This window comes from Shewanella sp. SM73 (genome assembly GCF_025653795.1).
GTDB lineage: Bacteria > Pseudomonadota > Gammaproteobacteria > Enterobacterales > Shewanellaceae > Shewanella > Shewanella oncorhynchi.
The window spans coordinates 57672-115342 of record NZ_JAKKRY010000011.1 but is presented as its reverse complement, the minus strand read 5'-3'; the positions used below and the strand labels follow the sequence as shown (position 1 = coordinate 115342).

50 protein-coding genes, 2 pseudogenes and 1 riboswitch (2 of these 53 cut by a window edge) are annotated in these 57671 nt (G+C 41.6%); of the genes and pseudogenes, 20 read left to right on the top strand and 32 right to left on the bottom strand.

Annotation, left to right across the window (positions count from 1 at the left end; translation table 11 throughout):
* On the top strand, positions 1-708 hold the 3' end of the coding sequence (locus L5M51_RS15540; protein WP_263173658.1) for a multiheme c-type cytochrome. 1392 nt of this gene lie to the left of the window's left edge; the window shows 708 of its 2100 coding nt (coding positions 1393-2100); the start codon falls outside the window, past its left edge; its stop codon occupies positions 706-708.
* Between the two features lie 202 nt (positions 709-910).
* A complete protein-coding gene (locus tag L5M51_RS15535) occupies positions 911-3061 on the top strand; it encodes a M3 family metallopeptidase (protein WP_263148768.1) in 2151 nt (716 codons plus the stop codon).
* Positions 3062-3205: 144 nt separating this feature from the next.
* Here L5M51_RS15535 and L5M51_RS15530 read toward each other — a convergent pair whose 3' ends face one another.
* The 3 genes from L5M51_RS15530 to L5M51_RS15520 form a co-directional block, all read right to left on the bottom strand.
* Positions 3206-4774, bottom strand: a complete 1569-nt coding sequence (locus L5M51_RS15530) for a Na+/H+ antiporter NhaC family protein (RefSeq protein ID WP_028761122.1) — start codon at positions 4772-4774, stop codon at positions 3206-3208.
* A 79-nt stretch (positions 4775-4853) separates the two neighbouring features.
* Positions 4854-5050, bottom strand: a riboswitch (Lysine riboswitch).
* A gap of 95 nt (positions 5051-5145) precedes the next feature.
* Positions 5146-6072: an electron transfer flavoprotein subunit alpha/FixB family protein gene (locus L5M51_RS15525; protein ID WP_131523133.1), complete on the bottom strand. Its 927-nt coding sequence runs from the start codon at positions 6070-6072 to the stop codon at positions 5146-5148.
* The gene (locus L5M51_RS15520; RefSeq protein ID WP_028761124.1) at positions 6073-6822 is read right to left on the bottom strand and encodes an electron transfer flavoprotein subunit beta/FixA family protein; all 750 of its coding nucleotides are present in this window, start codon (positions 6820-6822) and stop codon (positions 6073-6075) included. It lies immediately after the preceding gene.
* A gap of 310 nt (positions 6823-7132) precedes the next feature.
* Between L5M51_RS15520 and L5M51_RS15515 the strand changes: the two genes are divergently transcribed.
* The 8 genes from L5M51_RS15515 (at position 7133) to L5M51_RS15480 (ending at position 16149) form a co-directional block, all read left to right on the top strand.
* Positions 7133-7525 carry an H-NS family nucleoid-associated regulatory protein gene (locus L5M51_RS15515; RefSeq protein ID WP_028761125.1) on the top strand — a complete coding sequence of 131 codons (393 nt, stop codon included), beginning with the start codon at positions 7133-7135 and terminating at the stop codon, positions 7523-7525.
* A gap of 215 nt (positions 7526-7740) precedes the next feature.
* Positions 7741-10830 carry an amidohydrolase family protein gene (locus L5M51_RS15510; RefSeq protein ID WP_263173657.1) on the top strand — a complete coding sequence of 1030 codons (3090 nt, stop codon included), beginning with the start codon at positions 7741-7743 and terminating at the stop codon, positions 10828-10830.
* Positions 10830-12176 carry an amidohydrolase family protein gene (locus L5M51_RS15505; protein ID WP_263173656.1) on the top strand — a complete coding sequence of 449 codons (1347 nt, stop codon included), beginning with the start codon at positions 10830-10832 and terminating at the stop codon, positions 12174-12176. Before L5M51_RS15510 ends, L5M51_RS15505 begins: the two co-directional genes overlap by 1 nt.
* A 78-nt stretch (positions 12177-12254) precedes the next feature.
* Positions 12255-12635: an Rcs stress response system protein RcsF gene (gene rcsF, locus L5M51_RS15500; RefSeq protein WP_263173654.1), complete on the top strand. Its 381-nt coding sequence runs from the start codon at positions 12255-12257 to the stop codon at positions 12633-12635.
* Positions 12636-12827: 192 nt separating this feature from the next.
* Positions 12828-13562 (top strand): tRNA (N6-threonylcarbamoyladenosine(37)-N6)-methyltransferase TrmO, encoded by a 735-nt coding sequence (gene tsaA, locus L5M51_RS15495; protein ID WP_219253353.1) that lies wholly within the window; start codon positions 12828-12830, stop codon positions 13560-13562.
* Positions 13563-14192: an acyltransferase gene (locus L5M51_RS15490; protein WP_263173651.1), complete on the top strand. Its 630-nt coding sequence runs from the start codon at positions 13563-13565 to the stop codon at positions 14190-14192.
* A gap of 27 nt (positions 14193-14219) precedes the next feature.
* Positions 14220-14372, top strand: coding sequence for a hypothetical protein (locus L5M51_RS15485; RefSeq protein ID WP_263173649.1), 153 nt, complete (start codon positions 14220-14222; stop codon positions 14370-14372).
* Positions 14373-14433: 61 nt separating this feature from the next.
* Positions 14434-16149, top strand: coding sequence for a proline--tRNA ligase (locus tag L5M51_RS15480; RefSeq protein WP_263173647.1), 1716 nt, complete (start codon positions 14434-14436; stop codon positions 16147-16149).
* Between the two features lie 72 nt (positions 16150-16221).
* Here L5M51_RS15480 and L5M51_RS15475 read toward each other — a convergent pair whose 3' ends face one another.
* Positions 16222-17178: a helix-turn-helix transcriptional regulator gene (locus L5M51_RS15475; protein WP_317629949.1), complete on the bottom strand. Its 957-nt coding sequence runs from the start codon at positions 17176-17178 to the stop codon at positions 16222-16224.
* A gap of 186 nt (positions 17179-17364) precedes the next feature.
* Here L5M51_RS15475 and panB point away from each other — a divergent pair, with 186 nt between their 5' ends.
* The 6 genes from panB (at position 17365) to L5M51_RS15445 (ending at position 23912) form a co-directional block, all read left to right on the top strand.
* Positions 17365-18207 (top strand): 3-methyl-2-oxobutanoate hydroxymethyltransferase, encoded by an 843-nt coding sequence (gene panB / locus L5M51_RS15470; protein ID WP_263173645.1) that lies wholly within the window; start codon positions 17365-17367, stop codon positions 18205-18207.
* Positions 18208-18343: 136 nt separating this feature from the next.
* The gene (locus L5M51_RS15465) at positions 18344-19468 is read left to right on the top strand and encodes a patatin-like phospholipase family protein (protein WP_028761134.1); all 1125 of its coding nucleotides are present in this window, start codon (positions 18344-18346) and stop codon (positions 19466-19468) included.
* A 182-nt stretch (positions 19469-19650) separates the two neighbouring features.
* Positions 19651-19899, top strand: a complete 249-nt coding sequence (locus L5M51_RS15460; protein ID WP_173243905.1) for a hypothetical protein — start codon at positions 19651-19653, stop codon at positions 19897-19899.
* A 143-nt stretch (positions 19900-20042) separates the two neighbouring features.
* On the top strand, positions 20043-20750 hold the full coding sequence (locus tag L5M51_RS15455) for a YjbF family lipoprotein (protein ID WP_263148500.1): 708 nt from the start codon (positions 20043-20045) through the stop codon (positions 20748-20750).
* 10 nt (positions 20751-20760) lie between these two features.
* On the top strand, positions 20761-21546 hold the full coding sequence (locus L5M51_RS15450) for a capsule biosynthesis GfcC family protein (protein WP_173497675.1): 786 nt from the start codon (positions 20761-20763) through the stop codon (positions 21544-21546).
* Complete coding sequence (locus L5M51_RS15445) at positions 21546-23912, top strand: YjbH domain-containing protein (protein WP_263173643.1); 2367 nt, start codon at positions 21546-21548, stop codon at positions 23910-23912. Before L5M51_RS15450 ends, L5M51_RS15445 begins: the two co-directional genes overlap by 1 nt.
* Before the next feature lie 149 nt (positions 23913-24061).
* On the opposite strand, the gene rfbC (L5M51_RS15440) is transcribed toward L5M51_RS15445, so the two are convergent.
* The 4 genes and pseudogenes from rfbC (L5M51_RS15440) to L5M51_RS15425 all read right to left on the bottom strand — a co-directional run bounded on the left by rfbC (L5M51_RS15440) (position 24062) and on the right by L5M51_RS15425 (position 27938).
* Positions 24062-24601: a dTDP-4-dehydrorhamnose 3,5-epimerase gene (gene rfbC / locus L5M51_RS15440; protein ID WP_263173642.1), complete on the bottom strand. Its 540-nt coding sequence runs from the start codon at positions 24599-24601 to the stop codon at positions 24062-24064.
* Positions 24602-24645: 44 nt separating this feature from the next.
* Positions 24646-24813 (bottom strand): annotated as a pseudogene (locus L5M51_RS15435) (sugar phosphate nucleotidyltransferase); the annotation flags it as partial.
* Between the two features lie 216 nt (positions 24814-25029).
* On the bottom strand, positions 25030-26400 hold the full coding sequence (locus tag L5M51_RS15430; protein ID WP_263173640.1) for a GAF domain-containing sensor histidine kinase: 1371 nt from the start codon (positions 26398-26400) through the stop codon (positions 25030-25032).
* A complete protein-coding gene (locus tag L5M51_RS15425) occupies positions 26397-27938 on the bottom strand; it encodes a DUF3369 domain-containing protein (RefSeq protein ID WP_263139279.1) in 1542 nt (513 codons plus the stop codon). Before L5M51_RS15425 ends, L5M51_RS15430 begins: the two co-directional genes overlap by 4 nt.
* A 259-nt stretch (positions 27939-28197) precedes the next feature.
* Here L5M51_RS15425 and L5M51_RS15420 point away from each other — a divergent pair, with 259 nt between their 5' ends.
* Entirely contained in the window at positions 28198-28650 is a 453-nt protein-coding gene (locus L5M51_RS15420) for a copper resistance protein NlpE (RefSeq protein WP_263173639.1), read from the top strand.
* Between the two features lie 147 nt (positions 28651-28797).
* Complete coding sequence (locus tag L5M51_RS15415; RefSeq protein ID WP_411569254.1) at positions 28798-29550, top strand: HutD family protein; 753 nt, start codon at positions 28798-28800, stop codon at positions 29548-29550.
* Between the two features lie 228 nt (positions 29551-29778).
* Here the strand turns inward: L5M51_RS15415 and L5M51_RS15410 are convergent, their stop codons facing one another.
* The 22 genes and pseudogenes from L5M51_RS15410 to rfaH form a co-directional block, all read right to left on the bottom strand.
* Positions 29779-31719, bottom strand: a complete 1941-nt coding sequence (locus L5M51_RS15410; protein WP_263173638.1) for a nucleoside-diphosphate sugar epimerase/dehydratase — start codon at positions 31717-31719, stop codon at positions 29779-29781.
* A 284-nt stretch (positions 31720-32003) separates the two neighbouring features.
* Complete coding sequence (locus L5M51_RS15405) at positions 32004-32558, bottom strand: sugar transferase (RefSeq protein WP_263173636.1); 555 nt, start codon at positions 32556-32558, stop codon at positions 32004-32006.
* Entirely contained in the window at positions 32558-33502 is a 945-nt protein-coding gene (locus L5M51_RS15400; RefSeq protein ID WP_263173634.1) for an NAD-dependent epimerase/dehydratase family protein, read from the bottom strand. The genes L5M51_RS15405 and L5M51_RS15400 overlap by 1 nt, the downstream gene beginning before the upstream one ends.
* 10 nt (positions 33503-33512) lie before the next feature.
* Entirely contained in the window at positions 33513-34511 is a 999-nt protein-coding gene (locus tag L5M51_RS15395) for a hypothetical protein (RefSeq protein WP_263173632.1), read from the bottom strand.
* Positions 34512-34538: 27 nt separating this feature from the next.
* A complete protein-coding gene (locus L5M51_RS15390; protein WP_263173630.1) occupies positions 34539-35675 on the bottom strand; it encodes an NAD-dependent epimerase/dehydratase family protein in 1137 nt (378 codons plus the stop codon).
* A gap of 8 nt (positions 35676-35683) precedes the next feature.
* Positions 35684-36247, bottom strand: coding sequence for an acyltransferase (locus tag L5M51_RS15385; RefSeq protein WP_263173628.1), 564 nt, complete (start codon positions 36245-36247; stop codon positions 35684-35686).
* Positions 36244-36936, bottom strand: coding sequence for a glycosyltransferase (locus L5M51_RS15380; RefSeq protein ID WP_411569253.1), 693 nt, complete (start codon positions 36934-36936; stop codon positions 36244-36246). Before L5M51_RS15380 ends, L5M51_RS15385 begins: the two co-directional genes overlap by 4 nt.
* Positions 36937-36980: 44 nt before the next feature.
* Entirely contained in the window at positions 36981-37991 is a 1011-nt protein-coding gene (locus L5M51_RS15375) for an EpsG family protein (RefSeq protein WP_263173624.1), read from the bottom strand.
* A 101-nt stretch (positions 37992-38092) separates the two neighbouring features.
* Positions 38093-39130, bottom strand: a complete 1038-nt coding sequence (locus L5M51_RS15370; RefSeq protein ID WP_263173622.1) for a glycosyltransferase family 4 protein — start codon at positions 39128-39130, stop codon at positions 38093-38095.
* Positions 39131-39147: 17 nt separating this feature from the next.
* On the bottom strand, positions 39148-40401 hold the full coding sequence (locus L5M51_RS15365; RefSeq protein ID WP_263173621.1) for an O-antigen translocase: 1254 nt from the start codon (positions 40399-40401) through the stop codon (positions 39148-39150).
* Entirely contained in the window at positions 40398-41501 is a 1104-nt protein-coding gene (locus tag L5M51_RS15360) for a DegT/DnrJ/EryC1/StrS family aminotransferase (protein ID WP_263173619.1), read from the bottom strand. The genes L5M51_RS15365 and L5M51_RS15360 overlap by 4 nt, the downstream gene beginning before the upstream one ends.
* Complete coding sequence (locus L5M51_RS15355; RefSeq protein ID WP_263173617.1) at positions 41494-42435, bottom strand: hypothetical protein; 942 nt, start codon at positions 42433-42435, stop codon at positions 41494-41496. The genes L5M51_RS15360 and L5M51_RS15355 overlap by 8 nt, the downstream gene beginning before the upstream one ends.
* Positions 42436-43257, bottom strand: a complete 822-nt coding sequence (locus L5M51_RS15350) for a formyltransferase family protein (protein WP_263173615.1) — start codon at positions 43255-43257, stop codon at positions 42436-42438.
* A 17-nt stretch (positions 43258-43274) separates the two neighbouring features.
* Positions 43275-43676, bottom strand: coding sequence for a sugar 3,4-ketoisomerase (locus tag L5M51_RS15345; RefSeq protein WP_263173613.1), 402 nt, complete (start codon positions 43674-43676; stop codon positions 43275-43277).
* Positions 43666-44223 (bottom strand): dTDP-4-dehydrorhamnose 3,5-epimerase, encoded by a 558-nt coding sequence (rfbC, locus tag L5M51_RS15340; RefSeq protein ID WP_263173612.1) that lies wholly within the window; start codon positions 44221-44223, stop codon positions 43666-43668. The genes L5M51_RS15345 and rfbC (L5M51_RS15340) overlap by 11 nt, the downstream gene beginning before the upstream one ends.
* Positions 44224-45099: a dTDP-4-dehydrorhamnose reductase gene (gene rfbD, locus L5M51_RS15335; RefSeq protein WP_263173610.1), complete on the bottom strand. Its 876-nt coding sequence runs from the start codon at positions 45097-45099 to the stop codon at positions 44224-44226. It lies immediately after the preceding gene.
* A gap of 2 nt (positions 45100-45101) precedes the next feature.
* A complete protein-coding gene (gene rfbA / locus L5M51_RS15330) occupies positions 45102-45971 on the bottom strand; it encodes a glucose-1-phosphate thymidylyltransferase RfbA (RefSeq protein ID WP_263173609.1) in 870 nt (289 codons plus the stop codon).
* 105 nt (positions 45972-46076) lie between these two features.
* Entirely contained in the window at positions 46077-47147 is a 1071-nt protein-coding gene (gene rfbB / locus L5M51_RS15325) for a dTDP-glucose 4,6-dehydratase (RefSeq protein WP_263173608.1), read from the bottom strand.
* Between the two features lie 216 nt (positions 47148-47363).
* Positions 47364-48338, bottom strand: a complete 975-nt coding sequence (locus L5M51_RS15320; protein ID WP_263173606.1) for a Wzz/FepE/Etk N-terminal domain-containing protein — start codon at positions 48336-48338, stop codon at positions 47364-47366.
* A 212-nt stretch (positions 48339-48550) separates the two neighbouring features.
* Positions 48551-48984: pseudogene (locus L5M51_RS15315) on the bottom strand (four helix bundle protein).
* 182 nt (positions 48985-49166) lie between these two features.
* Positions 49167-51905: an SLBB domain-containing protein gene (locus L5M51_RS15310; RefSeq protein WP_263173603.1), complete on the bottom strand. Its 2739-nt coding sequence runs from the start codon at positions 51903-51905 to the stop codon at positions 49167-49169.
* A gap of 704 nt (positions 51906-52609) precedes the next feature.
* Positions 52610-53116, bottom strand: a complete 507-nt coding sequence (gene rfaH / locus L5M51_RS15305; protein ID WP_219250929.1) for a transcription/translation regulatory transformer protein RfaH — start codon at positions 53114-53116, stop codon at positions 52610-52612.
* Positions 53117-53588: 472 nt separating this feature from the next.
* On the opposite strand from rfaH, the gene L5M51_RS15300 reads away from it, so the two are divergent.
* Complete coding sequence (locus L5M51_RS15300; RefSeq protein WP_173497653.1) at positions 53589-55094, top strand: peptide MFS transporter; 1506 nt, start codon at positions 53589-53591, stop codon at positions 55092-55094.
* Positions 55095-55211: 117 nt separating this feature from the next.
* Here the strand turns inward: L5M51_RS15300 and L5M51_RS15295 are convergent, their stop codons facing one another.
* A complete protein-coding gene (locus L5M51_RS15295; protein WP_263173597.1) occupies positions 55212-56315 on the bottom strand; it encodes a response regulator in 1104 nt (367 codons plus the stop codon).
* 121 nt (positions 56316-56436) lie between these two features.
* A complete protein-coding gene (locus tag L5M51_RS15290) occupies positions 56437-57222 on the bottom strand; it encodes a VacJ family lipoprotein (RefSeq protein ID WP_028761165.1) in 786 nt (261 codons plus the stop codon).
* Positions 57223-57441: 219 nt separating this feature from the next.
* Here L5M51_RS15290 and L5M51_RS15285 point away from each other — a divergent pair, with 219 nt between their 5' ends.
* Positions 57442-57671 carry the 5' portion of a hypothetical protein gene (locus tag L5M51_RS15285; protein ID WP_263173594.1) on the top strand. Its footprint extends 1678 nt past the window's final position, so 230 of the gene's 1908 nt are visible here — the first part of the coding sequence; the start codon lies at positions 57442-57444; its stop codon lies off the right edge, out of view.

Genomic DNA, 57671 nt, shown 5'->3' with positions numbered 1-57671 from the left:
TTCAGTACCGCTGGTTGGATGGAATATGATGGTAAGCAACGCTACCAAAGTAATGGCAACCTAAGAGCGACAGGTTATGATGGTTCTATGGGCATATCCTTTACGGCTTACTCAGATGTCGTTAACCCTGTCACCACTCAAAAGGTCTCTGGCTTCGAACGTCGTGAGATAGCGAGTACTAACAGCTGTACTACTTGTCACAACGATGCCACTGCGTTCCACAAAAATGGTGCCTTCGATGAAGGTGGTAAAGCTTGTATCGCCTGCCATGACAACGGCATGGAACGTACTTCAGCAGCCTTAGGCGCAGGTTTTGGTCCTATGGTGCACAGCTGGCACTGGGGTAATGGCGCTAAAGTCGGTGAAGTTAAAGCTGATGGAACTCAAGCGCAAACCGCTAACGGTGCAGGCGCGATTGAAGCCTCTACTAGCTGCGTTGCCTGTCATGAAAAAGCGATTGATTTAAGCAAAGTGCCAAATCAATACATCGCTGAGCCAGGTAGCAAAATGACAAGCCCAGTCACCGCTAACTGTTATGCCTGCCACACTAGCGATTCAGCTAAGGCGCATATGGCAAGCAACGGTGGTGAAATCAGCATACCAAAGGTTGCTGACTGGTTTAAACAACCGACCTCTGAATCCTGTGCAGTATGTCATGACACAGGTAGAAGTTCTGGTATTGATAAATACCACAAGTTTACTCGCTAATTAATCATCTCATCATCGCGTGATTAAGAAGTAAGTAAAAAGCGGTACCTATTTTCCCTGCAAGGAAATAGCCAAAGGAGTCTCGCTAATGCGAGGCTCCTTTTTTACTTAGACATTCCCGATAACAAGCCATTTTCAGCCCTATTTAAGTTACTAACGTTACAGTCCTAAAAAACAACAATTCAAAGGAAGTCACTCAATTATGCGTAAAAGTTTTATTGCCATCGCCATCGGCGCCACTCTCACCGCCGGATTCATGGCAGGTTGCAGCAGCACAGAAACTAAAGCACCTAACGTTATCTCGGTACAAAACCAAAATCCGCTGTTCCAAGCCAGTAACCTGCAATATCAAGCACCCGATTTTAGCCTCATTAAGAATGAGCACTTCGCGCCAGCCCTAGAGCAAGGCATGGCAGAGCAGTACCAAGAAATTCTCGCAATAGCCAATAATCCGGCAGCAGCAACCTTCGATAATACGATTGTGGCTATGGAGAAAAGCGGCGCCCTACTCAACCGTGCATCAAGCGTGTTTTATAATTTAGCAGGGTCAAACAGCAATCCAGAACTGCGTAAAATCCAAGGCGAAATGGCGCCAAAAATGGCGGCCCACTCAGATAATATCAACTTAAACCCAGCGCTATTTGCCCGTATCGAAGCCATCTATAACGACCGCACCAACTTAGGGTTAACCCCAGAAGCCGTGCGTTTGGTTGAGGTGTATCACCAACGCTTTATCATGGCTGGCGCTAAACTTACCGATGAACAAAAAGTTAAAATCCGCGCGTTAAATGAAGAACAATCAACACTAACGAATGAGTTCTCTCAGCGTTTATTACGCTTAACCAAAGAAATCGCCGTTGTGGTGGATTCAAAAAGTGAACTTGCTGGATTAACCGACGGTGAAATAGCTTCAGCCGCGAACGATGCCAAAGCGGCCGGTCACGATGGCAAGTATCTGATTAACATCACCAACACCACTCGCCAACCTGTGTTGGCATCACTGGAAAACCGTGAGCTACGCCAGCGTATTTGGGAAGCCTCAGCGAACCGTGGCTTAACTGGTGAAAACGAAACTGCGTCACTCGTATCTCGTTTAGCGAAACTCAGAGCCGAGCGCGCAACACTATTAGGCTATGAAAACTGGGCAAGTTATCGATTAGCACCGCAAATGGCCAAAACACCCGAAGCGGTTTACAGCATGTTTGGTTCAATGGTGCCTGCGGTAGTTGCTAACACAGAGAAAGAAGCGGCCGACATTCAAGCCATGATCACTAAAACCGGTGGGAAATTTGAACTGGCACCGTGGGACTGGGAGTTTTACGCAGAAAAAGTTCGCCAAGAAAAATACGCCCTCGATGCCAATAGCATTCGCCCATACTTCGAGTTTAACCGTGTGCTCGAAGACGGCGTATTCTACACACTCAAAGAACTCTATGGCGTCACCTTAAAACCACGCCCAGATTTACCGGTTTACCATCCCGATGTGAAAGCCTACGAAATGTTTGATGCCGATGGCTCAAGCATGGCCATTTTCTACGCCGACTATTTTGCCCGTGAAGGTAAACGTGGTGGCGCTTGGATGAGTTCGTTCGTCGGTCAATCCTTCCTCGAAGGCACTAAACCTGTGGTCGTCAACGTGATGAACATAAAGAAAGCGCCCGAAGGTCAACCCACCTTCGTCAGCTATAACGAAGTCACCACTATGTTCCATGAAATGGGTCACGGCACCCACGGCATGTTCTCTAAAGTGACTTATCCAAGTCTGGCGGGTACCTCGGTTTCACGCGACTTTGTCGAATTTCCATCGACGTTTGAAGAAGATTGGGCAGCCCATCCAAAAGTGTTAGCGAACTACGCGAAACACTACGAAACGGGCAAACCCATTCCCGATGAACTGCTGCAAAAACTACTGAAATCTGGCAGTTTCAACCAAGGCTTTGACACACTGGAATACATGGCCGCTGCATTAGTAGACATGGAATGGCATTCATTAAGCCCAGATACCCCGCTGCAAGATGTACCAACCTTTGAAGCCAATGCTTTGAAAAAGCACGGCTTAAACATTAGTGCCGTACCTCCGCGTTATAAGTCGACCTATTTTGCCCACGCCTTCCCCGGCGGTTACTCGGCAAGTTATTACGCTTATATGTGGAGTGAGATTTTAGCGGCGGATGCGTTTGCCTATGTACAAACCCAAGGCGGGCTCAATCGTGAAATCGGCATGAAGTACCGCAAAACGATCCGTGAAGTGGGTAATAGCATAGCGCCAATGGACGCCTACAAAAACTTCCGCGGACAAGAACCCACCACAGAAGGCTTACTTAAACGCCGCGGTCTAGATCAAGCACGCTAAGCTAAGAGTTGATAGCCTTAATGCGATAGGCTATAGATAAAGACAAACTCAGCCTTAACCAAAAAAATCAGCCAGCATAATGCTGGCTGATTTATTTTGACTTATTTGTCGTGAACGTTTGCAGTGAAAGGTTTCAATTAACGTCTAGCTAATTGCGCCTTTAGATTTGATTTTAAGTACGATAATACTGATCACAAATGCCACACTACAAGCCACTAAACCAGCGACAACAGACTCGGTAAATCCAAGTGCCACATAACCCACTAAGCTAATAAACGCCGCAATGAGTGCATAAGGTAGCTGAGTCACCACATGGTCGATGTGGTGGCAACTGGCGCCCGTAGACGACAAGATAGTCGTGTCGGAAATCGGCGAGCAATGATCGCCAAATACAGCACCCGCCAGCACAGAGGCAAGCATAGGCAACATCATGCCAGTGTGACTTCCCATCGCCATATCAGCAGCAATCGGCAACATGATCCCGAACGTACCCCAGCTAGTACCAGTTGAGAACGCGGTAATACCTGCTAGCACAAACATTAAGGCGGGTAAAAACGCGAACGGAATATTTCCTGTTGCTAAACTCGCCATAAACTTACCGGTTTCGAGTTGACCAATCACACCTGCGATTGTCCAAGCAAATAACAGGATGTAAATCGCCGGCAGCATAGAGCGAGCGCCCTGCACTATACCTTTGACTATCATCAATTTCTCAACGCCTTGCACTAAATTCAATATCAGCGAAACCGCTAGACCAATTAATGCACCAAAGAAAAGTGATGAACTGACATCGGTTTTCTCAAAAGCAGAAATAATATTAAATTCAATCCCTTCCGCCGCGAGTACTTGAGCGCCACTGTTAATCATAAAATAGAGGGTTGCAAATACCAACACGGTAATCGGCAGAAATAGACCTAAAATCTTACCGGTTTCGGCTTCAGGTAAATCCGCGTTAGCCCCAGGCGGTAATCCTTTAGACTCATCGTATAAATTACCACGTTGGGCATTGAGCTCATGCTCACGCATTGGCCCAACATCTAATCCCATAAAGACAACAAAAAGTAATAATAACAAGGAGAAGATTGCGTAAAAGTTCATTGGGATCATTTGAATAAAAATACTCAAATGACCCGTATCAGCAAAACCATGGGCAGTTAATATCCCGCCAATGAGTGCGATAATATAAGCGCCCCAGCTCGAAACTGGAGAAATAACGCACACAGGCGCGGCAGTAGAATCTAATAAATAAGCTAACTTAGCACGGGAAACATAATAACGATCGGTAACAGGTCGAGCGACCGAACCAACAACTAAACTATTGAAATAATCATCAATAAAAACTACGCAACCTAAAAACATGGTCAATAGTTTAGCATCACGTTTATTACGTATATGTAAACGAGCCCAATCGGCAAAAGCCCGCGCGCTGCCACTTACGGTAATTAACGCTGTAATCATTCCCAGTACAATTAAGAAACCGAGAATATATAAGTTCCACGAATTTAGACCTTTATCAGTCCAAAAAAGCCCTTTAACGCCATTAAATACAAACTCACCCGTTGCTAAAGGTGAAAATTGATTGAGCAATAAAGCACCAATTAAAATACCTAACCCCAAAGAAAGCAGTACACGGCGAGTCAAGATCGCCAACACGATAGCCACCGCAGGCGGCAACAAGGAAAGTGCCGAATCGGCATAATTCATAACAGTCATTGATTATTATCTTCGTTAAATACGAATGGAGGGCGACTGAACTGGTGGGAAAAGGCAATAGATACCCAAGGTCACCTGTCCTATCAGTAGCGCTCCATAGTAACTATTCCCAAAATCCATATCGGAAAATACTATGGCAGTGCTGCACCTATTAGGTACAACCCCAGCAGTTGATCGTGATAAATCGAACCACTTCGGCACCAAATCCTTTCGCAATCGATCAACGGAATCACCCTACTGATCACTACTAATATTTGGCGCGCCTCTACTTCTAAGAACGCCCTTGCACGGGCGTGAGGCACATAAAAACATAAGCGGCTTAGCAGATGCTACCGCAAAGCCACTTAATGTGACCTAGATCACAGATAAAATCAACTGAGACTTGTAATCAGCTCAGGAACCGCCTCAAACAGATCAGCAACGAGTCCATAATCGGCAACTTGAAAAATCGGCGCTTCAGGATCTTTGTTGATTGCAACGATGACTTTAGCGTCTTTCATGCCGGCTAAATGTTGAATCGCGCCAGAAATACCGACGGCAATATACAAGTTTGGCGCAACGATTTTACCGGTTTGACCTACTTGTAAATCGTTAGGCACAAAACCTGCGTCAACTGCGGCGCGTGATGCGCCAACTGCTGCACCGAGCTTGTCAGCAAGTTGCTCTAACATGCCGAAGTTTTCACCACTGCCCATGCCTCGGCCACCAGATACAATAATGCCAGCATTGCCTAACTCTGGACGGGCAGAAACTGTCAGCGATTGAGAAACAAACTGAGTTCTCGCTTCAAACACTTTATCAAGTGTCGTCACAGCTGCACTGTTACCTTCTGGCGCAGCGTCAAACGCACTGGCGCGCACTGTTATCACTTTAATGGCATCATGGCTTTGCACTGTCGCTAAGGCGTTACCCGCATACACAGGGCGCACAAAGGTATCGGCATTGACGACGGTAATAACTTCTGAGATTTGCGCGACATCTAATAATGCTGCAACGCGCGGAAGCGTGTCCTTACCTAAACTTGAAGCCGAGGCCAGAATGTGACCATAGTTTGGCGCTAAGTCCACCAGCAATTTGGCAAAATTTTCCGCTAAATGCGCTTCATACACGCTGGCATCAGCAACGAGTACTTGGCTAACACCTTGTAGTGCCTGCGCCGCTTGGACAACCGCGCCACATTGGTGACCCGCAACTAAGACATGTACTTCATCGCCTATGGCACGGGCGGCGGTAACAATTTTTGCCGTATCGAGTTTCAGTGCAGCATTATCATGTTCAGCTAATACTAAAATGGCCATTTAGATCACCTTCGCTTCATTTTTTAACTTTTCAACTAGCTCAGCTACCGACGCTACCATGATGCCCGCTTTACGTTCAGCTGGCGGAGTGACCTTCACAATCGTTTGGTGACTCTTTAACGTCACGCCTAAGTCTGCCACAGTAAATACTTCTAATGGCTTACGCTTGGCTTTCATTATGTTAGGTAGTGAAGCGTAACGGGGTTCGTTCAAACGTAGATCAGCGGTCACGACAGCAGGTAAAGGCAGCTTGAGAGTTTGCATGCCGCCGTCAATTTCACGGGTGACTTGTAATGTATTCGCTTCTAATTTGATTTCTGAAGCAAAGGTCGCCTGTGGCATATCCATTAACGCGGCAAACATTTGGCCAGTTTGGTTATTATCACCATCGATGGATTGCTTACCAAAAATCACCAGCTCTGCTTGTTCTTTGTCTTGTACCGCTTTGAGCAATTTGGCGATAGACACTGGCACGAGCTCTTCTTCAGTATCGATATGAATTGCACGATCTGCGCCTAATGCAAGCGCGGTACGCAGTTGTTCTTGCACGGCTTTATTACCAATACTGACAACAACCACTTCAGTAGCGCTACCCGCTTCTTTTAAACGAACCGCTTCTTCTACTGCGATTTCACAAAAAGGGTTCAACGCCATTTTTAGGTTTGCAGTGTCAACACTTGTATTGTCAGCTTTGACCCTGACCTTCACATTGGCATCAACAACGCGCTTAACGGGCACCAATACTTTCATAGGGTTTCCTTCCTACACTTTCATGTACATGGACAAAACATTGGTTAATACCAATGCAGGATAGAGCAACTTTACGTCCTGTTAACGTTAACGTCAACCAAAGTCAAACGCCTGTTTGTATTTTTTAATCCGCTGCAACGGCCACTTTTTTGGACACTTATTTGAGGGAATAAGAAAAGTTCAAAAAATAAATAATATTTAATTTCCTTAAAACGCATAATTTTATTTGATTCGAGCTATATTAGTTTCTATCATTTAGGTGTTGTTCACCATTATCCTGTATTAAAAATAGAGTGGGACGAAAATAGATATGAGCGAATTTTTAGAGATATTAACTCACGGCCGTCGTTTTAAAGCAGCAGTAAAAGAACTTAGCGTTGAAGAGTTACGTGATTTAGCCGACAAATTAGATAAAATTTTAGTAGAACGCGAGTCTATGGCTGAGGAAGAAGAACAAGCCATGGCAGCTCGTAATGCTAAGATTGAAGAAATCCGTCAACAAATGGAAGCCGTTGGTTTATCAATTGATGACTTAGGTGGCGTAGCTGTTAAAGCTGCTGCGAAGAAACGCGCTCCTCGTCCAGCTAAATACCAAATTGAAGTTGACGGTGAAATGGTTCAATGGACTGGCCAAGGCCGTATGCCTACCGTATTTAAGAACGAGATCAACAAAGGTCGTTCTATGGAAGATTTCTTAATCTAATCCAACCAAGTGTGATGGCGCTAATTGCCAACACAAGTTTGCATAAAAGCTCGCATTAGTTGCGAGCTTTTTTATATCCATCAATCGTTTCAAACTTAAACGACAGCCGTTAATTCCGCACCTCACTCCCGCTCAAATTACGTTACAATTCAGCCTTAGTATTTACATCTGCTTTCAGTTACTCTTTGTTCACCCTCACTCGATTGAATAAAATAATGCAGATAAACAATAAGATAATGATAAGCTGCAGCATAATCGCTAGCTTAGTATCACAAACAACATTTGCCCAACTCAATACTGGAACAACATCCAGTAAACTCACTGCATTTACCCATGCTGAATTAATTATTGCACCGGGAAAGCGTTTAAGCGATGCCACTTTATTAATTGAAAATAATCGAATTAAAGCCATTATTGAGCACAACGACATTCCCGCTGGCGCATTTAGAATCGATTTGAGTGGTTATACAATTTATCCCGGATTTATCGATCCTTTTACCGATTATGGGATTGAGTTCGAATATCCCAAACTTAAGCTCACTCGCCCCGTCTATGATATAAAACGTATCGGTGGTAATGCGGAAAATGGTGCAATTCATTCTGAAAAAGAATGGTTTAATTACGTTTACCCCAATAAAGAACGCGCAAAAGAGTGGATTAATAATGGTTTCACCAGTGTGCAAAGTAGCAAACTCGACGGTATCTTCCGTGGGACGGGTGTCAGCCTTTCATTAGCAGACAAAACGGCTAATGAAGTGATTTATCGCGCCCGCAGTCAACCTTTTATGGCATTCGATAAAGGTTCGTCTGAACAAGATTATCCCTCATCATTAATGGGCAGCATTGCACTTATTAGGCAAACCTTTGCCGATGCAAATTGGTATAACCAAAATAAAAACAAACCTGCCAATGGCGCAATAAACAATCAAGTCGAATTTAATATCGCCTTTGAGCGTTTAGATAATTTAGCCGATAAGCAAATTATCTTTGAAACCAAAAATCTCAACGACCAATTACGTGCAGCCCATTTACTCAAAGAACATAAACTGCCAGCCAACCTACTTGGTAATGGTCAAGAATACTCACGCATCAATGAGTTAAAGGCGCTAAACTATCCGTTAATCTTACCTTTAAACTATCCGCAGGCGCCCGATGTCGGCACAGATGACGCTGATCGTGAAGTATCACTGGCGGATTTAAGACAGTGGGAACGTGCACCAACCAACCCTGCAGCGGTAGCTAACGCGGGTATCCCCTTTGCGTTAACGCAATTTGGGATTAAGACAGATGCCTTCTGGCCGCGCCTACGCCAAGCCATTGCCCAAGGTTTAAGTGAAGAAAACGCTCTCGCAGCACTCACCACCCAAGCCGCAGAGATGACAGGCACCGCCGACTTTACCGGTAAACTCGCGCCCGGTTATATGGCTGACTTTGTTATCACTAAAGGCAATATCTTTAAAGATGGCCAGATCTACAGTGTTTGGTTGCAAGGTCAGGAGCAAAGTCTACGCTCACTTCCCCAAGCACGATTACTGGGAGATTACCAATTAAGCCTCAATAACCTCACGCTAGATTTATCGCTACATGATGAAAGTAAAAGTGATAAACCCAACATCCAAGGCAATTTAAGCAGTGGCGAACAAAGTATCTCACTCACTCAACTTAAGTTAGATGATAACGGAAGATTGAGCTTTACTGCCGATTTGAGCGCCGCAGGCATTAACGGCCTTAGCCGCTTTACGCTGTGGATGGCCGATGACGGCATTCAAGGTCGTATGGTCGATGCAAAAAGTCGCACTACAAATGTTGCCGGTGTCGCTTTAACTCAAACTGCAAAGCTCAAAAAAGCAGACCAAGCAAGCAATCATGCTCCCAAGAATGAAGCCAACACGAGTCTAGTGAGTCACCTCACCTACCCTAACGTCGCTTACGGACTGAGCGAAGCGCCTAAGGTTGAGAAGCTGCACATCAAAAATGCCACCCTGTGGACCTCGGATAAGCAAGGCATTCTCGAACATGCAGATCTCTTGATGGCCAATGGCCGCATCGAAAAAATTGGCCAGCAACTCAGTACGCCTTCTGGTTATCAAGTCCTAGATGCAACAGGTAAACATCTTACTGCGGGCATTATTGATGAACACTCGCATATCGCCATAAATGGCGGCACCAACGAAGGCACAGATGCCGTAACCTCTGAGGTGCGGATTGGTGATGTGATTAATCCCGACGATATTTCACTCTATCGCGCCTTAGCTGGCGGTGTCACCAGCGCACAAATTCTGCACGGCAGCGCCAATCCTATTGGCGGCCAATCGCAACTGATCAAAATGAAATGGGGCGAAACGGCCGAGCAACTTAAATTTGCTAACGCGCCCGCCAGTATCAAGTTCGCTTTAGGTGAAAACGTAAAGCAGAGCAACTGGGGAGAGAAATTTGTACAACGTTTCCCACAAACCCGCATGGGAGTCAAAGCGTTATTTGAAGAGACCTTCGATGCCGCCATCGCCTATGAGAATGCGTTAAAAGCCTATGATGACCTGCGCTCCAGCGATAAGAAAAAAACCGTCGCACCGCGCCCAAGTTATCGCCTGCAGGCGGTGGCCGAAGTATTAAATCAGCAACGTGATGTGCACATTCATTCTTACGTGCAGTCAGAAATTCTGATGTTTATCCGCCTAGCCGAGGCCTACCACTTTAAAGTGCAAACTTTTACCCATGTGCTCGAAGGTTACAAAGTGGCGAGTGAACTGGCCGCCCATGGCGCTGGCGCATCGACCTTTGCCGATTGGTGGGCCTATAAGTTTGAGGTGTACGACGCGATTCCGCAAAACGCTTGCCTGATGCAAAACAAAGGCGTGACCACCAGCATAAACTCAGACGACTATGAAATGCAGCGCAGACTCAACCAAGAAGCGGCTAAGTCTATGATGTATTGCAATATGTCGAAGGAAGACGCTTGGAACATGGTTACTATCAATCCAGCCAAACAATTAAGAGTCGATGAGTTTGTGGGTTCACTCACCCCAGGCAAAATGGCCGATATCGTACTCTGGAACGCAGAGCCTCTGTCTATTTACGCCAAAGTGACGCAGGCATGGGTTGAAGGAAAACGCTATTTTGACCGCGACCAAGACCAAGTTGCCCAACAAGCTGTAGTGAACGAGCGCGCCGCACTTATCCAAAAAATTCTCAGCAGTGATGACCAAAGTAAAGCGGGTGAAAAAGTCACGCCACTCAACGAGCCACAGTGGCACTGCGACACCCACTATCAGGCATGGGGCCACGCTCATGAGGGAGCCAAATAATGCAACATTTATCTAAAACCGTTTTGTTTGTGGCGCTACTCGGCGCAATTTGCACCACGCTGGCCCCAGCTATGGCAAGCGATATTGTGCCTACACCTAAACAAAGCCGCAGCTTACTGATTAAAAACGCCACTGTGCACACAGTCAGTCAAGGCGTGCTCAGCAACACAGACGTCTTAATTGAAAATGGCAAGATCATGGCAGTTGGGCCTAAACTGACTAGCCAAATCAACAATGCAACCGCAGAAACCAGCGACACTCAAATCATCGATGCCAGCGGTAAACACTTGTATCCGGGCTTAATCGCCCTAGACACCAGCTTAGGCTTAGTCGAAATTGAAATGAGCCGCCCAACAGTTGATAACGCCGAGGTGGGTTATATCAATCCGCAGATCAGCACAGCCACAGCTTACAATCCTGATTCGGAGCTCATCCCGACCATACGTTACAACGGCATTACCCACGCACAAATCGTCCCAAGCGGTGATGGGTTAGCTGGACAATCGGTACTGGTGGATCTCGATGCATGGACGATTGAAGATGCGCTGACGCCAAGTGCTGGACAGTTCCATGTCTATTGGCCGCAAATCAAACGCATGCCAGAAGATGAAAAAGAGAAAGCCAAGGCCATCGAGAAAAATCAGCTGGCGATCGACAAGCTCAATATCGCCTTTGAAGATGGCTATCGCTATTTCTTAAGTGATAAGGCCAACGGTAAAGACAAAAACCAGGATGAAAATCCCCAGTCTGCGACCAACAACCTGCGCTGGCAGGCCATGTTGCCGCTATACCAAGGCAAAGCGACACTGTTTGCCCATGCCGACAGTGTTGGCCAAATTGAGCAAATGATCGCCTTGACGAAAAAATACCAATTCAAACTGGTAATTGTCGGCGGATACGATGCATGGCGTTTGGACTCAAGCCTAACGGAAGTTAAGGCTGGAGTCATTTACCCTCATACCTTGAGTCTGCCTAAACGTAAAGATGAGCCAGTCGATTTACCCTTTAAGATCCCATCTTTACTCGCCAATGCAGGTATTCCCTTCGCCCTTGGGTTCTCATCGGACTGGAATAGCCGTAACCTCCCCTACGCCGCAGGCTACAGCGCCGCCTATGGTTTAACGCCTGAACAAGCACTTAAGTCCATCACCTTAGATGCCGCAAAACTGTTAGGTGTGGAAGATTTAGGTGCGATAGCGGTGGGATACCAAGGCAGTGTCGTGCTGTCAGAGGGGGACATTCTCGACCCTATGACCAATAAAATTGAGGCTATCTGGATTGAAGGGCGGCAGATAGATCTGAATAATCGCCATCAGCAGCTTTATCAAAAGTACCTTAAGCGGTAGAATTTACTCAGATAATAATATCGCATCGGCGCAACCTACCAAGGTTGCGCAGTTTTCTCCTCAACCTCAGGTCAAACCATGAAAATTATCCTCTCAAGTGCATTAGTGCTCCTGCTCAGTGCCTGTGCAAGCGACTACAGTTTTAACAGTAATTTGGACAGTGAGGCGATTAATGACTATTTCAAGGCATCCGATGTCGTCCTTTATGAAGGCGATACCTTGCCGAAAGGTCATTATGAATTAAAAGGATTAGTCGAAGGTGAGTCCTGTCAGGCCGATGCTAACGGTGCGCCCGCGTCGCTTGCCGATGCCAGAACCGAAGCCCGTCGCAATGCGGCAGATAAAGGGGCTAACGGCATTATCATCAAGCAATGTGTCATATTTGAAGAAGCTGCCCAAGGTTGTATCAGCCGCGCATTATGCGTTGGTCAAGCAGTAAAAACGGCTACAACAGAGTAAGCCTCACGCATATTAAGCATACTGCTCGCGGCGTGATCCTATAGTGTTCTAAGATTGCCCCTATCAACCGCTTAATGGCTAACGCTTCATGACCAATGCTGCATTATTAGCACACAAAGATGGGCCTTAATGATTAGCTTAGAATGATGAGCTTAGGCGGTTGTTATATTTATCTTTTTAGGTAATTTTTGCATGACATTTACCAACCAAATTATCGCAGTGGCAACATGCCGCACGCCCTATAAACAAAAATTTGGCATTCCAAGACAACCCGGACTTGTTGAAGCGCGCGGCTATGTCGAACTAGAGCCCCATGTGAATCATATCGATGCGGTACGTGGCATAGAGCAATATTCCCATCTCTGGTTACTGTTTTGCTTCCATGAGAATCTTGCCCAAGGTTGGAAAACCACAGTGCGCCCGCCGCGTTTAGGCGGCAATGAAAAACTCGGCGTGTTCGCCACTCGCTCCACTTTTCGCCCCAATGGCATAGGTCAATCTGTGGTGAAATTGCACGGTGTAGTGCAGCGCAAGGGCAAAGTGTGCCTCGAAATTTCCGGTATGGATCTGCTCGATGGCACACCGATAATTGATATTAAGCCATACATTCCTTTCTCAGATTCTATTACCGATGCTGTGGGTGGCATTGCCCAAGACGCGCCTAAACTGATTTCAGTGGTGTATTCTGACCATGCCAAGACACAGATTGAGCGTTACGCCCTGCAGGAAACCTACACAGATTTAGCTCTGCTTATCCGCGGTGTGCTGGGGCAAGATCCGCGCCCCGCCTACAAAAAAGCCAAGGACGATCCTAAGTTATATCAAGTCGCCCTCTATGATTTAGATGTGTTCTGGCAAATGGCGGTCGATGACAATGACCAAGAATACATCTTGGTATTGGAACTCAAACCGGGGAAATGTGGCTAAATGTCCGCGCCAATGCCTACATCAAAACCTGATTATCAAAGCCAGCATAAAAAGCGGCTCTCTTGGATGCCGTGGCTGTATTTTTCTTTAAAAGAGAAACATTTAATCTGGGCCAAACCTTGGCAAGACGATATTCAAGCAAAACTTTGTGCCCTCGAAACGGTAACTATCGGCGAGCACTGTTTTATCGCCCCAGAGGCGCAGTTATTTGCCGAACCCAATCGTGATATCCGCATGGGTAATCGCTGCATGATCGCCGCCGAGTGTTTTTTGCATGGGCCTATCACGCTAGGGGACGAAGTGGCGATTAATCATGGTTGCTCCTTCGATGGCGGCAGGGTCGGGATTCAGATAGGCAATCAAACCCGCATCGCCAATAATGTCACCCTTTACGCCTTTAACCATGGCATGGCGCCAGATACTCCCATCTATCAACAAGCCGCCAACTCCAAAGGCATTGTTATTGGCCAAGATGTGTGGATTGGCGCTCAGGCAGGCATAGTCGATGGTGTGACCATTGGCGATCACGCTGTGGTCGGCATGGGCAGCATAGTGACGAAAGATGTACCCGACTGGGCGATCGTGGCTGGCAACCCCGCCAAAGTGATTGGTGATAGACGGGATAAGTAAGCAGTAAGGATTATCTTGATACTAGCAGTGACGAAGTCACGCTCTAACAGCGCAGCGCTCTTCCTTGCGTTATCCGTTATCCGTTATCCGTTATCCGTTATCCGTTATCCGTTATCCGTTATCCAGCATCAAAAAATGCTATTTATCTCCCAGCTAGTTGAATTTAACCTAAATCCCTAGGTGACATCACCAAAGCAGGTGATAAAATGGCGACCATTCAACTCAAATTTGGACATCGGTAATGCGCGTCAGCAAGTACCTGCTATCAACACAGAAAGAAACTCCTGCCAACGCAGAAGTCATTAGTCATCAATTAATGTTACGTGCGGGCATGATCCGTCGTAATGCGTCGGGCCTTTATAGCTACCTCCCCACGGGCTTACGTGTACTGCGTAAAGTCGAAGCCATTGTTCGTGAAGAAATGAACAAAGCCGGTGCAATTGAAATTCTAATGCCTATGGTACAACCGGCAGACTTGTGGGTAGAAACGGGTCGTTGGGAAAAGTTTGGTCCCGAGCTGCTGCGCTTTAAAGATCGTCACAATCGCGACTTCGTACTGGGGCCAACCCACGAAGAAGTGATCACAGATCTCATTCGTAAAGAAGTCAGCTCATACAAGCAATTACCGCTGAACCTTTACCAAATCCAAACCAAATTCCGTGACGAAGTTCGTCCACGTTTTGGCATGATGCGCTCACGCGAATTCTTGATGAAAGACGCCTACTCTTTCCACCTTGACGTCGATACCATGAATGAAACCTATGAGGCTATGTACACAGCCTATAGCAACATTCTATCGCGCATGGGCTTAGCTTTCCGCCCAGTTTTAGCTGATACGGGTTCAATCGGTGGCAGCATGTCACACGAGTTCCATGTTCTGGCACAAAGCGGTGAAGATTTAATTGCTTACTCAACGGGCAGCGATTACGCGGCTAACATTGAGAAAGCCGAATCACCTATGCCAACTGAACCACGCGGCGCAGCCACCGAAGCATTGCGTTTAGTCGATACCCCAAATGCGAAGACCATTGCGGAATTAGTTGAGCAGTTTGGTTTGGATATCACTAAAACGGTCAAAACCTTGATCGTTAAAGGTGCGACCGAAGCCGCTCCGCTAGTGGCGTTAATCGTTCGTGGCGACCATGAACTCAACGAAGTCAAGGCTGACAAGTTAGACTTAGTCGCATCACCATTGGAAATGGCGCCAGAAGCGCTGATCCGTGACGCCATTGGCGCAGGTCCTGGTTCACTTGGCCCTATCGGTCTTAAAATCCCTATCGTTATCGATCACAGCGTTAGCGTCATGAGCGATTTTGCCGCCGGTGCTAACGTTGATGATAAACATTATTTTGGTATCAACTGGGAACGCGATCTGCCGACAGCGCAAGTTGCCGATATCCGTAACGTAGTCGAAGGCGAGCCAACACCTGATGGTTCAGGCACTTATGCTATGGCACGCGGTATCGAAGTGGGCCATATTTTCCAACTGGGCACTAACTATTCTAAATCGATGAACGCGACTGTACTTGACGAAAATGGCAAGTCACAGGTGCTACTGATGGGTTGTTACGGTGTCGGCGTGAGCCGTATTGTGGCAGCAGCCATCGAACAAAACTTCGATGACCGTGGCATCATTTGGCCAGAAGCGATTGCGCCATTTAGCGTGGGCATTCTGCCAATGAACATGCACAAGTCGCACCGCGTCACCGATATCGCCGAGCAGTTATACAAAGACTTAAACGAAGCGGGTATCGAAGTGTTATTGGACGATCGTAAAGAGCGTCCAGGCGTGATGTTCGCCGATATGGAACTGATTGGTATCCCACATACAGTGGTGATTGGCGATCGCAATATCGATGCTGGCGTATTTGAATACAAAAACCGCCGCACAGGTGAAAAACAAGATATTCCATTCGATCAACTGCTCGACTTCCTGAAAAACGCAGTTAAAGGCTAAACCTCAACGCGAAATGTAGACAAGCTGAAGATCAAAAACGAAACGCACTTGAGCCCAGCTTAAGTGCGTTTTTTATTGGACTTTTATTGACTGTCGTCGCTCACTCGCGACATGACTTTTTATATGTGGCTGTTTACCGCTGTATTTTGGGCACTGTATTTTTGGCAAGGTATTTTGCGCTAACTGGTACTGACTCGGAGCGACGCCCATCAACTGCCTAAACATATAACCAAAGGCTGAACCCGAGGCATAACCTAAGGATAACGCAGTAGTGAGTACAGATTCACCTCGGCTGAGCATTTGAATCGCCACCTGCAATCTAAGCCTTTGCAACCATTGGCTATAACTCAGCCCTGTTTGCTGTTTAAATAATCTCGCTAACGTGCGTGCCGAGGCACCGACCTCCCGCTGCCAATCCACCAAAGTGCGCTGTTCGCTTGGATCGGCAAGCAAAGCCTCGGTAATGCGCAGTAATTTTTTATCCTTAGGATAAGGTAAATCCAAGGCGACCTTAGGGGCGAGCACCATAAAGTCACGGATCACTAGCAAGAGCCGCATGACGCGATCCTTATCATCGGGCTTAATCAGCCCAGCCTCACTCTTCACTAAGGCATTAGCCTCTTGCAGTAATAACTGCAAAACAGGCTTCACACTCAAACAAGTACAGTCAGGTGGAAACCCGCCTATCCGGGTTTCATCCAAATACAGACTACTCAATTGCACCTGACCTAGCGCGATAACCTCATGATCGACAAAGGGAGGCACCCACACCGCTTGCTCAGGCGGCACAATGTAACGCCCAGCAGGCGTGATCACACTCAACACGCCTTGACTGGCATAAATGACCTGTCCCCAAGAATGACTATGGCGCTGTACATGTTCAAACGGCTTGAGTGTTCGCTTAAGCAACATGATGGAGGCACTTAGCCCTGCGGCGGCTAAACGTGAAGGTGCGACCTGCGTGTGCTGAGCAATATGCTGCTGGGATAAATGCGTGTCAGTGACTTGATTCAAGGTGTTATCGCCCAAGGTGATTTTTATATCGAAGCTTCTTTTCGTATTATCGAGCCTCTTCCGTATAGAAGCGCCTCTTTGTTTAGCAGCACCTTTTGTAAATAAGTGTCTTTTTATCTAGACATTAAGTCAATCTATCGAGCTCAAGCCAAAGCAGCAAACGCTAACATGTCATATCAGACTGAATAAATTGGAGATGACATGAGTATCCACATGGATAAAAATCGCATAACGCCCGTTACATTACAAAAAATGAAAGGTAAAACCCCCATAGTTGCTCTCACCGCCTATGAAAAGCCGATGGCAGAAATTATCGATCCCCATGTGGATATGATTATCGTCGGCGACTCCGTCGGCATGGTTGTTTATGGGCAAGACTCTACACTCGGGGTTACCTTAGAAATGATGATTAATCATGGTCTTGCTGTCACTCGCGGCGCAGCACATGCCTGCGTTATTATCGATATGCCCTTTGGGAGTTATCAAGTATCGCCTCAGCAAGCCTTCAGACATGCCAGCCAAGTATTAATACGCACAGGCGCGCAGGCGGTAAAACTCGAGGGTGGCGCAGAGATGCTCGACACCACTCGTTTTTTAACCCAGCGAGGGATCCCTGTGATGCCACACATAGGATTAATGCCGCAACACGTGAATCAATTGGGTGGATTTAAAACCCAAGCAAGGGATGCCGCCGCCATCGAAGCCCTCGTTAGTTTAGCGAAAGACTTTGAGCAAGCAGGCGCTTTTAGCATACTGATTGAAGGCACATCCGAGCTCGCGGCGCGCACAGTTACGGCAGGAGTCTCAATCCCAGTCATAGGCATTGGCGCCTCACCCGCCTGCGATGGTCAAGTGCTCGTGACTGAGGATATCTTAGGCTTATTTTCTGACTACACGCCTAAATTTGCTAAACGCTATATCGACTTAGGATCATTGATCACTAAGGCCTGCGCCCAATATGCCCAAGAAGTGAGGACGGGTGAGTTTCCAGCATCGGAGCATTGCTTTGGCCTCAGCAAAACGACCAAAGTTACAGCGGATTAATTGTCTAAAGCGAAATGTTCCAGCAATCGAATAAACGATAAATCGAAATTTACAACTAATTGAGTCTACCGACTTGCTTTTTATAGGGGGGCGTTGCTTTAATAAAACTATTAAAACAATAAATTGAGTCTGAAGATTGCCTACATCAACTGCATTAGTCTTAGGCGGTGGCGGCGCTAGGGCGGCCTACCAAGTCGGCGTGTTAAAAGCACTGGTCCAGCTTTATCCACGCAATCATGGTATTCCCTTTAAAATTATTTGCGGAACCTCTGCGGGTGCCATCAATGGCACCGCTATCGCTACCCATGCCTCTTGCTTTCACCTTGGTGTCAGAAAACTCGAATGGGTTTGGCGTCACTTTGAAACTCGAAAAGTCTACCGAGCTTCGATCACAGGCGTTCTCAGCCATCTAACGAAAATGGCCCTCAAAGGCATGCAAGATGATAAGGTCAATACCGATGCAGGCAGTCTGCTCGATAATGATCCGCTAAGAGGCTTACTCAATGAGCTTATCGACTTTAAACGTATCGACCGTAATATCCGTAATGGCTCACTGACGGCACTGAGTGTGGATGCCTCTTGTTATAATAACTCTCGCTCAGTGACCTTTTTCCAAGCCGCGAAAGAAATCGAAAACTGGACCCGTGCCCGTCGCAGTGGCGAACGTATCATGCTCAATACCGAGCACCTACTCGCCAGTTCGGCAATCCCTATGGTATTTCCATCCATTAAACTCAACCAAGCCTATTATGGTGATGGTTCAGTCCATCAGCTAGCACCGCTCTCAAGCCCTATTCATTTAGGCGCCGAAAAACTCTTAGTCATTAACTTAGAGAGCCCGCACAAGCACTTTCCTATGGAACTAGAATATCACCCAAAAACAGCGACAATAGCGGGTCATCTGCTCGATACCATCTTTTCAGATACCTTAAATAGCGACCTTGAGAGACTAGAAAGGATCAATAACACTTTAAGCCTGATTCCTGAGTCAAGCCGTAACAAACTCGCCTTGCATCCGATTAAAGCCCTAGTCATCAAACCTAGCGAAGATCTCAGCAAAATTGCTGCCCGCTTCTATGATGACATGCCATGGGCCGTTAAAACCTTACTCGGCTTCATCGGTATAGACAGGCAATCAGACTCAAGTATTGTGTCCTACCTACTCTTCGAAAAAACGTATACCAGCGCTTTAATCGACTTAGGCTATAAAGATGCCATGGAAAAAATCGATGAACTTAAAGATTTCTTTTGCTTAAAATAAGCTAACGACTTAATCAGTTTCTTCACTAAAAATCATGCAAAATGGATAATATTAGTGCCGAAATTCAAACTTTCGCATGAGGAAGAAGATGGATTTAACATTGATAATTTTGTTTGCATCGCTTACTATGCTGTACTAGATTATCAAAAAATCATGCACATTTTTTCAAAAAGGGAATCACGATGAAAAAAACTTCACTAGCACTTATCGTTGCAATCACAGCATTCAGCTCTATGGCTGCAAATGCAGTTGAAGGCGAAGCTGCAGGTACTGGTACTGCTGCAAGCACTAGTACTGGTGTTATCGTTGCTGGTAGCGTAGCTGCTGCTGCTGCAATTGCTGGCGCAGTTGTTATCTCTAACAGTTCTGATGGTAACCCAATTACCAACACAGGTACTGGCACAGGTACAACTACAGGCACTGGTAACTAAGCTATTGTTAGTATGCTTTTAAACAGCCGCCTTATGGGCGGTTGTTTTTTTTGAGTGTTTACAAAGTTAATTTCATAACTTGAAATCTGTCTGATACCTCTTTAAATTCGCTATTTAATCCTAATTGAGAATAAGCAACTCGGATGCGTATATATAAAAAATTACTGTCACTACTGACAATCTCGATTGTGTTAGTAAACACAACCGCTTGTAGCCAAAGAATCAGCGCACTTAACGATACTTTGAAGTTAGCCTTTATCGGTGACAAAGATACTCAATTGTCGGAACAGCAAGTTAATAATATCCCCTATGCCAGTATCTATGCTCGAATCGATGGTATACCTCAAGCGTTCATTGTACTTGCACTTGCAGAGCCTAAGTTCACCTTAACGCTGCCACCGACTCCTGCAATAACAGAGTTAAAATGGCTCTCTGCAGATAAAGCCATGTTAGTAACAATAAATGGACGATTGGTTAGGACGAGCAACCTATTAACAGGTGATTTAATTGCAGTAGAAAGCAATGAGCCAGATCCTATACTCTTAGGCTTACATTTAGATAGCACTCCCAAAACATGGACTCGAACGATTGATTGGCAACCCGGATATCACTTTGGCTACCACGTAAATTCACATTTTAGTTTTATTGCTAAAGAAAACATTCTCATCAACGATACTCCAACCCAAGCGCTACATTACCTTGAATCAGTTTCGGTAGATAATCTCAATATTCAGTATCAAAATGAATTTTGGCTAACACCAGAAACAGGTCATGTGATTAAGAGTCGTCAAAAAATTGCCCCTAATCAGCCTTTTATCGAAATTACATTACTCAAGCCATTTGCGTCTTAGTGGAGTCCCAATGAGATCCTATTTAATGCCCTTAGCGCTACTGCTCAGTTCTGTTTTAGCGACAGTAGCTCAGGCTGAAACTCAATTGTTAGTTACAACGTCGTCAAACCAAGATGCACAAGTTGAATTACTTTATCCAACATCGATTCGTCTTGATAAAGTAGTACTGGACGGCTTACAACAACTTCAAATACATAATAAAAACAATCATAAAGAGATAACCCCTATTTATTGGTTGGGTGCAGCACTACTCGATATCCAAAACACTGCCGCTTTAGAAGCTAAACGCAAAGAAACCCTGTCCCAACTAGCACAAATGGGTCAAGCTGCAGATGACAGTATCTATACAGCAAAGCTTGCAAAACTTGCGCAGTTTTTACGACAAATCAAACTTGGACAGCGCGTAATGCAGCCATTACATCTTGATTTAATCAGGATAAATGACTCATACAACCCTCTAATTGATGGCCGTTTCGAACTTATCTTACCTCAGAGACCTACGACTGTACTTGTCATGGGTGCGGTAGCTAAAGCGGGAAGTTTTGAATGGCAAGTCAATAAAAATAGTAAAGACTATTTAGCGAAAGCAATTCCATTAGAAAACGCTGATAATAGCTTCGTATGGATAGTTCAACCAGATGGTAAAGCACTAAAACAACCAATAGCCTATTGGAATGCTCAAGCGCAAGATATTGCTCCAGGAGCTGTCCTTTATGTTGAATTTTCAGACTTAGTAGAAGACTACAGCACATTGAACGCCAATATTATTGAATTATTAAGGAATCGGGCTCTGTAATGAATAACGCTACCCATTCTAATCTTACGTTAAGTAAACTTTCAGCAATTGCTCTGGCTCTTTTCCCTTTATTCCATATCCAAGCCGATGAATTTAGCTATCCTCCACTCTTAGCCTCACAATCGGACTTTGGTGGTGTAGGATTAATGCAAATGCCTACAGGACGTATGGCTCCTGAGGGTGAGTTTAATTTTGCAACAACTTATAACTCTGAATACCAGCATTTTTCAGCTTCAGTGCAATTATTCCCTTGGTTTGAAACTACGGTTCGTTATACCCAAGTACAAGATCTACTCTACAGTAACGATCCGAGTTTCAGCGGTAACACCAAGTACACTGATAAAGGTATCGATTTTAAAGTCCGTCTAGTGGAAGAAAGTTACTGGTTACCAGAAACTTCTATTGGTATAAGAGATTTTGGCGGTACAGGCTTATTTGATGGCGAGTTTATTGCGGCCACTAAACGTGTTGGTCCAGTCGACTTTACCTTAGGGATAGGCTGGGGCTATATAGGAAATAGCGGTAACCTGACTTCGGATAAAAAAGATCTTAATGATAACTGCAACAGAGACACATCATATGGTGCTTCAGGTGGAACTGTCGACTATCAACGTTGGTTTAAAGGCTGTGCTGCATTATATGGAGGCATTGAATATCAAACGCCGTGGGAACCTTTACGAGTAAAAGTAGAATATGATGGCAATGATTATCTTGCAGATTTCCCCGTCACTGGTGGTGGAGTCGATATGTCACAAGACAGTAAATTTAACTATGGCTTACTCTACCGAGCAACGAGCTGGAGTGATTTCCACCTAAGCTATGAGCGTGGTAATACTTGGACTTTAGGCGTTAGCCTGCAGACTAACTTCAATGACTTACGACAAATTAAACGTGATACTCCTGCAGAGAAATATAAACCTATAGCAGCAGTACCTATGTCTGGTAAAAGAGTAACGCATGACGGTACAGAAGAAACAGCACAATCCTCTACCGATACGGCTATTTCAACGGTAACAACTCAGCCATTAGTAACACCTGAGTCATCAAAGTCAGAACCGGTTACAAACACGACTATCCACGCTGAAATGCCCAGCCAAACTGATTGGGACAGAGTAGCGACTGAGCTTAGTACTATCGCTGGTTACGACAATCTAAAAATCTATCTTGATAATCACAGCGTGACCGTGGTTGCAGATCAAGTAAAGTATATGGACCGTAAAGAAGCCCACCATAGAGCGGCGACGATACTGGCAAATAACACGAACAAGCAGATAATTACTGAATATCGTCTTATTGAAACCCGTTATAAGCAGCCGATAACAGAGACACGTATCGACGCTGATAAATTCGCTCAAGTAGCTACCTATGGTTATATCAATGCAGATATGGCGGATAGCACAGAAATCAGTGTACCAAGGTCGCCTCAAGGAACATTAGTAACCCAATCCCATGAGGATTGGTTGGATAAATTAAGTTTTGATATTGCCCCCACAATGGTGCAATCCTTCGGTGGTTCAGAAGGTTTCTATATGTTCAACATAGGTGTTACTGGCAGTGCTGCGTATCGATTTAATGATCGCTTGGAATTTTCGGGATCACTTTATTTGAATCTCTATGATAACTACGATAAATTTTTATACGATGTTCCACCTGATGGTACCGACTTAAAACGCGTAAGAACGCTTATTCGTCAATATGTCCATGACTCAACGGTCAGAGCGACTAACTTACAGCTAACTTGGATGGATAATCTGAGCGATAACATCTCCTATCAAGCCTATGGTGGTTATTTAGAGATGATGTATGGCGGAGTAGGTACCGAATTCCTTTATCGACCGCTAAACAGTGAATGGGCATTCGGTTTTGATGTTAACTATGCGAAACAAAGAGATCCTGACAGCATGTTTGGTTTCTTCGAGGATGAAAATCAGTTTGACCCACTGACCAATCGCGCCTATCGAGTGCAGACAGGCGTAGTGACAGGACATGCGACCGCTTATTACCAGCCAAAGTGGTTCCCGAATACCTTGCTAAAAGTCAGTGCAGGCCAATATCTTACCGAGGACAAAGGCATAACTGTCGATTTCTCAAAACAGTTTGATAGTGGCGTTATCGTCGGTGCATTTGCGACTAAGACTAACTTGTCGGCAGAAGAATACGGTGAAGGTAGCTTTACCAAGGGATTCTATATTTCGATCCCATTCGATTTAATGACAATTAGACCGACTCAAAGCCGTGGCTTCCTCTCTTGGATGCCGTTGACCCGTGACGGTGGCCAAATGCTTGGTCGTAAATACAACTTATTTGATATGACTGATGCGCGGTCACCTTGGTATACCAGACCCAGTGTAGACCCCATTAAATAGTAGTACGCAGCTAAACCTCAAAACGGGCAAGATAATTCTTGCCCGTTTTGTTTTCTGCCATTAGGACTAACTTACAATAGTAAAATCTGCACTGCCAAATTAGCTCACGACTCTATTGGCCATTTATTTAATACAAGTAGTGATTAGCTTTATGAGGGTGTACTGGCGAGGCTATCTCTGGTGGATAAAATCGGTGCGGCAATTAATGGCCAATCAATGGCAAACTCAGCACAGTTCCAAGCTAAAACGCTTTCATCTTCAGGATCATAATATTGGGTACATTGATAAATAACATCAGCATAATCACTAAGAACATAAAAACCGTGCGCAAAGCCCGGTGGGATCCACATTTGCAGATGATTATCTGCCGATAGCACTCGCCCAACCCATTTCCCATAGGTGGCCGAGTCAGCCCTAATATCGACGGCAACATCAAAAATGCTCCCTGCACAGACCCGCACCAATTTACCCTGCGGTTTTTGCCGTTGAAAATGCAAGCCTCGCAGAACATTGTGTTGCGAACGACTCTGGTTTTCCTGCACAAATACGGGAGGCTCAAGTCCTCTTGCAGTAAAACAAGCATCAAAATAGGATTGCCTGAACGTTTCCTTAAAAAAACCACGCTCATCACCAAATACTTGAGGTTCAAACACCAATACTTCGGCTAATTCTGTTTCGCTATATTTCATCCAATACCTGCTTATAGAGTCATGCACGAAACAGCGAAATAGTAGGGTATAAAAAGGATCAATATATCCCGAATCTCAGCTTGCATCAGAGTGGCCAAAGGGTAATAAATCATTGGTTTATCATAAATGGGCAGTAATTGCTTACAGACAACCTGCGTCATAGGATAAAGACGCGAGCCAGTACCGCCCGCCAGTAAAATGCCTTTTCTCATTGAAATATTTAGGATTGATAAGCCATGTTGAAGTGCCAAGATTGTAGCATACAAAATGTCGCGAGCAGGAAGAACAGATAACAGGACTGTTGGCTGTTAATGCAGGAAAAACAACGCAACAGAATATTAAACCGCAAAAGCTAAATACCATTTTGGCTCAGTAAGATTTCAATTCGTCTTTTACTTAATAAACATATAAGAAGACGCTAACCTATCTCAACCCTTACTACTTTCAGGGATCAGCATCTCAATACGTAACCCCTGATTAGGCGCTGAGAAGAGTGACACATTACCATTCAGTTTTTGTGTGATCAGATTATAAATAATCGACATCCCCAAACCTGTTCCACCACTCTGCCTTGCGGTGGTAAAAAAGGGCTCGAATGCTTTGGCTTTCACTTCATCTGACATGCCTACACCATTATCTTCATAAATCATCTTGATCTGCGAAGCCATTTTTTCAACTACTATCACAATTTGCTTATCACCGACAAAATCATCGGGAAAAGCATGACGAAAACTGTTCGCGACTAAGTTAGTGAAAATTTGTGCGATCGCACCGGGGTAAGAATCAATAAAAATATTATCGTCAAGTTCAACTTTTAAAGTGATATTTTTCTTACGCATCAAGGGTTTTAATGAACTAAATATCTGAAAAATATAATTCTTCAGATTAAAGCGCTCGCGTTCCAGTATCGATTGGTCTGCAGCAGTACGCTTGAAGTTATGCACCAGTTCTGCAGCGCGGGAAAGGTTACGCTCAATTAAACATAAACCATCCTGCATTGTATTGATAAAGCTGACAAATTTATCCTCATCAAGCTCGTTTTTCTCAAAGAGTCCTTTCAATAGGGATAACTCATCCAAACAATGGGTCACGGATGTGACAGCTATGCCAAGGGGTGTGTTCACTTCATGGGCAACACCGGCGACTAAGCTGCCTAAGGCCGCCATTTTTTCATTTTCAATTAAGTGCTTTTGGGTTGATTTTAAAGTCGATAATGCTGTTTCAAGCTCTGCGGTGCGCAGCTCAACTTGATGCTCAAGATCGGTATTAATGAGCTTGAGCTGTTGTTGATATTCAATGATCTCTTTAGCACTCATGGCTCGACCAAAAAGGTCGGCGAGTGCCGAGGCAAAGGCCTTCTCATCCCGAGTCCATTCCCTCGCCTCTCCCTGATGTTCAGAACAAATAATCCCCACCATTTTTCCGTGGTGACGAATAGGACTATCCAACAAAGAGCTGATCTGATTCGGTTTCAGATAGGTTTCGACAAATTCTTTAGTGGCGGGATCCGTTTGCGCCTTATTGGCGACAATTGTGCGCTCATTGTCGAGCAAGCTAAAGTAATGGGGAAACTGCGCGCGAGTGAGCACTAACGCTTCTAGTGGCTGTTGATTGTCGAGTGAATAATAACAAGTGATGCTCTGATTATCCGGACTCAACAACCAAATGCCCGCCCGAGAGATCTGTAATCCCTTACAAATTGAGCTCACGATAAGTTGTGATGCTTGAATGAGATCACCCTCATCAATAACCTGAGACTTACTGACATCAAATAAAATTCGATCAAGCATTCGGGTCATAGTGGCTCATCCGGAATATGAATATGTAGGGAGGCAAACACATCTAACAAATCAAGGCTGGCTTCACATAACACGGGATCAAACTGTTTACCCGATTGCGCTAAGATGTACTCGCGCACCGCCTCAACTGACCAAGCCTCTTTGTAACTTCGCTTGGAAAGCAAAGCATCAATCACATCGACAATCGCCATGAGGCGGCCTTCAATCGGAATGTCTTCCTGCGATAGCCCACGGGGATAACCTTGCCCATCCCAACGTTCATGGTGAGTATAAGCAATTCTAGCGCCCATTTTGGCAATGATACGATTTGAGCCAACCAACAGGTTATAACCCTTCTCTGCGTGGGTTTGCATAATCGCCCATTCCTCGGCATCGAGTTTACCGGGCTTATGCAAAATACTCTCAGGGATACCGATTTTGCCTACATCATGAAGAGGCGCCGCATAACGAATAGTTTCGATAAAGTCTGCCTTCATACCAATGGCAATCGCGAGCATTTCTGTCATGCGCGCTACACGGCGCACATGGGCTCCCGTCTCCTTACTGCGCTGCTCAATGGCATCTCCAATGATTAAAATTAGCTCCCTTTGTGTCTGCTGCACATTTTCGCGACCCGATAAGTTCTCAAAGGTTAAGCTCACATTTGCCGCAAATAGCTCAAGAATGCTGACTTGAAAATCCGTTAACTTAGTGTTGTGTTGTAAATAGAGAATACTGGTGACATGGCCACTAAGCTCATAAAATCCAACATAAATATTGTCACGGATCAGCGAGGTTTTTAGCGCTATCGCTTCAATAATATGTTCCCGCACATCCCCTGGCAGAGTCTCAACGCTGCCACCTTCAAAGTAACTGATCATATCTCCCGTGGCGGCCAGCAGATTCATTTGAGTATCGAGGTAAAGGTCTTGATGATAACTCGTGAGATAAAGAGCCGAGCTTTCAAGATTGAGCAGCTGCAAGGTCTGTTCGAGCACTGCACTACCAAAGTTATGCAATGTATGGCTCTTAAGTACAGAGGTGGAAGCAGCAATCACTTTTTCCATCCCCTTTTGGCTTTGCTCGATAATTTTTATATCGCGATAGGAGCGCAATGACGTGTACACACAAGACTTAAGCCGAGCCGCGGTGAGCTCTGTTTTAGCTTTATAATCGTTAATGTCAAAATCCCGAATAACTTGCTCTTCAGGTGCTTGCCCCGGCTGACCCGTACGTAAAATGATGCGGGTACTGTGGTTATTTAATTCAGTGCGAATTTTTTGGACTAGCTCTAAGCCTGCATGATCGGTTTCCATGACGACATCAATAAAGGCCAAGGCAATATCTGATTCAGTTTGAAATAATGTTAAACCTTCAGCAGCGCTGTAACAGGAGTAGAACTGCAAGACTCGATTATCTAAGGTCAGATTTTTTAACGCAAATCGAGTGACATCATGGATCCCAGGTTCATCATCAATAATGGCCACCTTCCAAATGCCTTGTTTAGGCTTATGGGATGTATCTTCGATAACATCAGCACTTTTCTTAAATAACGCCACAAAACCACCGTTTACGATGAATAGTTACGTTTTAGTATAGATTCAATCTTGAAAGTGACTAGTTTCAAAGGATAAATTATCATCCCGTTGATTACCGCTTAGGACTAACAACTAACATACTGGCCACTTAAAATCCACACAAAAACAACTTAAGTCATTGTTATAAAAATAGAAATAGCAAAAGTTAGCCTAACCTAGTCTTGGCGGGTATGATGAGAGCACTTAATGCATAATTCCCCAAATTTCTATTGGAGCTACTATGAAAAAATCACTATGTTACATCGCACTGCTGACTTTATTCACCACGGCTTGCTCAGAAGCCCCAAAAGAAGAAACGGCAGTCAATACAGCCCAAGCTCAAACAGAAGCGGCAAAATCCGTCCCAGTAGGTGATACCAGCCAAAACTCACTCGATTGGGCAGGTAGTTATGAAGGCGTATTGCCTTGCGCCAGTTGTGAAGGAATGCAAACCCTAATCACTTTGCAAGCTGATAATAGCTTTGTTCAAGAAACAGTTTATTTAGGTAAAGATGAAAAGATTTTAAAACTAATGGGTAAAATGACATGGGACGAACTGGGCCAGAAAATCACCCTAGAAGATGGTACACAATATTTGGTCGGTGAAAATCAGTTGATCATGTTAGACACTGAAGGCAAACGGATCACCGGCGAACTTGCTGCAAATTATGTGTTGAAAAAGAAAGGTCTATAAAAGCAGAGCTGGCAGCTAGCACTCAGCTGCGGTATTAGATTATGAATAACGGCGGCTTTGCACTTAACGTAAGAGCAAAGCCTCCGTACCGTTATCCATAAGTCACACAGAAATGTTCTGCAACCGCAAAGCGACGTTCTAGAAGTTGTGAAGCTAAAAAAGGCGAAACAAACCTTCTTAACCAATAAAGAGGTTATTTTGAATAACAGCATACAACTGATCCGCTATCAAGATTGCCCATCAACGCCATGGAAAAATGGTGGTGGAAGCACAAAACAGCTACTCATTTCCCCCATCAATGCCGAACTTACTGAATTTGATTATCGGATCAGCATTGCAAGTATTAGCAGCAACGGACCTTTTTCATCATTTATCGACATAGACAGGCAACTGCTCATTCTGGAAGGCGATGGTGTTGAACTCAGCATCGATAGTCATGAAGGGACAAAACAGATAAATGGCCTTGGAGCAAAAGAAAAGATACTGAGAGATACAACTGAGTATAAGCGACTCACACCCACAGATAGCCCATTCTGCTTTACTGGTGAAACCTCAATAACAAGTCAATTATTAAGCAGTGATGTTATTGATTTCAATGTCATGACCAAACGCGGCGCATTTAAAGCGCATACGCAAAGGCTTAGCTTTGATGACATATTTATCGAAGAACAGATTGCAACCTCAAACACCCCCCAAAATGAACTGCAAAAAACTAAAGCTTACGTCCCTATCATCCAAATACTTTGCTGCTTAGATACCATGACATGGGAGCATAATGGCAAGCTTATCAAGATCATGCCCTATGATATTCTCGTTTTACAGCAAGGCGATGGTATAAGGTTAAAAACAACAAGACCAAGTCGACTACTTAAAGTGTCTATTACTGCCTGCAAGCCATAAAACGAGTGAATGATTACGAACTTCCCGAGTAAATCTTTAGTAAATCTCAAGTCCAATGTACAACCTCGATATGACAAAGTTCATTAGTGATACCAATATTGCAAGCCTCTCTCTGCCCTGAGTTACGATGCGCCGTAGGTACTAAATTACTCCTTATCCATAAAACCGTGCTTATAAACGAAAAAAGCCAAATCAAATTTGATTTGGCTTTTCAAATACCACAAAAAACTAAGAAACTAGCGGAACAACTTTATTTTGGCCATCAACAGCACTTAATTTTTTCTTTTGCTGCCACACTAAATCGCATATCCCATCTGTTGGGTTAAAACCTGTTGGTGCTGACAGTAAGATTTCTCGTATAGCTTCATGATTAAACTCATGACAAGCTTTATCTAAGCGATTAAGAATAACTTCTAGCTCTTTCCAAGAAAGATAGCTTTCATTGGCAGTCATAATACGTTCATGCTCTGTGCCAGTAACATCATCACCAATTAGTAATTCTTCGTATAATTTTTCACCCGGACGTAATCCATTAAACTCAATGGCAATATCACCATCCGGATTTAGTTCATCCTTCACTTCAAAACCGCTGAGACGAATCATTTTTGCCGCTAAATCGACAATTTTGACGGATTTACCCATGTCCAATACAAATACATCACCACCTTTACCCATGGCCCCCGCTTGGATAACTAACTGTGAAGCTTCCGGAATAGTCATAAAGAAACGGGTAATTTCGCGGTGAGTAACAGTAACAGGCCCGCCATTGGCAATTTGTTTACGAAATAATGGCACTACAGATCCAGAAGATCCTAATACATTACCAAAGCGAACCATGCAAAAACGCGTTTGATGTGTTTCTTTAGATAACGCCTGAAGTGACAACTCGGCCATACGCTTAGTCGTGCCCATGATATTAGTTGGTCGTACAGCTTTATCCGTCGAAATCAATACAAAAGTTTCAACCTTTGCTGCAATAGCAGCGCGTGCAGTGTATAAAGTACCAAATATATTATTACGCACACCTTCAACGACATTGTGCTCCACCAATGGCACATGCTTATATGCTGCAGCATGATACACAGTTTGCACTCTAAAAGATTGCATTACCGCTTGAACACGATTTTCCCGTTGTACCGAACCCATAATTGGTAAAATCTTAACATCAAGTCCTAACTCAAAAGCTGTCGCTGAAAGTTCGCGCTCAATCGTATACAAGGCAAACTCAGATAATTCAAATAGCACTAATTTTTTAGGTGATTGTTTTAATATCTGTCGACATAACTCAGAACCAATCGAGCCTCCGGCTCCCGTGACCATCACTACTTTATTGCGGATATTAGCAACCATTAAGTCACAACGGGGAGTAACTGCATCACGTCCTAGCAAATCATCGATTTCGACTTCTTTAATATCGCTATAAAGCTTATTACCACTCACTAAATCAGCCATTGCAGGTAAAGTTAATACTTGTACAGCCAAAGGTTCGAGCTTAACTAAAATCTCTTGACGACGAGAACGAGAAGCACTTGGCATAGCCAGCAACACCTTAGTAGCTGCTTTCTGTGTTATGAGTTTTTTTATAATAGAAGGCGAATGAACATGCACTCCTTGGATGACAGTGCCATGCAAGGTCGCATCGTCATCAACAAATGCAAAGGGATAATATTCATGGCTTTGAACAAGTGAAGTTACCAGTTGGCGACCACTCACGCCAGCACCATAAATAATCACAGGTTCACCAACGCGCTTTAGACCAGATCCCACTAACGAGCGCACCATAGCGCGAGTTCCACCGATAAATACCAAAGCAAAAGCTGCGTAAATAATTGGTACAGTACGTGGTAAATTCGCCTCACTGTAATACGCAATTAACACTAACGACACTGTTGATGCGAGCACACCTACTATAATCGCAGTAAGCGCCTGTAACCCCATGTATCTAAGCACAGCACGATATAAACCCAGCTTAGCAAACACCATTATACTCACAGGCACAACCAAAACAATGAGTAACCAGTATGTGCTATTAGTTAATACACTTACGGCATCTAAGCGCACCAACAAAGCTGCCCAAAATGCGACTAAGAGAAATACCGAATCAATCGCCACACTCACTAAACGTTTATGTGACCGTTTCAAAGAAAATAAACACTGCAAAAATTCCATTTTCCGCTCCAATTTACTCAAAAACTTCATAAATTCCATAATTAACAGCACCGCCTCCATACTCAAGAGGCTCAAACAACAAAGACCAAGAATATCACAGCCCTGTTGAAAAATCTCTAACTAAGGATATTGCCTAAAATATGAGCGACAGCTTTAACAGTATGCAAAGTAATAAGATAGGGATAATCTAGACAAACTAATAGCTTCATGAAAACAGCATCAATAATATTTATAGCGTAAAAAGCACTATCAATCGAATCACTAAACAAAAAACTGATAATCAATTACTTTGGCTTAACCGCATCCCCATTACCACTACCCGTAGCAGTCATAATAATGTATTTAAAATAATCAGTGATGGTTAACGACTCAATCATCTGCTTATCTGTTTCAGCCAGTAGTTTAGGCGTTGACATATCAATATTTTTTACTTGAGCTAAACCTGTCACACCAGGCAAGACATTGTAAATACCGAATGCATCGCGCTGAGCAATCAACTCTTGCTGGTTAAATAAATTGGGCCGTGGTCCGACTAAACTCATATCCCCCTTTAACACATTAATTAGTTGTGGCAATTCATCAATTTTGGTCTTACGCAAAAAACCTCCAAACCTAGTGATCGAAGCATTACTGGCAAGATGACTAGCAACTGAGACTGTATCTTTGCTCATAGTACGAAACTTAATCAACTTAAAAGGCCTTTTATCCTTACCCATCCTAGTTTGAATAAATATAGGTGAACCCGTATCAAATAGACCAATAATAGCCACAACGATCAATATAGGCCAAAGCAATAAAAGGCCGAAAAAAGCTGCTAAAAAATCAAATAATCTTATCATTATTTATTTACCGTCAAAGACTGCATTGCTTGTTCCATTGTAAATGGAGGTCGCCATTCCAATATTTTTTGAGCATCACTAGAATCAACTTCAAGATTACCAAATAACTGTTCAGCCATTGTTAATTTCCCTAAAATCCTTGCAGTAAAACGCATCAAACCTACAGGGATTGGTAATTGAAAGACCATTTTCCCTAATCCCCTAGCAATAGAACTACTGAAATATTTAATTGAAATTGCTTCCCCATCAGAAGCCAAAAATATTTTACTAACTGCTTCAGGATGTTTAGCACAAACAACTAACAAGTCTGCCAAGTTTTGCACCGCTATAAAGTCACGCCTATTATTAGCTAAGCCAAAGGGTAATATTGGACTTTTATTTACTAACCTTACCAATGACCCAAAATTCCGAGGAGCATTTGGTCCATAAACTAAAGTAGGCCTAACAATCACAACTTCTAGTCCCGTCTCCTCCGCAATCTTCTTTAATCCAATTTCTGCATCCCATTTAGACTTAGCATATATACTATTAGGTGAAGCCAAAGATGCTGAAGAAAAAGGACTATCTAAAGTATTCCTACCGTTAACTACAATCGAACTGACATAAACAAACCGCTTAACGTTGTGCCTTGCAGCATTTCTAGCTAAATTCAAGGTTAAATCTACATTGACAGATTGCAACTCAGAATCAGAATAACAAGCTGCATGAGCGAGATTTGCGAGATGGATTATAACTCGAGTTTCACTCAATATTGATGAATTCTGAGATGTAATTAAATCCGATATAAAAACCTGACGTGAATTCCTCAATTTAGCATCAAATACTCGACTTGCAATAGAGCAACGATAATCAAGCAATTTATTTACATGCGTTCCTATAAAACCACGCCCTCCGGTTAACAATACTGATTCAGGACGAAACACTGAAGAATAATTTTGGGACATAAAACATCCTTTATTTTCCACTAAAAATAGAACTAAGCCAACTTTGAATTGAATATTTGCTTACTACATTTCCATTTGGCTTGATATAATTAGCATCAATGAAATCATCAGGAACGCTAGGGTTACTCCTGTTAATTACTGCGATATTATTACCATTAAAAAAATCATAGTTTTTTATATCTACATTTGTAGTAATTAACTTTTTATTTAAACCAAGCATTTCTATAGAACGCATCGTTAAACCAGTTTGCTCAGGATGTTGGATATCAATCACTGCTTTAGAATTGAGAAAAACATCCCTTATTTCTGATTTTGACATTGAATTAAAAGAAACTTCGCCATAAGAAATAAAATCGAATTCACGAGTAAATACTTTTTTCAAAATAAAAAGCAATTTACTAGGACAATAGAAGAAGCTAAATGTTTTTAAGCCCTTCTCTTGGAATTGATGCATTATCATTTTAGCTAGTCTGACTCTATCACTATGAACAGTGCCAACAAAGGACACTGCATATTGAGGAGTTGAATATTCTCTCTCAACGCCTTTAAAATCGTTGTTATAAAAGAGTGGTAAAAACCTTAAATCAACACCACTAATACGATCAGTAGAGTCAAAAGAGTAAACTCTATCAAAACAGGATACAATTTTCCTTGCATTGGGCTTATTTTTAAAAGAATCCCACATGTACAGGATAGAAATCATACTTTTATTAGTGGACTGAATTTTTTCAATAAAATTTGTCTCTAAAGTCTCTGGAGATATTACAAACAAATAATCGTATTCTTTTTCAGCCGCCTTATTGGAAATTTGTGTAAAGTGTTTTTCAATATCACTCTTAATAAATGTTTTAAAATTTAATCTATTGAGAATTTTAGCAACAGATGATGTAAACGGGCGTTCATCAAAATAATCAACATCAGCACCTAATGCAATAAATTGTTCTACTATATCGTGTTCATATCCAAAAAAAGATGGCGCAATAAAAAGTACTTTCTTGTTTCTTAGCATAATTAGTTAACACTTACTCAAGATTAGTTATTTATATAACCCTTTTTCTTTCATCTCAGCAATGGAGACTTCATAAAGATCAGTTTGAACTTCTTGCTCGTTAACCCAAGCAGTAAACCTTTTCATCCCAGTGACAAAATCTACTTTAGGTTCAAAACCAATTTTAGATTTAATCAAGGTTAAATCAGCAAAATTATGGCGAATATCTCCAACCCGATAGTTCCCACTAATTAGTATTTTAGAACTTGATTGATATACACTTTTCAACGTTTCAGCTACTGTAAGTACATCGGTACAAACACCTGAACCAACGTTAAAAATTTGATAATTAGCTTGTTCATTAAAAATAGAAAGCACAATAGATTCTACTACATCATCTATATAAATAAAATCTCGACTTTCAAGTCCATCTTCAAAGATATTTATATCATTGCCATTTTTAATACGGGTTGAGAAGATTGATAGAATACCTGTATAGGGGTTTGATAGTGACTGGCCCGCACCATAAACGTTCTGAAATCTAAGCGATACAGTCGGCACACCAATACTTTGTCCCGTTATCATGAACATCTGTTCTTGAACTTGTTTAGTTACACCATATATTGATGAGGGATGAATCTTGCTGGATTCATCAGTAGCAAGTAACTCAACGTTAAAAGCACAGAACGGGCATTTAACGTTAAAATCTGCAAGGCTCATATCCTGCGCATTACGGGCATTAGGGTAAACAATACCATGTTGTTCACACAGGTATTTTCCCTCACCATAAATAGAGCGCGAAGAAGCTATAACCAATTTAGTAATACTATGTGGTTCATTAGCCATTAAATCTAATAAAATTGCACTACCGCCAATATTGACATCAGAATATTTTTTAATTTGATACATTGATTGACCAGTACCAGTTTCCGCAGCAAGATGAACCACGGTATCAATACCAACTAATGCTGTAGCCCAATCTTCACGAGACTCTACAGTTCCTCGGATAAAATTGACCTTATCTCTAATTGAACAAAATAGAGGTGATAAGTCAGGATTATCACCGTGTATCTGGGGTGACAAATTATCTAACACTGTCACTTTATTGCCAAGTTCAACTAGCTTTAGTGCTAAATTAGAACCAATAAAACCTGCACCACCAGTAATCAATACATTCTTGTTCATTTTAAATCCTAAATAAAAAAATTACCTAAAATATCTGTTTTTTTCCAAAGAGCATCAATCGGGTCATAACGTTTAATAATTCTTGCTGGGCTACCGGCAACAACGCAATAATCAGGAAAAACGCCTTTTACAACGGAATTGGCTCCCACAATACATTGTTTACCAAGAATGGTACCAGGTAAGATAACGCATCCGTATCCGATAAAACAATTTTCACCGATAACTGTTTCTTTAGAATTTAACACTTGTTCCATTATATGAACATTAATATTAACATATTCATGATCGACATCTGAAATAAACACGTTCGCTGATATTGTTGTTTTATCACCAATGAAGACATTTAATTTGCAAATTAAATGCAAATTTTGCCCTATCGATACATTATCCCCAATTTGAATTTTTCCGCCTAGAGACTCGATCCGCGAATGAGGATATATTCTAACCCTTTTACCAAAAAAAATATTCTTTACACCCGATATATAAATAGGTTGCCCTATGTATGATATTAGTCCAAAAGAACCAAAAAATAATTTGTAAGTAATAGCTCTTAACATCCAAATGAATTTCATTTAAATAAAACCTTAATAACATTTAGAAGTGAATATGATCTTATTTTTAATTTCATAGCAAGATTATTAGAAGAATATTCTCCACCATCAGATACATTACTTGAATGTCTGCGGTAATAAACAAGAGGAACTTTTAGATATGAAACTGAAAAGTAACATTCACCTATTAAAGCTAACCATAGATCATGTGGCAGCAGTTTATGCTTACTAGGAAATGGTAATGCTTTAGTTAAAACTTTACGTTTAAATGCATAACAACAACCTAGATATCTACAGCGAATCATACTGCTAAAAAAACCGAATGATGATGAACGCGAAACAAAATAAGATTCCTCTAAAGTATTTAAACATAGGTCAACAACTCTAGCGTCACTGATAACAAAGTCAAAATTTTCTAAAGATTTCATTAATAATTCTACTTTATTTGGAAACCAAATGTCGTCTTGATCGGATAAGAAAATTATATCACCTTTCGCTTGTATAAGCGCATTCTCAAAATTCCCAGTATAGCCTTTAACTCCCTTATTAATGTAGATCTTTATCCTTTTATCGTTAAGTCTTTTAATAATATTTAGTGTATCGTCACATGACCCATCGTCAGAAATTATAACTTCATCATTTGCCCGCAATTGTTTTAAAATTGACACAATTTGAGTTTCAACATACTTGGAACCATTAAAAGTTGCCATACACACACTAATCATAAAGCTAGCTCACTATAAAAATACAAATATTAAAGTCCAAATAAAATAAAGTCGTAATTTAACATGAGAGTGAAATAAAGCCCCATAATTAAAGCACTAAAAAATACATAAAAGATTAAAATTAAGCTATTTTTAAGCGATAGAAATGGAATTATTGAAGCCACTAAAATATATTTGAGAACATAACCAGTTCGAAATAGACGATTAAACTCATCAACAAATAGCAAGGCAGATGAGAAACAGAGCATCAACAAAAGAGCAGAATAGATCACAATTATAAAACTCATTGTACTTTCATTCTTTATCCTAATTTTTTTTTGAAAATATCCTATTAAAAGTAAATCGAAAAATAAGCTCACCCCCCAAATTATTAATGAGTGTATTTTTAAAGATGAAGACAGATAATAGGAGATAGTCCTTAATGAGGAAACACTTCCAAGTAACGGAATTAAAAAAGGAGACAAAGCAAAAGAAAACAAAACCGACGTTAAGATAAAAAACCTAAAATTAGGATGATAACGAAAGTGTAAACCAATCCAAATTAAAAAATACACAAAACCGAAAAAATGAAATGATATGCTAATTAAAACAAATAAAAAAGATATAATTAATCTCGATTTACTTAGGTCAATCAGTGAATTAATAAAAAACATTAGTGCTATTGTATTTCTCACTTGAGTAATATCTATAGGCATAGGAAACATCATATAGCATAACAAGCTAAATGCTATTATATTAGAATATTTGATCAATCTAAAAAAAGTGATAAAGACAAATATTCCAAGAAAAATAATTAATGTATTATGATCACCATCAAAAAACTTAATAATATTAACCAACAAAACATATCCTGGTTCAGCATATGATGCTGGATCTTTAAAAATTTCAACATAACCATCATAATCATTATTTTGACGATTCAATGAAAAAAAGCAACCAACCAAGAAAACAAATAATATATTTACTGCACTATATAATTTGATATACCTAGATAAAATCAAAAAAGAAGTAAGAAAAATAAAAAAGGAAAAAGATAACATAGGTCCCACTACATTTGTTTTACCACAATATAAAACTCTCTAATTAAGAATATAAACTAAAGGTAAATAAAAAATGATACACACTACAGTTATAATAGATACTAATGTTCTGAAAGAATCTTATTCATTTTCTTCCCTATTTTTTCCCAAGAACAATCATTTATTTTAAGTAAGTTAGAAGTAACCTCTTCACTAATCTCATCTTCGCTCATATTAAAAATCTGTTCTAGTGCAGTTAATACGTTAATCTCTGAAAAATCACTTATTTTCAATACACTCTGTGTTTCATGTAAAGGGGAATAATTAGATATAACTAAACGACCTGAAGCCATTGCTTCTGCACAAGGATAATGAAAAGCTCCATTTTCAATTAAACCAACGGCAATGACGACATCATTAGATTTATAAAAATCAGATAAATCTGTATCATTATTGATTTCAAAAAACTCAAAATCCCAAAGCTTGCCAATTGCATCTTGAGGTATATGAATAGCAATATGTAATTTTATTCTAGACTTCAAACCCTGATCTAAATTTGATAGTGCATTGATTAATTCAATAGTACCTTTGTACGGTTCCTTCCTACCTACTATACCTATTTTTACTTTATCAACAGAATTTATCAGTGGTAATTTTTTACTGCTATACAAATTAAGATCAATACCAGCAGGAATAACAGCAATATAATTATTAATGAAATTAGGCAAAATAGTCTTAGAGTTGACAATTTTATTTAATGGCAAAAAATAAGTAAGAAAAGCAAATATTTTCCTTAAGAACCTTGGACATAATTTAGCCTCATTTGCTTGAATGTAATAAAATTTTTTCGTATTACGTTTCAGAAATAGGACTAATAAAGCTGTAATATGATAATTAGCAATTGCAACATCAGCATCAAGATTTCTGCATTTTTTCCAACAATTAAAATAGTTTATAATAAAGTTCAAACTTCTACTGAATTTTTTTGTATCTGGAAACGTAAATATTTCTGCTTCAGTAGGATAGTAAGGTATATTTCCAGATTCAGGTGAGACAAAAAAAACTCGATTCCCATTTTTAACAAGCTCACTTGCAAGCAATGAAAGTACACGTTCACCACCTCCGCGCCCAAAGCTAAATACCGGTATTAAAATATTCAAGGTTTCACCTATAACTTTCAGTTTAGTATAAATTTTTTACGATTTGCATAAGCAAAAACAAAATAAAACAAGTAATTCAGAGCATAAGCATATGTAACACCTTGCAGCCCAACATTTTTTATAAAAATGAATGATAAAGCGAAAAAAGTTATTGAAAAAAATATTTCTGATAAAATATAAACTTTTGTTCTTCCCTTCGCTAACATTAAGTAAGCATATAGAAAACTAGATATTTTAAATACATCACCGACAAGTTGAACTGCAAATAACTCACCAGCACTTGAAAATTCAGCAGTAAATAATAGAGAAATAATGAAATCTCTAAGTAGATAAATAATCACCGCCATTATGACTACAGCTGGAACAAAAACCTTTGCGGTAGTATTAACCTCTTTTATTATACTATTATAATCACTTAGACTTGCGAGTTTTGGCAAGTAATACGTGCTTAATGCAATAGTCAAAACGCTCAAATAAACCTCAGAAATTTTCCAAACTGCCTGCCAGTAACCGGCTTGCTCCCACCCTACGTTTGATACAAGTATATTCCTAATCAATATTAGTGAAATAGGTAATGCAATTGCACTTGTAATAGCCATTAACATATATCCTGCTATATCATTTCTTTTTATTGCATCAGCATTCCCCCACCAAAACTTCACTTTAAGCCATGGTTGTCGTATGTTAGCAAGAAGCATAACAACACCAACTATTGAAGATTGAATAGCGGCAGCAAACAAAGCTCCAGAAACATTTCCCATTACTATCAATGTAACCATAGTGCAAGCTGATACAAAAACAGATATGAAACCAAGTACAATGTAACGCCGGTATAATTTTTGACCATTAATAACTGAATTAAACAATGTACCTGTAGCAGACAAAGGTAAAACGCATACAGTAACAATTATTACCCAAGAAAAAGATCTATCTTGAAATAGCCAATCAGCCAAATAGTTAGATAATACTAAACCGGTTGGGACAATTATTAGAGTAATAATTAAAACCCATTGTAAAGATGCACTCCACCAAGGAGCGCATTCTTCGAAACCTTTACTATGGTTTTCAGCAGTGTATCTGACGACGCCAGCTCCAACTGGCGCATTAACAATTCCATTCAGGCTATTGACCATACTTTGAACCTGCCCCAACATAGCTAAACCTGATGGCCCTGTATAGACAGCGATTACTTTTGCAATTATAAAACCCAACAACATTTTGAATAAAGTTAATAATCCAGTCATGGCAGTGACTTTTAGCAGTCGCTTCATTCCTTAAAACCGTTTACTGCTTCAATTACTGCATCAATTGAATCATCACTCATTGTTGGATCTAATGGGAGTGATAAAACTTGATTATGAATTAGCTCTGTTATTGGCAAATAATGCGATGCCATAACAGCATAAGCTTTTTGCTGATGCGGAGGGATCGGATAATGAATTAATGTTTGGATACCAGAACTAATTAGGTGCTGTTGTAATTCTTCTCGTTTGTCGCATCGGACCACAAAGAGATGCCAAACGTGTGAAAGTGGCTCTTTTAACTCAGGTAAAATGATTAGTTCATTGTTAATACCTGACAAATAACGTTGGGCAATATGCTGGCGACGTATGGTTTCTGATGGTAAAAAGTTTAATTTTACTCTCAACATAGCAGCTTGTATTTCGTCTAAACGGCTATTCAAACCTTGATATAAATTCTCATATTTCTTATGCGAACCATAATTACGCAATGCCATTAACGTTTTTGCTAAATCATCATCATTGGTTGTCACCGCTCCAGCATCACCTAGCGCACCAAGATTCTTACCTGGGTAAAAACTAAAACCAGCAGCATCCCCCCAGTTTCCAGCCTTTTTACCTTGAGTTTCTGCGCCATGTGATTGTGCGCAATCTTCCAGAACTAATAAATTGTATTCTTTAGCAATCGACATCAACTCAGGCATTGGTGAAAGTAAACCGTATAAATGCACTGGTAAGATCGCTTTGGTTTGCGGTGTTATCGCGTTACGTACTAAATCTGGATCAAGATTGAATGTAGCTGAATTAGGTTCGACTAATACAGGAACTAAATCATTTTCTGTTATCGCTAAAATAGAAGCAATATAGGTATTAGCTTGAACGATGATTTCGTCGCCTGATTTCAACTTGCCTAACTCTTTCCATGCACGCAATGTTAAAATTAATGCATCTAGCCCGTTTGCTACTCCGATGGCATGTTTGGTTCCACAATAGTTGGCAAACTCACTCTCAAACTGAGTTAATTCATTTCCCATAATATACCAGCCCGAATCGATAACTCGAGCACAAGCTTGTTTCAGCTCATCAGCGTATTGACCATTAATTGATTTTAAATCTAGGAAGTTAATCATTTGCTTTAATCTCGTAAAAATCATGTACAACAGCTCTGGCCCCAAAGCCTTCTTTCTGAGAAATTAAACCTTCATTAAGGTCGCGGCCTTGGTTTTCATTAGAAATCCCAAAATCGAAATATTCTTTATTAACAAATACAGTTTTAACTAAATAGTCAACCAATCCATCCAATGCACCAATATTTCGTCCTGGCTCAGTGTTATATAAATATTGTGTATGTGCAACAGAGTCTGTGATAAAAATTACAGCACCCGCAACCTGCATGCCATCCAAACATGCACTATATATTTTAATTTGCTCTGGGAAGGTTTTTTTAAGTAATGCAATTTCATCATAAGAATGAACTGGCTTAGCACCATGGCCAGACATTAGTACATTGCTTAAATTAGACCAGAACTCAGCCAAATCATGCGACTCGCTATAAATAACTCCACTTGAACTGGCTTTTTTTACAATCCACTTTCTACCTTTAGAATATTTTATTTGATTATTCATCTTTATAGTCGATGATACATCTCTTCGAATAAGATGAGCATTTATTCTAAACAAAGAATACAAGTCTTCATCGCAAGGTTGCGAACTATAAATATAAGGTACTTTCTTATATATCAGACTCGAAAAACTATTTTCTTTTAAAAACTCACTGATAGATTCAAAAGCCTTAATCACTTCATTTTGCTTAGCGGATGACTTAATAATAAGGCCACCAAAAGTTAAACCTTGGTGAGAGTGTAATGTATCATCAACCTGATTAGCTGGCAAAATTGCAAATAACTTATCACTATCATCAAAAATCATTAGTGAATGTTCTTGAAACCTATCAGAATGATACTCCATAAAGTCTCTGAGAAAGAAAAAATGCTTATTCTTTGCAAGAGATATAAACTCATCCCATATTTTTTTGTCGGCAGCAATATATTTTTTAATATGCATTTAAATCAACCTCTTTCCAATTTTAAACATTTTATGAAAATCTACGCTTTCCCCTTTATATATATTTACTTTTTTAACTTTTAATATACAATGATTAAAGCTAATAAATGTAATGTTCTCTTGTATATTAACAATCCGACCAAGATGCATTTTTATTGGATGACGTATAACCTCAGATTCTGTCACTTCATATAACTTACCCTCTATAGATAACATCGGTAATGGATATGGAGCGACGAGGGTTTTTATCACTGCATTTAATTCATCAAATCCTAGTGTATACTCCAATATACAGTCCTGTATATTTCGCCGACAACACCACGTAGCCTCAGAAAAGTCCTGCTTGGATAAAATAACATTTCCACTCAAAAATTCACAAACAACCTCGCCTAAATTATCAAGCACATATTTATCAAATAAATCCATTATTTCCTTAGAGCTTCTATCCCCTACAGAAACTTTATACTGTGCTAATATATCACCATCATCAATATTCTCATTCATTAAATGAATAGTAAACCCCACTATTGGTTCATTATTTAACATAGCCCATGCTAAACTATGGAAACCGCGATATTTTGGAAGTAAAGAAGGGTGTGTATTTATAATTACTTTATTACTTAGCACGTCAGAAGATATAATTTTAATATAATTGGCACAAACAACAACTTCAATATCCACATCATTAAAATCGTTAATTCTGGCATCTTGCTTTCTAAGAAGTTTAATTAGCTCTTCGTCTTCTGATATCAAATAAATCTTATCAAAAACCATTTCTAATGATTTAAGTGCAACAATTCCACCATGGCCATTCGCAGCCAAAATTATTTCCCTCCCCCTCATTTTAATTCAACCTCTTTAATAAACTGTTCATAATCTCGAATATAATCGGATTCATTATACAGATCACTTGCTAATACCAATAAAATACAATCATCAGAAAAATCATACATTTCATGCCACTGCATAATGTCGATTAACAGGCCTTGCGAAGGAGAGTTGAGTATTATTTCTGCTTTATCAACTCCGTTATCCATTACAAATCGACAGTGTCCCTTTAAACAAATTGCAATTTGCTTAAGCGCTTTATGTGCATGAAAACCGCGCCCAACTCCCTCTTTAGTATTGAACAGATAATAAACTCGCTTTACTGGGAAGGGAATATTCCTCCCTTCCTCCAAAGCTACCAATGCTCCACGGTCATCACCGTGAGTTTGGAATGGGATTAGTTTAATAATCATGTTTAAGTGATTCCGTAAAATTAAAAAAAATCTGGGCTTGCTGGTCTTTATCAGAGAGTAATGGATTATTAACTGGCCATTGAATATTTAAATCTGCATCATTCCAGTAAAGAGCACCTTCACTTTGTTTATGATAATAATTAGTCGTTTTATATAAAAATTCTGCAGTATCGCTTAAGGTGACAAAACCATGAGCAAATCCTTCAGGTATCCACAATTGTCGCTTATTCTCAGCAGATAAATTTACACCGACCCAATGGCCAAAGGTTGGCGAACTTTTACGAATATCTACTGCCACATCGAACACTTCACCCACTACGCAGCGCACTAATTTACCTTGTGCATTAGGCGGCAGTTGATAATGCAGCCCACGTAATACCCCTTTCGCCGACTTGGAGTGATTGTCTTGGACAAAATTGACCGGATAGCCGATGGCAGCTTCAAATTGCTGCTGGTTAAAGCTTTCAAAAAAGAAGCCTCGTTCATCTCCAAAAATTGCGGGCTCGATGATTTTTACATCAGGGATTATCGTATCGATTACTTTCATTTATAAATACTCTTTAATTCGCACTAATGCTGCTTGCCAGTCACTCTGTTTGATGCCGAATGCATTATGAATCTTGTCACAATTTAAACGTGAGTTTGCAGGACGTTTAGCGGGAGTAGGATAGTCTAATGTCGTTATTGGATTAACTTGAATAGGCTGGACGAGTACGTCTTTATCCAATGCAATTTCAAATATTTTTTCAGCAAATGTATGCCAACTTACATGGGGAGAACCAGAAAAATGATAGACTCCATAAGCATTACTATCACGCGCAATCTGCTTTGAGATTGCGAGAATGGCGTTTGCTATATCCCCCGCATAAGTAGGGCCACCAAATTGATCAGCAACCACACCTAAAATATCTCTCACTTTAGCAAGGCGTAGCATAGTTTTAACGAAGTTATTCCCGTGTTCACCAAAGACCCATGCAGTTCTTAATATAATATGTTTAGGACAAGCCAGAGCTACCGCATGTTCGCCTGCTAACTTACTACGACCATATTCACCTTGTGGTGCTGTCACATCAGACTCTGTATAGCTCTCTGCACTTTCGCCATCGAAAACATAGTCGGTCGAAATGTGGATGATAGCAGCATTGATACTGCTTGCAGCCAGCGCAAGGTTTTGTGGCCCCTCTTTATTGATAGCGTTAGCTAATTCACTTTCTTGTTCAGCTTTATCAACTGCAGTATAAGCGGCCGCATTAATGATTATATTAGGCTGAAACTCGGTAACAATTTTATTGACCTGAATTGGGTCGGTGATATCAAGCTGTTCACGGTCTAATGCTAAAAAAACTATCTCGGTCTGTACTTCAAGTAGCTTCAGTAAACAATGACCCACTTGGCCATTTTTACCCGCTAATAATATTTTCATACTTATGCTCCGTTAGTTAAACGGTTCAAGTATTGACCATAATTGTTTTTCATCATTGGCTTAGCCAATGCAGCGAGTTGTTCAGAGTTAAGCCAACCATTACGCCACGCAATCTCTTCAAGGCAAGCCACTTTTAGGCCTTGTACATGTTCAATAGTCTGTACAAAAGAAGACGCTTCATGCAAACTTTCGTGTGTACCAGTATCTAACCATGCAAAACCGCGACCTAATAATTCAACATTCAGCTCACCTGCGTTCAGATACATCTCATTAAGGGTAGTTATTTCTAGCTCGCCACGATGAGAAGGTTTAACCTTTTTAGCTAATTCCACCACTTTTTTGTCGTAAAAATAGAGACCGGTGACCGCATAATTGGATTTAGGCTTGACGGGCTTTTCTTCAATAGAAACAGCCTTCATGTCTGCATCAAACTCCACCACGCCAAAACGCTCTGGGTCTTTTACTTGATAGCCAAACACAGTAGCTCCTGATTCGCGCGAAGCAGCATTTTTGAGTGTTTTTGAAAAAGACTGACCATAAAAGATATTATCGCCAAGCACTAAACAAACACTTGAATCACCGATAAATTCTTCGCCTATTATAAAGGCTTGAGCTAAGCCATCTGGTGAAGGTTGTACTGCATAGCTTAAGTTGATACCAAAATCGGAGCCATTGCCCAGTAAGCGACGAAACGCCTCATTATCTTCTGGTGTTGTAATAATTAATATATCTCTAATGCCCGCTAACATAAGTGTTGATAGCGGATAATAAATCATCGGTTTATCGTAAATTGGCAATAACTGTTTAGATACGCCGCGAGTTAATGGATATAAACGAGTACCTGAACCGCCGGCTAAAATAATTCCTTTCATAAATCCTCAAAATCGATAACGGTCAACGGTCAACGGTCAACGGTCAACGGTCAACGGTCAACGGTCAACGGTCAACGGTCAACGGTCAAAATAAGTAGAATAACTTTAGATACCTAAACGTTCTCTTTGGTAAGAACCGTCTTGGACATGTTGACACCATTCTTGGTTAGCTAAATACCATTCAACCGTTTTACGAAGGCCTGTTTCAAAGGTTTCTTGTGGTTGCCAGTTAAGCTCACTACTCATTTTTGTTGCATCTATGGCATAGCGGCGATCATGGCCAGGCCTATCTGTCACATAGGTAATTTGCTCAGCATAAGGCGTGGCTTTAGGTACTGATGCGTCCAAGATGCTACAAATGGTTTGCACCACTTCTAAGTTCTGTTTTTCGTTATGACCACCAATATTGTAAGTTTCACCAATTTTGCCCTCTGTGACTACTTTGTATAGTGCGCGGGCATGGTCTTCTACATACAACCAATCGCGGATCTGATCACCTTTACCGTAAATAGGTAATGTCTTACCTTCGAGTGCATTCAAAATTACTAGTGGAATTAGCTTTTCAGGAAAGTGATAAGGACCATAGTTGTTGGAGCAGTTTGTGACTATTGTAGGTAAGCCATAAGTTCGCAGCCAAGCGCGCACTAAATGGTCGCTTGAAGCCTTAGAGGCAGAATACGGGCTGCTTGGCGCATAAGGCGTTGTTTCAATGAATAGCGCTAGTTCCGTGCCTGGCACTACCTCTTCTGGATGCGGTAAATCGCCATATACTTCATCTGTCGATATATGATGAAAGCGGAAGGCGGTCTTTTTATCTGCAGATAACTCGTTCCAATAAGCACGTGTAGCTTCTAGGAGTGTATAAGTACCAACGATGTTGGTTTGAATAAAATCTGATGGGCCTGTGATTGAACGGTCTACATGTGACTCAGCGGCCAAATGCATAACTGCATCTGGTTGGTGCTGCGCAAATACTCTATCAAGTTCTGCTCTGTCACAAATATCAACTTGCTCGAAAACGTATCTTTCATTTTTGTCTACGCTTACAAGTGACTCAAGATTGCCTGCATAAGTTAATTTATCAACATTAATAACCCTATCTTGAGTATTACTGATGATATGACGAACGACCGCAGAACCAATAAAGCCTGCACCACCGGTGACAAGTATTTTCATTATTTACTACCAAAATTGTTGAATTTAGCCATAGTAAATGGCCGATATAGAATAACAAACACAGGAATTTTTCACTTTTGTATCTCAGCCTTTCAAAACAGTCTGAGACACTTTTTATCTATTTTGAGACAGTCGACTTGTCAACATTCCTTGTAAAAACTATTTTACTGTTTTTCTTGGAACAGCCCTAATAGACTCTCAATGTCAAAAAATGTTTCAATCTTCTTTTCTAACAAAATATCTAATCAACACAAACATAACTCCTAACATACCGCCAAGCAGTGTACCTAATACGCAAATTAGAGCACGTTTAGGCTTTGCTTTTTCTTCAGGCACTAGAGCAGGGTCAATAGTTTTAAAAACGTATTCGTCGCGCACTTCAGCAAACATGATGGTTTTAGCTTGTTCTTCAACTAGCTTATACAAAATAGTTCGAATATCTGCCACATTGGTTAAAGCAATTTGTTTATTTAAAAACTCACTGCTACGATTCGCCTCAGCCACATCGCGGTCTTTCATCACTTTGTTAATATCTTGGATTAACCAAGCGACCCACTGCTGCGCAACAGCAGGTGATAAATGCTCAACTGAAATAGTGACCATTCCGGTTTCTTTCGCTTTATTAACAGCAATCATTTTGCTAAAGACTTTATAGGCCTCCTGCATTGATGGTTCTGGTTTAAATGGCGCTTTAACTTCACGCACCCAAGTACTGGTTTGTTCGTTGTAAAGTTCAGGAGCATAAATTAATTTATCAGCATCCCGATCCCATTTTTCGACGGCCATTAAATCGGCGAGTATATTGTGCCTTTGAATAAAATCACTCGTAAATTGACGTGACTTTAATACCTCAATGGCTAATTCAGTTTTATCTGTACCGCCCTTAGCGCCTAAATTTACCCCAGCTAAGCTGGCTAAGCCGCCAAACTGTGAGGCTAATCCACTTAAACCACCGCCTTGCTCTTCAGATGCGGGGGCTAATAAAGCTTCGGATTTATAGATATTGGGTTGTTTTATAGCAAAAATAACCGCACCAATCGCGAATACAGCTGTAATAGCAATAATTAACCATTTGCCTTGCCAGATGACAGAGAATAATTCACGAAGATCGATTTCGTCATCGCTTGTCGTTTGAGGGAATTGCGCGTCTGTTTTATATGTGTTTGGATTTTGAGTAATTTGTGTGTTCATTGGTTCTTCAGATTCTAGATTCTAGTACGCTGCGCGGCGAGAGCGCTGCGCTTCTATAAAGGCAAAAGTTAAAAGCAGAGCGGGCTGCGCCCTACTAGAGCGCTACGCTCTTAGATTCTAGATTCTAGAGCGAGCCTGCGAGCGTCCTAGTAGTTGCGAAGCAACGTTCTAGAGGCTGAAGGCCGTCCTAGAGACACGCAGTGGCGTCCTTCTTAGCTTTTACTCTTACTTTGCTTTTGTTTGATAATTGCACCTAAGATTTTGGCTAATTCTTTTGCCTCTTGGACCATAAGTAATGCAGGTTCCCTTGCCAAATATCCAACTTCAATACCTATATAGAGTTGAGTGACTAACTCACCTAGAGAGCCTTTGGCGTAGTACAAAAAGCGAATTTGCTCTTTTAGTGTTTCACGCTCTTCACCTTATTCGGTACATCCATGTACCTCACCTCTTCGAGGCCGATGAAAAAATCACATCGTTCAAAAGTTGCTCCTGCACTTTTGTCAGCAATATTTGAAGGGACAGATAACCCTGAACGAGTTATTTGATCTTTAAAACCCCAATTACTTACTGATTCTGTCACTTGATATATTTGACAAGATAATCGCGAGGCTCTTTTCCAAACATCCAGTTGTTCGAATCGCATGAGAGCTCCTTAAAAAGCAGAGCGGGCTTCGCCCTGCGAGAAAAAACAGAACGTTGCTGCGCTCCTTCTAGAGTCTAGAGCGAGCCTGCGAGCGCTCTAGTTAGCAGCAGCGATTTTTGCTGCGTCCCTCGCAGTTGCGAAGCAACGCCCTAGAGGCCGATGGCCATCTTAGACTCTTCCTTCTACAGCCCTGCGATAACTGATACAGCGACAGCGGTGTTATAGATAATACCCGTGATCTGTGTCCAGAGACTTAGGTTATCTTTATATTCCGTATCTAATGGCACAATAATGGTATCACCCGGTTGTAACTGGTCTTCACTAGTAAACCAACTCGAACGACCAGGCATTAGCACTGAGCCATTTGCTTGGATAACATAAGTGCGGTCTTCATCAGCACGTTTACGCGCACCACCAGACATAGCTAAATATTGGTCTAAAGTTAAGCCATCTTTAAATCTGTGAGTTGCAGGGTGCTGAACCTCTCCCATCACTGCAATGGTTTGCTTAGTCGATGGAACATAGAGAATATCGGCATCTTCAAGCTGTATATTCGCTTGTTCAATTCCTAATGAAATTGCCGCTAAATCGACAACAAGACGTCCTACCGCTTTTATATTTTCTAAATCGGCCAACATCAATTGCGCATCAGCATAATTGACCATAGTGCCATCCTGCGATACACCTCGTGTGGCTATATCTCGACGCAATTGATCGGCTAACTTTTTAATCTCTATTTGCTCTTGCTTACGAACAGATTCGCGCACAAATACAGCTGATGGCAAATAAGCATATTCAGTAAACCCACCCACACGAGCGATTAAATCGTTAAGTGTTTCACCGCGGCGGATATTGTAGCGTCCAGGGAATTTTACTTCGCCTCGGATTTCAACAACTTTAGATTCTTGCCAATCAGGAGTCGTCATCACTGTTAGCATGTCGCGCCCAGTTAAACGTATATTGGCACTTTCGATTCCTTGCAATGCTTGTGTTAAATCAAGATTATTATGCTTAATTCTCGAGCCATTGATATCGGTTAAGGTAGTGGTTAATTCAGCTCTAGCGGTATAAGCACCTTCTTTTAAACCACCCGCAGCGATCACTAAATCATTCACCCGAGCACCCACAGTCAGTGGATATACTCCTGGCTCTCTTACCTGCCCATCAATAGCAACAATTTGAATACCGGAGCCTGCTCGCCCTTGGCTATTTAATTTAACCATTACTGGGTAGAGTAACTCTTGACGGCCCATCTGATTACTGAGTTTAAGTAGTTCTGTATCGTCAAATAAATTAGCCAGCATTTTATTGACAACGCCTTTAACAACCTCAGCTTCTTCAGACTCTTTCTTATCTGTTAGTACTACACCAGCAAGATCGGTACGTTGCGATAACTTAGTTTTATCGAGTTGCACAAAGCCCGCTTTAAATAAATCTGAACCTAAAAGATTACTTGTATTTAAAGAAGTGACTTTTTCAACACGCTCTTTTACTAATTTATTTAGCTCATAGCGGTTCTGTATATCATCTGAAAAATTAAACAGAATGATTTTATCTCGCGCATTTAAGCTAAGGTCTTGGCCACTTTCTTTAGCACTAATTGCTTTCCCTGGTGAGAATTGATGCACTTCAATATCACCGTACTGATTCACTTCCCGGATCACGATTGCGTAATCGAGATCAGCAGAAGCCGCTAAATCTCCCCATAGAGAAGGTAATACGTCACTCACTTTTTGACCGGCAAACCATTGATATTTACCCGGACGAACAACAGCACCGGCTATGGTGATGGCACTCTCGTACTGCTCCGACGCACTTTTTACGCGAACAATATCACCTGCTTTGGCTGGTGTATTTCGACCTTGCTCAGAGGTTAAGTCTACGTTCACTATTGTTTTCAAAGAGTTACTATTATAACGCTCTATTGAACTGCTTTTAGGATATGCTCCTGTATTTAACCCTGCGGCCATTGCGATAACGTCAGCCATGCTCTCATTGTGTTTTAGCTCGTAAATGGCTGGGCGTCTTACTTCGCCGGTTACGCTTACAAGGCCGCCGATAGAAGGAATAAACACCACATCACCAGAATGGAGTCTTAAATCCCCCGACGCATCACCTCGCATTAACAGGTCATAAAGATCTAAAATACCAACTAGTTTGCCATTACGTTTCAGCTGTACATTACGTAATGAACCGATCTCGTTAACACCACCAGCGACAAACAGAGCCTGAGTGATAGTTGATAAACTTGAAACCGTATACGAACCAGGTTTATAGGCATCACCGGCCACAAAAATGCGTATCGAGCGCAACTCACCCATAGTGATGTTGGACTCAATACCGATCATTTGCTCACTAATACGCTGGGATAAAGAGTCTCTGAGCTCAGAGAAACTAAGCCCCATGACTGGTATTGGACCTAGCTCAGGGAACTGGATAACCCCCTCACGGTTAATGACGAGGTCATACTCTTTATTCTCTTTACCATAAAGCTGAACTTTAATGTTATCGCCTGGACCGACGAGATACTCTCCTGGAACAGGGACGTCTGACACAGGTGCAAATGTGCTTGGTTCACCAGCAAACATCTCATAACCGAAACGACGCAATTTTATTTTGCTGGGATCTTCAGAAAAATCTAACTCCGCTTTAGCCGCTTTTTTATCGGCATCAGACACACGAGGATTGGTATCTCTTTCCCCTACGACTTCAGGATTTGTAACCTGAGTTTGGGCCTGAGAGCCTGAAAGCATATTAGGATCAATACCGTATTGCTTAGCAAGCCTTGCCTGTTCAGATTTCGGTAATTGCTTGAACTGCTCAATCATTTGTGGAGATGGCGTAACGGCATGAACCTGAGCGCCCATCAATATTGTGGCGCCAAGGCCTACTATGATGAATTTTTTGATTTGTTGTAACACCAGATATCTCCGATTGGATTTAAAATGATAAAAAGCAGAGTTGCTAGAGTCTAGAGCGAAGCGACCTAGAACCACGAAGTGGCGGGCCGTCCTTCTTTGCTTTCAGACACACTACCGATCCGCGTGGCGGCCGCCACTTAACGAATGAAACTATTCATTCTTCAACTATATACCTCTATAAATGCCAGTTCGGCATCCATGCCTCTCGTTCGAGAGCTTAACCTGCGGTTTCTCACCTTTCAGACACGCTACCGCCCATAGATTGCGGCTTCTATATTGCCCTTCGCGATGCGAAAACTCATACTTTTCAATAACATAAAACAGTTTTACAAGAATAGTTAAGCTCTACACTCATTCAGTTACAGAACGTAACTAAATCTAGTTACGTTAGTAAAACACCTTAACCATAGGATGCAAACACTTAAGATAAGAGCTTATATTCTAACTTTATGATTACCGAATCTTACTTCAAAGATTCGCTACCCATAGAACACTTAGTGTTCAAACAGCCGTTTTTAACGGTCATACCTTAACAGGTTGCATTTAAAAAAATATAATATCAAACCTTAAAAACCAACAAATTGATTTTTAAGTAAATATTAAACACCCTGTCACTTTGGTAAATATTTTACTAACTTCGAGAATGGCTAATATCTTACAGAATACTCAGCATTACTCCTACAAACAGGTTTGTACTTGTGCACTTAAACACAAATTCGTTCCACACTTTGCTGTGGCACAGTAACCGTCTTTATCTGCCCCATAATGTTAAAAAGAACATGGCAACGTTTGTTTGGGCATTTTTCTTGAAAAATGCCTTCGAGATCAACAAAGGGGCCATCTGTAAAACGAATTTTCTCCCCCGTTTTTAGCTCTAATGCTTCGGCTAATACTGTTTGGGAAGGCGTTAGTTCTTTCATGCGAATGGCATGGATAATTCTGTCGTCAATGGGCGTCATTTTCTCTTGACAATTGACGATTCGATTAACGCCACGAGTAGAATGGACCTGCCTGACACTTGTCTGACTTGGGTCAAAATTGATGAATAAATAATTAGGAAAGAGTGGTACACGACAGACTTGTTTGCGCCCGCGCTGAGATTTCTCTTCAGAGACCATAGGCAAATACGTCTCTAAATTTTGAAGTGCTAAGTTTTGTTGTGCTCTCGCTTCACTACGAGGTTTACAATACAAAAGGTACCATGCCTTCATAAGCTAATCTCACTACCCTATAAATAAGTGACGTCCATTCACGGGTCGCAATCATAGCAAAGATGCTCAAGTCGGTGGAAGTAATTTTTCGACTATTCCAGTCTCTCGCTCGGTATGCATACAATGACGCTCACATTAACTAATTCACAATTAAAATCACAACACTATACTGCTGATAATGTCACCACTTAGCTTACCAAAATTGACTTTAGTTGCTTTTAAGGGGTATATAAGGTGGGATTTTAGCGAAAATACTCATTTTACTGCTAAACACATTACTTTTATTATAAGAACGTAACAATAACCCATACGTAACTAGCGGTTATTCAACAATTAATGAATGCTATAGCGCGAATTAATGCTTGATTAAACCTGCAGGCGATATTGGGACGAGCAACAACCATTTTTCTGTGGTGACATCATCCTGTTTCAGGGGCCCACAGGCAATCACGAGCTTAAGGTGGAAGACTTCATGAGCGTAGCAAAACCACAAGGAACGATGCTTGGGCATCCCAAGGGATTGTTCCTGCTGTTTACAACAGAACTTTGGGAACGATTTAGTTATTATGCAATGCGTGCCATTTTGGTACTGTATTTAGTTGATCAGGTGGGTAAACAAGGCGGTGGCGGCTTAGGATTTAGCCAAGCTGACGCTTTATCCTTGTATGGTACTTTTACTGCGTTAGTGTATTTAACGCCGCTGATTGGTGGTTGGTTAGCTGATAATTTTCTGGGACAGCGCAAAGCCATTTATTTTGGTGGCGCGTTAATGGCGGCAGGCCAATTTACGCTAGCTGCGCCTCATGCTTGGTTTCCTGGTATTGAAACGACCATTTTTTATATCGGTCTAGGTACACTCATTCTGGGTAATGGTTTGTTTAAGCCGAACATTTCCACTATGGTGGGAGATCTCTACGAGGAAGGTGATCACCGTCGCGATGGTGCATTTACTATTTTCTATATGGGAATCAATTTAGGTGCGGCATTATCCGGCTTTATTGTTGCTTGGGCTTATACTAGCTTTGGCCACACTGAAATGGTTAATGGCCAAGAGGTTTTTGTTAATAACTGGCAGGCAGGTTTCTTCTGTGCTGGTATTGGGATGCTGCTGTCGCTGGTGATTCAATTTTTATTTGCTCAAAAACTGTTAGGTAACATTGGTACCGTGCCAGCGGCCAAGCTAGAACGTGAACGCCAGGCTAAGCTAGGTAATACCCGTAAAGAACCACTTACTAAAATTGAGCGTGATCGTCTCAAGGTAATTATGGTACTGGGTTTGTTCACTATTATTTTCTGGGCGGGTTTTGAACAAGCGGGCGGGTTAATGAACTTATTTACCAATGAGTTTACTGACCGTTACATAGGTACTTGGGAAGTGCCAACGACTTATTTCCAATCGCTAAACGCTATTTTTATTGTGTTATTTGCCCCTGTAATTGCTTCTATCTGGATCCGTTTAGGTAAAAATGAACCTAATTCGCCAGTAAAATTTGCCTTAGGTTTGTTCTTATTGGCGATTGGCTTCTTGTTCATGATTGGCGCTGTGGTTGAGATGGGTAGCGATCCTACTGCGAAATCAAGCATGTGGTGGTTAGTGGGTGCTTATTTCTTCCATACTATGGGTGAATTATGTTTGTCACCTATTGGCTTGTCTATGGTGACTAAGCTTGCTCCACTGCGTATTGCCTCTTTGATGATGGGCGCTTGGTTCCTGTTTATTGCGATGGCGAACAAGGTTGCAGGGGTCGTAGGCTCTTTGATTGGTCACGGTGGTGGCAAAGAGGAACAACTTGCTAATGCTATGTCAATTTTTGCTGGTATCGCGATTACAGCGGCTCTGTCTGGCGTGATCCTGTATTTTATGGCTGACAAATTAGTCGATTGGATGCATGGCGCAGAAACCAAGCATCACACTGAGGCTGAAGCCTTAGAAAGTGAAATTGCAGTGACGGCTGAACATGAAGCGATAAAACGTTAATTATCCTGTTCGACTGTTTTTGACTGTTAAAACAAAACGCCTTACTCGCAAGAGTAAGGCGTTTTTGTTAAGTCAGCTATTCGGTTACATACTCAATTTCGCCAAAGCGTCAAAAAACTAAAGGCTTAACTGTAGAAAACCACCAGCAGGTAGCGTTGCATCATAGACTAAACCCTTAAACTTGTTATCAAGTAAAGCTTGTTTATGCTCAGGCTCACTTGTCGCAATACATAACTGTTCTTGCGGTAAAATACTGCGGAACTGAATGCTCGGTTTACCCCAGTCTAACACGCCAAGCTGAAGACTCTCAGGCAGTGCTAACGGGCTTAATCCCTCATCATTACGCAGATAACAACGCAGCCCCTTACCCGCCTGTGCAATAGCAGCACGGTACTTAGTTAGCTCAATGGCAACATAAATCATATCGGCTTTAATATCGAGACCAGATTTCACTAAACGCTCGTTCAAATAGCTCATCATATTGAATGGTTCAATAATGCTTTGACTCTGGCCATTTCGAAAATCTTTAAGCTTCTGATTAACAAAACTTCTAAGCAGAACGCAAGCAAACGCGGCTCGATTATCCTCTGGGTACAAATGGGCCATGTACATAATCAGATGATCGCTACCAACCATAGTTGAATCAATGAAATAACTGCTTATATCGCTATTTTTATAAAGGCTATAGTCAACCTTGGCTGCCGGATAACTAATATTTGAAGCGGGAAAGAGTTGTTGCTGAACTTGTTTTGCTGCAGCAACACTTTGCTCAAGCAATGCTAGATTATCACTTAATTCTTGGTGGGATAGCGCGTCAAAATCTGCGGCTTGAGTATCATCAATGTAGGAACTATGAAGGCTTTGTTTAATGGCTTGTTCAATAATAAATAAATCAGATACTGGCTTAACGAGATAATCACTTGCGCCAATACGTAAGGCTTCAACGACGTCAGCCATGACATTATTACCCGAGATCACGATAGAAGGCACTAAAGGTGCTAACCTTGTCATTTCCTTAAGCATATCAAGCCCACCGAGCTTAGGCATACTCAAGTCTGCAAGGACAATATCGAAGCGCTGCGATTTAAAAACTGACAATCCTTGTTCACCATCACAGGCTTGTGTGACTTGCGCACCTCTGCTATCGAGAAAGCTTGCAACAATCTGCCTAAACACGGGGTCATCTTCAACTAAAAGAACCGCAACACCATTTAACGCCATAAAGGTTCCCGAATAAAGTTCATCGCATAGCCATTACTCAAGTGAATATGCCAATAACAAAATCTAACAAGGCTAGCATTTGATGACTAAAGACAAATGCTGACAAGTACGGCCAATAGGGTTACTCAAGCTCCTGCATATACTGATCGAGCAACTCATCATCATCTTGCTTTTGAGGGACATTACCATCATAGACTTTATAGTCCATGTGCTGTAAATATGCATCTTTGACAAAGGCATAAGGATCGAGTGCATTATCAACAAGTCGCTCTTGATCGATTGCTGATGCTCTAGAATGAAGGTTTTTAAGTCCCCATTTAACAATGGATTGCCACATTGTTAACTCAGACAATGGGAAGTATAGACCATCAACCCAATCAGACGCGAGTTCTCGCACAACATAAGGACCCGCAAATGGCGCCATGAAGTAAGGTCCATTAGGCACCCCATAATAACCCAGCACTTCATTAAACTCATCTTGCTTGCGGCTCATACCCATCATGTCAGCGACATCAATGACACCTAATAAGCCGACAGTAGAATTGATTGTAAAGCGTCCACCGGCATTAGCTGCCCAGCCCCACTTACCCTGCAGCACGTTGTTTACTAAGCTGCTAGGTTCCTCTAAATTCTGCACAAAGTTATTGATACCTGTTTTAGCAGGCGTAGGAATATAATCGTTATAACCATGGGCTACAGGACGATATAAATATCTATCTAGGTAGAGATAGTTGAAGTCCCACATAGCTCGGTTAAAGCCTTCGAACGGATCGCGGGGATCATCATAGGTAATTTGTACCTTAGCAGGTGTTTCCTGCTGAATGGTATCTGATAGGGATACTTCAGCCGATTGCACTTTAGGCAACAGCATTAACCCCAAAGATAATCCCATCCATTTTAACTTCATATCGCTCTCTTAATATAAATGTACAGTTTAGACATCAAATTTTCGCTAAAGTGACAATACAAAAATGACGATATAAAGATAATTCGTCTTAGTGGCATACTATCCAGTATGACAGTTCCTTTGTCACAAGGCGCATAAGCATACTTGGCAAAAAAAATTGGTCAATTGTTAATTTTACTAAACGAATGTATCGCAGGATAAACTATATAAGGTCATTAAATGGAGTCGATTCCACTTGTCAGCAGTCAAAATTCGCAGTTACACACTGCGATGGCCCACACTGATGCCCTCAATGCTACTCCACGCCCCATTCCGGCTCAGGTGCAAACATCACCTGAGGGAGATAGTATTATTCTAAACGGTACAGAATATAATTTAAAGCTAGTTAATGCTCAACAGCGGCAAATATTGTTGACTGCTAATAGCTTTTTAGTCACGCCCAATGCGCA

What these genes read in the sequence shown, in the direction of transcription:
- rfbC (WP_263173612.1), bottom strand. Translation starts at nt 44,223, where the DNA reads ATGAAAGTAATCGATACGATAATCCCTGATGTAAAAATCATCGAGCCC.
- L5M51_RS15490 (WP_263173651.1), top strand. Translation starts at nt 13,563, where the DNA reads ATGTCCGCGCCAATGCCTACATCAAAACCTGATTATCAAAGCCAGCAT.
- L5M51_RS15395 (WP_263173632.1), bottom strand. Translation starts at nt 34,511, where the DNA reads ATGCTAAGAAACAAGAAAGTACTTTTTATTGCGCCATCTTTTTTTGGA.
- rcsF (WP_263173654.1), top strand. Translation starts at nt 12,255, where the DNA reads ATGAAAATTATCCTCTCAAGTGCATTAGTGCTCCTGCTCAGTGCCTGT.
- L5M51_RS15515 (WP_028761125.1), top strand. Translation starts at nt 7,133, where the DNA reads ATGAGCGAATTTTTAGAGATATTAACTCACGGCCGTCGTTTTAAAGCA.
- L5M51_RS15295 (WP_263173597.1), bottom strand. Translation starts at nt 56,315, where the DNA reads ATGGCGTTAAATGGTGTTGCGGTTCTTTTAGTTGAAGATGACCCCGTG.
- L5M51_RS15400 (WP_263173634.1), bottom strand. Translation starts at nt 33,502, where the DNA reads ATGTCCCAAAATTATTCTTCAGTGTTTCGTCCTGAATCAGTATTGTTA.
- L5M51_RS15455 (WP_263148500.1), top strand. Translation starts at nt 20,043, where the DNA reads ATGCGTATATATAAAAAATTACTGTCACTACTGACAATCTCGATTGTG.
- L5M51_RS15505 (WP_263173656.1), top strand. Translation starts at nt 10,830, where the DNA reads ATGCAACATTTATCTAAAACCGTTTTGTTTGTGGCGCTACTCGGCGCA.
- L5M51_RS15420 (WP_263173639.1), top strand. Translation starts at nt 28,198, where the DNA reads ATGAAAAAATCACTATGTTACATCGCACTGCTGACTTTATTCACCACG.
- L5M51_RS15405 (WP_263173636.1), bottom strand. Translation starts at nt 32,558, where the DNA reads ATGATAAGATTATTTGATTTTTTAGCAGCTTTTTTCGGCCTTTTATTG.
- rfbB (WP_263173608.1), bottom strand. Translation starts at nt 47,147, where the DNA reads ATGAAAATACTTGTCACCGGTGGTGCAGGCTTTATTGGTTCTGCGGTC.
- L5M51_RS15445 (WP_263173643.1), top strand. Translation starts at nt 21,546, where the DNA reads ATGAATAACGCTACCCATTCTAATCTTACGTTAAGTAAACTTTCAGCA.
- rfbA (WP_263173609.1), bottom strand. Translation starts at nt 45,971, where the DNA reads ATGAAAGGAATTATTTTAGCCGGCGGTTCAGGTACTCGTTTATATCCA.
- L5M51_RS15355 (WP_263173617.1), bottom strand. Translation starts at nt 42,435, where the DNA reads ATGCATATTAAAAAATATATTGCTGCCGACAAAAAAATATGGGATGAG.
- L5M51_RS15375 (WP_263173624.1), bottom strand. Translation starts at nt 37,991, where the DNA reads ATGTTATCTTTTTCCTTTTTTATTTTTCTTACTTCTTTTTTGATTTTA.
- L5M51_RS15300 (WP_173497653.1), top strand. Translation starts at nt 53,589, where the DNA reads ATGAGCGTAGCAAAACCACAAGGAACGATGCTTGGGCATCCCAAGGGA.
- L5M51_RS15360 (WP_263173619.1), bottom strand. Translation starts at nt 41,501, where the DNA reads ATGATTAACTTCCTAGATTTAAAATCAATTAATGGTCAATACGCTGAT.
- L5M51_RS15525 (WP_131523133.1), bottom strand. Translation starts at nt 6,072, where the DNA reads ATGGCCATTTTAGTATTAGCTGAACATGATAATGCTGCACTGAAACTC.
- L5M51_RS15390 (WP_263173630.1), bottom strand. Translation starts at nt 35,675, where the DNA reads ATGAACAAGAATGTATTGATTACTGGTGGTGCAGGTTTTATTGGTTCT.
- L5M51_RS15510 (WP_263173657.1), top strand. Translation starts at nt 7,741, where the DNA reads ATGCAGATAAACAATAAGATAATGATAAGCTGCAGCATAATCGCTAGC.
- L5M51_RS15385 (WP_263173628.1), bottom strand. Translation starts at nt 36,247, where the DNA reads ATGAAATTCATTTGGATGTTAAGAGCTATTACTTACAAATTATTTTTT.
- L5M51_RS15365 (WP_263173621.1), bottom strand. Translation starts at nt 40,401, where the DNA reads ATGAAGCGACTGCTAAAAGTCACTGCCATGACTGGATTATTAACTTTA.
- L5M51_RS15460 (WP_173243905.1), top strand. Translation starts at nt 19,651, where the DNA reads ATGAAAAAAACTTCACTAGCACTTATCGTTGCAATCACAGCATTCAGC.
- rfbC (WP_263173642.1), bottom strand. Translation starts at nt 24,601, where the DNA reads ATGAAATATAGCGAAACAGAATTAGCCGAAGTATTGGTGTTTGAACCT.
- L5M51_RS15320 (WP_263173606.1), bottom strand. Translation starts at nt 48,338, where the DNA reads ATGAACACACAAATTACTCAAAATCCAAACACATATAAAACAGACGCG.
- L5M51_RS15430 (WP_263173640.1), bottom strand. Translation starts at nt 26,400, where the DNA reads ATGACCCGAATGCTTGATCGAATTTTATTTGATGTCAGTAAGTCTCAG.
- L5M51_RS15380 (WP_411569253.1), bottom strand. Translation starts at nt 36,936, where the DNA reads ATGGCAACTTTTAATGGTTCCAAGTATGTTGAAACTCAAATTGTGTCA.
- L5M51_RS15530 (WP_028761122.1), bottom strand. Translation starts at nt 4,774, where the DNA reads ATGACTGTTATGAATTATGCCGATTCGGCACTTTCCTTGTTGCCGCCT.
- panB (WP_263173645.1), top strand. Translation starts at nt 17,365, where the DNA reads ATGAGTATCCACATGGATAAAAATCGCATAACGCCCGTTACATTACAA.
- L5M51_RS15345 (WP_263173613.1), bottom strand. Translation starts at nt 43,676, where the DNA reads ATGATTATTAAACTAATCCCATTCCAAACTCACGGTGATGACCGTGGA.
- L5M51_RS15520 (WP_028761124.1), bottom strand. Translation starts at nt 6,822, where the DNA reads ATGAAAGTATTGGTGCCCGTTAAGCGCGTTGTTGATGCCAATGTGAAG.
- rfbD (WP_263173610.1), bottom strand. Translation starts at nt 45,099, where the DNA reads ATGAAAATATTATTAGCGGGTAAAAATGGCCAAGTGGGTCATTGTTTA.
- L5M51_RS15410 (WP_263173638.1), bottom strand. Translation starts at nt 31,719, where the DNA reads ATGGAATTTTTGCAGTGTTTATTTTCTTTGAAACGGTCACATAAACGT.
- rfaH (WP_219250929.1), bottom strand. Translation starts at nt 53,116, where the DNA reads ATGAAGGCATGGTACCTTTTGTATTGTAAACCTCGTAGTGAAGCGAGA.
- L5M51_RS15290 (WP_028761165.1), bottom strand. Translation starts at nt 57,222, where the DNA reads ATGAAGTTAAAATGGATGGGATTATCTTTGGGGTTAATGCTGTTGCCT.
- tsaA (WP_219253353.1), top strand. Translation starts at nt 12,828, where the DNA reads ATGACATTTACCAACCAAATTATCGCAGTGGCAACATGCCGCACGCCC.
- L5M51_RS15450 (WP_173497675.1), top strand. Translation starts at nt 20,761, where the DNA reads ATGAGATCCTATTTAATGCCCTTAGCGCTACTGCTCAGTTCTGTTTTA.
- L5M51_RS15480 (WP_263173647.1), top strand. Translation starts at nt 14,434, where the DNA reads ATGCGCGTCAGCAAGTACCTGCTATCAACACAGAAAGAAACTCCTGCC.
- L5M51_RS15535 (WP_263148768.1), top strand. Translation starts at nt 911, where the DNA reads ATGCGTAAAAGTTTTATTGCCATCGCCATCGGCGCCACTCTCACCGCC.